The organism is Pseudomonas sp. O230, from assembly GCF_045447035.1.
GTDB lineage: Bacteria > Pseudomonadota > Gammaproteobacteria > Pseudomonadales > Pseudomonadaceae > Aquipseudomonas.
On record NZ_JBJGXN010000002.1, the window covers coordinates 517,199 to 573,620 of the forward strand.

54 protein-coding genes and 1 pseudogene (2 of these 55 cut by a window edge) are annotated in these 56,422 nt (G+C 59.7%); 17 read left to right on the forward strand and 38 right to left on the reverse strand.

All coding sequences use genetic code 11. The annotated features are described in order from the left end of the window. The 8 genes from sucC to sdhC all read right to left on the reverse strand — a co-directional run. A protein-coding gene (sucC, locus tag ACI77H_RS05705; protein WP_007898980.1) for an ADP-forming succinate--CoA ligase subunit beta crosses the window boundary here: on the reverse strand, positions 1 to 849 show its 5' portion. Its footprint begins 318 nt before the window's first position; 849 of the gene's 1,167 nt are visible here — the first part of the coding sequence; its start codon is at positions 847 to 849; the stop codon falls past the left edge of the window. A 196-nt stretch (positions 850 to 1,045) separates the two neighbouring features. After that, positions 1,046 to 2,482 carry a dihydrolipoyl dehydrogenase gene (gene lpdA, locus ACI77H_RS05710; protein ID WP_407010856.1) on the reverse strand — a complete coding sequence of 479 codons (1,437 nt, stop codon included), beginning with the start codon at positions 2,480 to 2,482 and terminating at the stop codon, positions 1,046 to 1,048. A 110-nt stretch (positions 2,483 to 2,592) separates the two neighbouring features. Then, complete coding sequence (gene odhB, locus ACI77H_RS05715; RefSeq protein ID WP_033056077.1) at positions 2,593 to 3,813, reverse strand: 2-oxoglutarate dehydrogenase complex dihydrolipoyllysine-residue succinyltransferase; 1,221 nt, start codon at positions 3,811 to 3,813, stop codon at positions 2,593 to 2,595. A gap of 42 nt (positions 3,814 to 3,855) precedes the next feature. Continuing rightward, a complete protein-coding gene (locus ACI77H_RS05720; protein ID WP_407010858.1) occupies positions 3,856 to 6,687 on the reverse strand; it encodes a 2-oxoglutarate dehydrogenase E1 component in 2,832 nt (943 codons plus the stop codon). Positions 6,688 to 6,948: 261 nt separating this feature from the next. Further along, positions 6,949 to 7,653 carry a succinate dehydrogenase iron-sulfur subunit gene (locus ACI77H_RS05725; protein ID WP_407010860.1) on the reverse strand — a complete coding sequence of 235 codons (705 nt, stop codon included), beginning with the start codon at positions 7,651 to 7,653 and terminating at the stop codon, positions 6,949 to 6,951. 11 nt (positions 7,654 to 7,664) lie between these two features. Further along, complete coding sequence (gene sdhA, locus ACI77H_RS05730) at positions 7,665 to 9,440, reverse strand: succinate dehydrogenase flavoprotein subunit (protein ID WP_407010862.1); 1,776 nt, start codon at positions 9,438 to 9,440, stop codon at positions 7,665 to 7,667. Between the two features lie 3 nt (positions 9,441 to 9,443). Continuing rightward, positions 9,444 to 9,812, reverse strand: a complete 369-nt coding sequence (sdhD, locus tag ACI77H_RS05735; RefSeq protein WP_017337243.1) for a succinate dehydrogenase, hydrophobic membrane anchor protein — start codon at positions 9,810 to 9,812, stop codon at positions 9,444 to 9,446. Next, on the reverse strand, positions 9,806 to 10,180 hold the full coding sequence (gene sdhC, locus ACI77H_RS05740) for a succinate dehydrogenase, cytochrome b556 subunit (RefSeq protein WP_017337242.1): 375 nt from the start codon (positions 10,178 to 10,180) through the stop codon (positions 9,806 to 9,808). The genes sdhD and sdhC overlap by 7 nt, the downstream gene beginning before the upstream one ends. 363 nt (positions 10,181 to 10,543) lie before the next feature. Here sdhC and gltA point away from each other — a divergent pair, with 363 nt between their 5' ends. Continuing rightward, entirely contained in the window at positions 10,544 to 11,833 is a 1,290-nt protein-coding gene (gene gltA, locus ACI77H_RS05745; protein ID WP_010456856.1) for a citrate synthase, read from the forward strand. A 326-nt stretch (positions 11,834 to 12,159) separates the two neighbouring features. Here the strand turns inward: gltA and ACI77H_RS05750 are convergent, their stop codons facing one another. The 3 genes from ACI77H_RS05750 to ACI77H_RS05760 all read right to left on the reverse strand — a co-directional run bounded on the left by ACI77H_RS05750 (position 12,160) and on the right by ACI77H_RS05760 (position 15,180). Next, on the reverse strand, positions 12,160 to 13,818 hold the full coding sequence (locus ACI77H_RS05750) for a cation acetate symporter (protein WP_407010865.1): 1,659 nt from the start codon (positions 13,816 to 13,818) through the stop codon (positions 12,160 to 12,162). Continuing rightward, positions 13,815 to 14,126, reverse strand: coding sequence for a DUF485 domain-containing protein (locus ACI77H_RS05755; RefSeq protein WP_017337238.1), 312 nt, complete (start codon positions 14,124 to 14,126; stop codon positions 13,815 to 13,817). Before ACI77H_RS05755 ends, ACI77H_RS05750 begins: the two co-directional genes overlap by 4 nt. A 202-nt stretch (positions 14,127 to 14,328) precedes the next feature. Then, on the reverse strand, positions 14,329 to 15,180 hold the full coding sequence (locus ACI77H_RS05760; protein ID WP_407010867.1) for a glycine betaine ABC transporter substrate-binding protein: 852 nt from the start codon (positions 15,178 to 15,180) through the stop codon (positions 14,329 to 14,331). A gap of 301 nt (positions 15,181 to 15,481) precedes the next feature. Here ACI77H_RS05760 and ACI77H_RS05765 point away from each other — a divergent pair, with 301 nt between their 5' ends. Further along, on the forward strand, positions 15,482 to 17,077 hold the full coding sequence (locus tag ACI77H_RS05765; RefSeq protein WP_407010869.1) for a beta (1-6) glucans synthase: 1,596 nt from the start codon (positions 15,482 to 15,484) through the stop codon (positions 17,075 to 17,077). Between the two features lie 73 nt (positions 17,078 to 17,150). On the opposite strand, the gene ACI77H_RS05770 is transcribed toward ACI77H_RS05765, so the two are convergent. Then, the gene (locus ACI77H_RS05770; protein WP_407010871.1) at positions 17,151 to 17,519 is read right to left on the reverse strand and encodes a hypothetical protein; all 369 of its coding nucleotides are present in this window, start codon (positions 17,517 to 17,519) and stop codon (positions 17,151 to 17,153) included. A 225-nt stretch (positions 17,520 to 17,744) separates the two neighbouring features. Here ACI77H_RS05770 and ACI77H_RS05775 point away from each other — a divergent pair, with 225 nt between their 5' ends. Both ACI77H_RS05775 and ACI77H_RS05780 read left to right on the forward strand, forming a co-directional pair. Further along, the gene (locus ACI77H_RS05775; protein WP_407010873.1) at positions 17,745 to 19,043 is read left to right on the forward strand and encodes a serine/threonine protein kinase; all 1,299 of its coding nucleotides are present in this window, start codon (positions 17,745 to 17,747) and stop codon (positions 19,041 to 19,043) included. Continuing rightward, positions 19,036 to 19,824, forward strand: coding sequence for a VacJ family lipoprotein (locus tag ACI77H_RS05780; protein ID WP_407010875.1), 789 nt, complete (start codon positions 19,036 to 19,038; stop codon positions 19,822 to 19,824). Before ACI77H_RS05775 ends, ACI77H_RS05780 begins: the two co-directional genes overlap by 8 nt. 179 nt (positions 19,825 to 20,003) lie before the next feature. Here the strand turns inward: ACI77H_RS05780 and ACI77H_RS05785 are convergent, their stop codons facing one another. Continuing rightward, positions 20,004 to 20,918 carry a DUF808 domain-containing protein gene (locus ACI77H_RS05785; protein ID WP_407010877.1) on the reverse strand — a complete coding sequence of 305 codons (915 nt, stop codon included), beginning with the start codon at positions 20,916 to 20,918 and terminating at the stop codon, positions 20,004 to 20,006. 134 nt (positions 20,919 to 21,052) lie between these two features. Between ACI77H_RS05785 and ACI77H_RS05790 the strand changes: the two genes are divergently transcribed. Then, positions 21,053 to 21,661, forward strand: coding sequence for a TetR/AcrR family transcriptional regulator (locus ACI77H_RS05790; RefSeq protein ID WP_407010878.1), 609 nt, complete (start codon positions 21,053 to 21,055; stop codon positions 21,659 to 21,661). Between the two features lie 126 nt (positions 21,662 to 21,787). Here the strand turns inward: ACI77H_RS05790 and ACI77H_RS05795 are convergent. Together ACI77H_RS05795 and ACI77H_RS05800 are read right to left on the reverse strand one after the other, a co-directional pair. Next, positions 21,788 to 22,246, reverse strand: a pseudogene (locus ACI77H_RS05795) (REP-associated tyrosine transposase). Between the two features lie 211 nt (positions 22,247 to 22,457). Then, the gene (locus tag ACI77H_RS05800; RefSeq protein WP_407010880.1) at positions 22,458 to 22,898 is read right to left on the reverse strand and encodes a GlcG/HbpS family heme-binding protein; all 441 of its coding nucleotides are present in this window, start codon (positions 22,896 to 22,898) and stop codon (positions 22,458 to 22,460) included. A 267-nt stretch (positions 22,899 to 23,165) separates the two neighbouring features. Between ACI77H_RS05800 and gcl the strand changes: the two genes are divergently transcribed. From gcl to ACI77H_RS05840, 8 genes are all read left to right on the forward strand, one after another. Next, positions 23,166 to 24,941: a glyoxylate carboligase gene (gcl, locus tag ACI77H_RS05805; protein ID WP_407010881.1), complete on the forward strand. Its 1,776-nt coding sequence runs from the start codon at positions 23,166 to 23,168 to the stop codon at positions 24,939 to 24,941. A gap of 130 nt (positions 24,942 to 25,071) precedes the next feature. After that, on the forward strand, positions 25,072 to 25,854 hold the full coding sequence (gene hyi / locus ACI77H_RS05810; protein WP_407010882.1) for a hydroxypyruvate isomerase: 783 nt from the start codon (positions 25,072 to 25,074) through the stop codon (positions 25,852 to 25,854). Between the two features lie 226 nt (positions 25,855 to 26,080). Further along, positions 26,081 to 26,971 (forward strand): 2-hydroxy-3-oxopropionate reductase, encoded by an 891-nt coding sequence (locus ACI77H_RS05815; protein ID WP_407010883.1) that lies wholly within the window; start codon positions 26,081 to 26,083, stop codon positions 26,969 to 26,971. Between the two features lie 164 nt (positions 26,972 to 27,135). Further along, positions 27,136 to 28,416, forward strand: coding sequence for a glycerate kinase (locus tag ACI77H_RS05820; RefSeq protein WP_407010884.1), 1,281 nt, complete (start codon positions 27,136 to 27,138; stop codon positions 28,414 to 28,416). After that, on the forward strand, positions 28,406 to 29,821 hold the full coding sequence (pyk, locus tag ACI77H_RS05825) for a pyruvate kinase (RefSeq protein WP_407010885.1): 1,416 nt from the start codon (positions 28,406 to 28,408) through the stop codon (positions 29,819 to 29,821). The genes ACI77H_RS05820 and pyk overlap by 11 nt, the downstream gene beginning before the upstream one ends. A 117-nt stretch (positions 29,822 to 29,938) precedes the next feature. Then, positions 29,939 to 30,853, forward strand: coding sequence for an urea transporter (locus ACI77H_RS05830; RefSeq protein WP_407010886.1), 915 nt, complete (start codon positions 29,939 to 29,941; stop codon positions 30,851 to 30,853). A 21-nt stretch (positions 30,854 to 30,874) separates the two neighbouring features. Beyond that, a complete protein-coding gene (locus ACI77H_RS05835; RefSeq protein WP_407010888.1) occupies positions 30,875 to 31,699 on the forward strand; it encodes an ion transporter in 825 nt (274 codons plus the stop codon). A 93-nt stretch (positions 31,700 to 31,792) separates the two neighbouring features. Beyond that, positions 31,793 to 32,788 carry a sulfate ABC transporter substrate-binding protein gene (locus tag ACI77H_RS05840; RefSeq protein WP_407010890.1) on the forward strand — a complete coding sequence of 332 codons (996 nt, stop codon included), beginning with the start codon at positions 31,793 to 31,795 and terminating at the stop codon, positions 32,786 to 32,788. 185 nt (positions 32,789 to 32,973) lie between these two features. On the opposite strand, the gene ACI77H_RS05845 is transcribed toward ACI77H_RS05840, so the two are convergent. Then, positions 32,974 to 33,603 (reverse strand): hypothetical protein, encoded by a 630-nt coding sequence (locus ACI77H_RS05845; RefSeq protein ID WP_407010891.1) that lies wholly within the window; start codon positions 33,601 to 33,603, stop codon positions 32,974 to 32,976. A 213-nt stretch (positions 33,604 to 33,816) separates the two neighbouring features. Here ACI77H_RS05845 and ACI77H_RS05850 point away from each other — a divergent pair, with 213 nt between their 5' ends. Both ACI77H_RS05850 and ACI77H_RS05855 read left to right on the forward strand, forming a co-directional pair. Further along, entirely contained in the window at positions 33,817 to 35,022 is a 1,206-nt protein-coding gene (locus ACI77H_RS05850; protein WP_407010892.1) for an MFS transporter, read from the forward strand. Between the two features lie 129 nt (positions 35,023 to 35,151). Beyond that, positions 35,152 to 36,039 (forward strand): LysR family transcriptional regulator, encoded by an 888-nt coding sequence (locus ACI77H_RS05855; protein ID WP_407010893.1) that lies wholly within the window; start codon positions 35,152 to 35,154, stop codon positions 36,037 to 36,039. An 88-nt stretch (positions 36,040 to 36,127) separates the two neighbouring features. Here the strand turns inward: ACI77H_RS05855 and ACI77H_RS05860 are convergent, their stop codons facing one another. The 10 genes from ACI77H_RS05860 to ccmA form a co-directional block, all read right to left on the reverse strand. Beyond that, entirely contained in the window at positions 36,128 to 36,532 is a 405-nt protein-coding gene (locus ACI77H_RS05860) for a hypothetical protein (protein ID WP_407010895.1), read from the reverse strand. A gap of 14 nt (positions 36,533 to 36,546) precedes the next feature. Further along, the gene (gene ccmI, locus ACI77H_RS05865; RefSeq protein ID WP_407010896.1) at positions 36,547 to 37,749 is read right to left on the reverse strand and encodes a c-type cytochrome biogenesis protein CcmI; all 1,203 of its coding nucleotides are present in this window, start codon (positions 37,747 to 37,749) and stop codon (positions 36,547 to 36,549) included. Then, positions 37,746 to 38,216: a cytochrome c-type biogenesis protein gene (locus ACI77H_RS05870; protein ID WP_407010897.1), complete on the reverse strand. Its 471-nt coding sequence runs from the start codon at positions 38,214 to 38,216 to the stop codon at positions 37,746 to 37,748. Before ACI77H_RS05870 ends, ccmI begins: the two co-directional genes overlap by 4 nt. Further along, positions 38,213 to 38,749 (reverse strand): DsbE family thiol:disulfide interchange protein, encoded by a 537-nt coding sequence (locus tag ACI77H_RS05875; RefSeq protein WP_407010899.1) that lies wholly within the window; start codon positions 38,747 to 38,749, stop codon positions 38,213 to 38,215. Before ACI77H_RS05875 ends, ACI77H_RS05870 begins: the two co-directional genes overlap by 4 nt. Then, positions 38,746 to 40,749 (reverse strand): heme lyase CcmF/NrfE family subunit, encoded by a 2,004-nt coding sequence (locus ACI77H_RS05880; protein ID WP_407010900.1) that lies wholly within the window; start codon positions 40,747 to 40,749, stop codon positions 38,746 to 38,748. The genes ACI77H_RS05875 and ACI77H_RS05880 overlap by 4 nt, the downstream gene beginning before the upstream one ends. Positions 40,750 to 40,752: 3 nt before the next feature. Continuing rightward, positions 40,753 to 41,208 (reverse strand): cytochrome c maturation protein CcmE, encoded by a 456-nt coding sequence (gene ccmE, locus ACI77H_RS05885; RefSeq protein WP_054596313.1) that lies wholly within the window; start codon positions 41,206 to 41,208, stop codon positions 40,753 to 40,755. After that, entirely contained in the window at positions 41,205 to 41,381 is a 177-nt protein-coding gene (ccmD, locus tag ACI77H_RS05890; protein ID WP_008145547.1) for a heme exporter protein CcmD, read from the reverse strand. Before ccmD ends, ccmE begins: the two co-directional genes overlap by 4 nt. Then, the gene (locus ACI77H_RS05895; protein WP_150630208.1) at positions 41,378 to 42,133 is read right to left on the reverse strand and encodes a heme ABC transporter permease; all 756 of its coding nucleotides are present in this window, start codon (positions 42,131 to 42,133) and stop codon (positions 41,378 to 41,380) included. Before ACI77H_RS05895 ends, ccmD begins: the two co-directional genes overlap by 4 nt. Before the next feature lie 78 nt (positions 42,134 to 42,211). Then, the gene (ccmB, locus tag ACI77H_RS05900; protein ID WP_407010901.1) at positions 42,212 to 42,880 is read right to left on the reverse strand and encodes a heme exporter protein CcmB; all 669 of its coding nucleotides are present in this window, start codon (positions 42,878 to 42,880) and stop codon (positions 42,212 to 42,214) included. After that, entirely contained in the window at positions 42,877 to 43,512 is a 636-nt protein-coding gene (gene ccmA / locus ACI77H_RS05905) for a cytochrome c biogenesis heme-transporting ATPase CcmA (protein WP_407010902.1), read from the reverse strand. Before ccmA ends, ccmB begins: the two co-directional genes overlap by 4 nt. Before the next feature lie 196 nt (positions 43,513 to 43,708). Here ccmA and ACI77H_RS05910 point away from each other — a divergent pair, with 196 nt between their 5' ends. Then, positions 43,709 to 45,283: a flagellar hook-length control protein FliK gene (locus ACI77H_RS05910; RefSeq protein WP_407010903.1), complete on the forward strand. Its 1,575-nt coding sequence runs from the start codon at positions 43,709 to 43,711 to the stop codon at positions 45,281 to 45,283. Next, the gene (locus ACI77H_RS05915; RefSeq protein ID WP_407010905.1) at positions 45,280 to 45,609 is read left to right on the forward strand and encodes an EscU/YscU/HrcU family type III secretion system export apparatus switch protein; all 330 of its coding nucleotides are present in this window, start codon (positions 45,280 to 45,282) and stop codon (positions 45,607 to 45,609) included. Before ACI77H_RS05910 ends, ACI77H_RS05915 begins: the two co-directional genes overlap by 4 nt. Positions 45,610 to 45,786: 177 nt before the next feature. Here the strand turns inward: ACI77H_RS05915 and ACI77H_RS05920 are convergent, their stop codons facing one another. The 12 genes from ACI77H_RS05920 to fleN all read right to left on the reverse strand — a co-directional run. Next, positions 45,787 to 46,179 (reverse strand): DUF2802 domain-containing protein, encoded by a 393-nt coding sequence (locus tag ACI77H_RS05920; protein WP_407010906.1) that lies wholly within the window; start codon positions 46,177 to 46,179, stop codon positions 45,787 to 45,789. Further along, positions 46,180 to 46,665 (reverse strand): chemotaxis protein CheW, encoded by a 486-nt coding sequence (locus ACI77H_RS05925; RefSeq protein ID WP_008024622.1) that lies wholly within the window; start codon positions 46,663 to 46,665, stop codon positions 46,180 to 46,182. A gap of 75 nt (positions 46,666 to 46,740) precedes the next feature. Further along, entirely contained in the window at positions 46,741 to 47,640 is a 900-nt protein-coding gene (locus tag ACI77H_RS05930) for a CheW domain-containing protein (RefSeq protein WP_407010908.1), read from the reverse strand. Position 47,641: 1 nt separating this feature from the next. After that, on the reverse strand, positions 47,642 to 48,430 hold the full coding sequence (locus tag ACI77H_RS05935) for a ParA family protein (protein WP_407010909.1): 789 nt from the start codon (positions 48,428 to 48,430) through the stop codon (positions 47,642 to 47,644). Between the two features lie 43 nt (positions 48,431 to 48,473). Further along, entirely contained in the window at positions 48,474 to 49,364 is an 891-nt protein-coding gene (motD, locus tag ACI77H_RS05940) for a flagellar motor protein MotD (RefSeq protein WP_407010910.1), read from the reverse strand. A gap of 15 nt (positions 49,365 to 49,379) precedes the next feature. Continuing rightward, positions 49,380 to 50,120, reverse strand: a complete 741-nt coding sequence (locus tag ACI77H_RS05945; RefSeq protein WP_407010911.1) for a flagellar motor protein — start codon at positions 50,118 to 50,120, stop codon at positions 49,380 to 49,382. After that, positions 50,120 to 51,250: a chemotaxis response regulator protein-glutamate methylesterase gene (locus ACI77H_RS05950; protein WP_407010912.1), complete on the reverse strand. Its 1,131-nt coding sequence runs from the start codon at positions 51,248 to 51,250 to the stop codon at positions 50,120 to 50,122. Before ACI77H_RS05950 ends, ACI77H_RS05945 begins: the two co-directional genes overlap by 1 nt. A 50-nt stretch (positions 51,251 to 51,300) precedes the next feature. Next, entirely contained in the window at positions 51,301 to 53,550 is a 2,250-nt protein-coding gene (locus tag ACI77H_RS05955) for a chemotaxis protein CheA (protein WP_407010913.1), read from the reverse strand. Between the two features lie 46 nt (positions 53,551 to 53,596). After that, positions 53,597 to 54,385, reverse strand: coding sequence for a protein phosphatase CheZ (locus ACI77H_RS05960; protein ID WP_407010914.1), 789 nt, complete (start codon positions 54,383 to 54,385; stop codon positions 53,597 to 53,599). 22 nt (positions 54,386 to 54,407) lie between these two features. After that, positions 54,408 to 54,779 carry a chemotaxis response regulator CheY gene (locus ACI77H_RS05965; protein WP_161986607.1) on the reverse strand — a complete coding sequence of 124 codons (372 nt, stop codon included), beginning with the start codon at positions 54,777 to 54,779 and terminating at the stop codon, positions 54,408 to 54,410. 167 nt (positions 54,780 to 54,946) lie between these two features. After that, positions 54,947 to 55,687, reverse strand: a complete 741-nt coding sequence (gene fliA, locus ACI77H_RS05970) for an RNA polymerase sigma factor FliA (protein ID WP_007894214.1) — start codon at positions 55,685 to 55,687, stop codon at positions 54,947 to 54,949. Beyond that, positions 55,684 to 56,422, reverse strand: partial view of a flagellar synthesis regulator FleN gene (gene fleN / locus ACI77H_RS05975; RefSeq protein WP_008001746.1) — the 3' portion only. Its footprint extends 92 nt past the window's final position; only the last 739 of its 831 coding nucleotides appear in the window; its start codon lies off the right edge, out of view; the stop codon is at positions 55,684 to 55,686. Before fleN ends, fliA begins: the two co-directional genes overlap by 4 nt.

Sequence of the window (56,422 nt, forward strand, 5' to 3'; positions counted from 1 at the left end):
TGGTTTACCGCCATGCAGGTTGACGATGTCCATGGTACCCATGGCCAGGCCAGCACCGTTGACCATGCAACCGATGTTGCCTTCCAATGCTACGTAGTTCAGTTCGAACTTGGCAGCGTGCGCTTCGCGCGGATCGTCTTGCGACGGATCGTGGAAAGTCTTCAGCTTAGGCTGACGGTACATGGCGTTGGCGTCGATGTTGATCTTGGCATCGAGGCAATGCAGATCGCCGTCAGCCTTGATCACCAGCGGGTTCACTTCCAGCAGAGCCAGGTCGTGATCCTTGAACAGCTTGGCCAGACCTACGAAGATCTTGGCAAACTGAGCAACTTGCTTGCCTTCCAGACCCAACTGGAATGCCAGTTCGCGACCCTGGAATGGCTGAGCGCCAACCAGTGGATCGATAGTGGCCTTGAGGATTTTCTCAGGGGTATCGTGAGCGATTTTCTCGATGTCCACGCCACCTTCGGTGGAAGCCATGAACACGATGCGACGGCTCGAACGGTCAACGACAGCGCCCAGGTACAGCTCTTTAGCGATATCAGTGCACGATTCAACCAGGATCTTGGTGACTGGCTGACCATTGGCGTCAGTCTGGTAAGTCACCAGACGCTTGCCCAGCCACTGCTGTGCGAAGGCTTTGGCGTCTTCTTTGCTGCGAACCAGCTTTACGCCGCCCGCTTTACCGCGACCACCAGCGTGGACCTGAGCTTTGACAACCCACTCGGTGCCGCCGATTTTGTCGCAAGCTTCTGCTGCTGCTTCCGGGGTGTCTACCGCATAACCGGTGGAAACTGGCAGGCCGTACTCAGCGAACAGCTGCTTACCCTGATACTCGTGAAGATTCATGCTTATTACCGTCTTCGTTAGGTACTGCGCATTCGGTGCTGCACTCGTTCAAGTGCCGCACCACCTGTGACTGCTGCTTGCGTAGCCTTTCCGGACAACCGGTGCAGCTACGCAAGACTGCGTCCAGCGGATATTCCGCGGTGAGTCTTGCACGCAAGGCTCACGACGGGCCATACCGCCGTGGTTTCTTATTGTCTTAACGCTTCTTGCGGTTGGCAATGTGAATGGCGCCGCCATTCACTGCCAGAGCTGCTTCGTGCAAGGCTTCAGACAGGGTCGGATGGGAGAAAACCATCATGCCCAGGTCTTCAGCGCTGGTGCCGAATTCCATGCCGATCGCGCCCTGCTGGACCAGTTCTGCAGCGCTCGGGCCAATCACGTGGACGCCCAATACGCGGTCAGTCTTGGCATCGGCAATGACTTTCACGAAACCGCCGGTGTCGTTGGCTGCCATGGCACGGCCACTGGCTGCGAACGGGAAGGTGCCGACGTTAACTTCAACGCCTTCAGCCTTCAAGGTCTGCTCGGTTTTGCCAACCCACGCGATTTCCGGGTGAGTATAAATAACCGAAGGGATCAGGTCATAGTTGATTTGCGCTTTGTGGCCCTTGATGCGCTCAACGACCATGATGCCTTCTTCGGACGCCTTGTGCGCCAGCATCATGCCGCGAACCACGTCACCGATTGCGAAAACGCCCGGTACGCTGGTGGCGCACTGGTCGTCAACGAATACGAAACCGCGCTCGTCGATGGTCACACCGCTGTCGGCAGCCAACAGCTCGGTGGTCACTGGACGGCGACCAACGGCAACGATCAGTTTGTCGAAGGTGATGCTCTGTTCGCCGTTGGCATCGGTGTAGTTCACAACGACTTCGTCGCCGTTCACTTTGGAACCGGTGACGCGAGCGCCCAGCTTGATGTCCAGACCTTGTTTGGTCAGGGTTTTGTAGGCTTCTTTGGAAACCGCGTCGTCAGCGGCAGGCAGGAACTTCTCCAGCGCTTCCAGAACAACGACTTCAGCGCCCAGGCGCGACCATACCGAACCCAGTTCCAGACCGATTACGCCAGCGCCGATAACGCCCAGACGTTTTGGAACCGACTGGAATTCCAGTGCGCCAGTCGAATCGACGATCACGTTCTGGTCAACCGGAGCCGGTGGAATGTCGATCGGACGCGAGCCCGAAGCCAGAATCACGTTCTCGGCTTCGATGATTTCAACGCTGCCGTCTGGCTTGGTCAGTTCAACTTTCTTGCCGGCCAGCAATTTGCCGTGGCCTTGCAGGGAAGTGACGCCGTTCGCCTTGAACAGGGTGGCAACGCCAGAGGTCAGGCCTTTGACGATGTTGGCTTTACGGCCAACCATTGCCGCCACGTCCATGGTTACGCCAGCGTGATTGATACCGTGGATCGCGAAGCCTTCTTTGGCTTCCTTGTATTTCCAGGAGCTGTCCAGCAGTGCCTTGGATGGAATGCAGCCGACGTTCAGGCAAGTACCGCCGAGGGCCAGTTTGCCTTCCTTGTCGGTGTATTTCTCGATGCAGGCAGTGGTGAGGCCCAGTTGCGCTGCTTTAATGGCAGCCACGTAGCCGCCAGGGCCCGCGCCAATCACTACCACGTCGAATTTCTGAGTCATGTGTCATTCCTTCTCGAATCAAACCGGACGGTCCCTTTTGGGGACCGTCGTGGGACGAAGCTGGTCATTACAGATGGGCCGCCCGTCAAGCGGCGACCCGTGCAACGAAATCAGATATCCAGCAGCAAACGAGCCGGGTCTTCCAGCAGGTTCTTGATGGTAACCAGGAAGGTCACAGCTTCTTTGCCATCGATCAGACGGTGATCGTAGGACAGTGCCAGGTACATCATCGGACGGATAACGACCTGACCGTTGATCGCCATAGGACGCTGCAAAATGTTGTGCATGCCCAGGATGGCCGCTTGCGGCGGGTTGACGATCGGGGTGGACATCATCGAACCGAAGGTACCACCGTTGGTGATGGTGAACGTACCGCCGGTCATTTCGTCCATCGACAGTTTGCCGTCGCGGGCCTTCTTGCCGAAGGTGGCGATGCCGCCTTCGATTTCAGCCAGGCTCATCAGTTCGGCGTTACGCAGAACCGGTACAACCAGGCCGCGGTCGCTGGACACAGCAACACCGACGTCGGCGTAGCCGTGGTAAACGATGTCGGCACCGTCGATCGACGCGTTGACAGCCGGGAAGCGCTTCAGCGCTTCGGTGGCGGCTTTCACGAAGAACGACATGAAGCCCAGGCGTACGCCGTTGTGGGACTTCTCGAACAGGTCCTTGTACTTCGAACGCAGGGCCATGACTTCGGTCATGTCGACTTCGTTGAACGTGGTCAGCATCGCCATGTTCGACTGAGCTTCTACCAGGCGCTTGGCCACGGTAGCGCGAACGCGGGTCATCGGTACGCGCTTCTCGATGCGATCGCCAGCGGCGAACACCGGAGCAGCGGCGGCAGGAGCAGCAGCCTTGGCAGGCGCGGCAGCCGGTGCGGCTTTCTTGGCAGCAACAGCGGCTACAACGTCTTCCTTGGTCACACGACCGCCTTTGCCGGTGCCGGCAACGGACGCGATGTTGATGCCGTTTTCTTCAGCCAGCTTGCGAGCAGCCGGTGCAGCAACAGGATCGTCTTCGCCTTCGGCGGCTGGAGCAGCAGCCTGTGCAGCGGCCGGAGCAGCGGCAGCGGCTGGAGCGGCAGCAGCGCCGCCCGCTTCGATGGAGCCCAAGACTTCGTCGGACAGAACGGTGTCGCCTTCGTTCTTGACGATAGCGCCCAGCACGCCGTCAGCAGTGGCCAACACTTCCAGCACAACTTTGTCGGTTTCGATGTCGACGATCAGGTCGTCACGCTTTACAGCGTCGCCCGGTTGTTTGTGCCAGGTGGCAACGGTGCCGTCGGCAACCGATTCCGGGAAAGTGGGGGCTTTGATTTCGATAGCCATTATCTGTGAGTCCTTAAATTCGGTTTCAGGTGCGCGAAGGCGTTAAACAGTAAAGGCGTCTTGCAACAGTTTTTCCTGCTGCTCAGCGTGCATCGATGCATAACCACAAGCAGGTGCAGCAGAAGCATCACGGCCGGCGTACTCGAGTACGAGCGACTTGTTGTGATTGCCAACGATGCGGCGCATGTGGTGTTGGCTGCAGTACCAGGCACCCTGGTTCATCGGCTCTTCCTGACACCAAACGATATGTTTGAGGTTGGTGTAAGGAGCCAGGACTTCGTTCAAGTCGTCCTCAGGGAATGGGTACAGCTGCTCGATACGCACGATGGCGATGTCATCACGGCCTTCGGCACGGCGTTTTTCCAGCAGGTCGTAGTAGACCTTGCCGCTACACAGAACAATGCGCTCGACCTTTTTCGGGTCTTGAGCATCGATTTCCGGGATAACGGTCTGGAACGAACCTTCGGCCAGATCTTCCAGAGTCGAGATGGCCAGCTTGTGACGCAGCAGCGACTTCGGAGTCAGAACGATCAATGGCTTGCGCAGCGGGCGAATCACCTGACGACGCAGCAAGTGGTAGATCTGAGCCGGCGTAGTCGGTACGGCCACCTGGATGTTGTGCTCGGCGCACAGCTGCAGGTAACGCTCCAGACGTGCCGACGAGTGCTCCGGCCCCTGACCTTCATAACCGTGCGGCAGCAGCATGGTCAGACCGCAGAGACGGCCCCACTTGTGCTCGCCACTGGTGATGAACTGGTCGATCACCACCTGAGCGCCGTTGGCGAAGTCGCCGAACTGGGCTTCCCAGATCACCAGCGCCTCAGGCGTGGTGGTCGAGTAACCGTATTCGAACGCCAGTACGGCTTCTTCGGACAGGAACGAATCGTACAAATCGAAACGTGGCTGGCCTTTGTACAGGTTCTGCAGCGGAATGTAGCTGCCGGTGTCTTTCTGGTTGTGCAACACCGCGTGGCGGTGCGAGAACGTTCCGCGGCCGATGTCCTGGCCAGTCATGCGGATCGGGTGACCTTCGAACGCCAGGGTCGCGTACGCCATGGTTTCGGCGTAACCCCAGTTGATCGGCAGGCCGCCGACTTGCATTTTCTGACGGTCTTCGTAGATTTTCGAGACCTGGCGCTGAACCACGAAGCCTTCTGGAATTTCCAGCAGCTTGGCAGACAGTTCCTGCAAGGTTTTCAGGTCGAAACGCGTGTCGTGACGTGCAGTCCAGGCGTGGCCCAGGTACGGACGCCAATCCACGAACAACTCTTTGTTCGGCTCTTTGACCAGGCTTTTCACAACATGCAGACCGTTGTCCAGCGCGTTGCGGTATTCGTCGATCTTGGCCTGTACGCGCGCATCATCCAACACACCGGCCTGGGTCAGGCGTTCGGCGTACAGCTCACGAGTGGTGCGCTGCTTGGCGATCTGCTGGTACATCAGAGGCTGGGTGCCGCTAGGCTCGTCAGCTTCGTTGTGGCCGCGACGACGGTAGCAGACCAGGTCGATCACCACGTCACGCTTGAACTGCATGCGGTAGTCGATGGCCAGCTGGGTCACGAACAACACGGCTTCCGGATCATCACCATTCACATGGAGGATCGGCGCCTGAATCATTTTCGCAACGTCGGTCGCGTACTCGGTGGAACGCGAGTCCAGCGGGTTGCTGATGGTGAAACCGACCTGGTTGTTGATCACGATGTGCACGGTGCCGCCGGTTTTGAAACCGCGGGTCTGCGACATCTGGAAGGTTTCCATCACCACGCCCTGACCGGCGAATGCCGCGTCACCGTGGATGGAAATCGGCAGAACCTTCTCGCCGGTAGGGTCGTTGCGACGATCCTGACGGGCGCGAACCGAACCCTCAACCACTGGCGATACGATTTCCAGGTGGGACGGGTTGAACGCCATGGCCAGGTGAACTTCACCGCCGGTGGTCATCACGTTGGACGAGAAGCCCTGGTGGTATTTAACGTCACCGGAACCCAGCTCGACCTTCTTCTTGCCTTCGAACTCGTCGAACAGCTCGCGCGGGTTCTTGCCGAAGGTGTTGACCAGTACGTTCAGACGGCCACGGTGGGCCATGCCGATAACGATTTCCTTGGTGCCGTAGGAGCCGGAACGCTGGATCAGCTCGTCGAGCATCGGAATCAGGCTTTCGCCGCCTTCCAGACCGAAACGTTTTGTGCCCGGGTATTTGGTGCCCAGGTATTTTTCCAGGCCTTCACCGGCAGTGACGCGCTCGAGCAGGTGGCTCTTGATGTCGGCGGAGTACGTCGGACGACCACGCACGCTTTCCAGACGCTGCTGGAACCACTGGCGCTGCTCGGAATCGGTGATATGCGTAAATTCAGCGCCGATGGTGCGGCAATATGTCTGCTGCAACGCTTCGTGAATTTCGCGTAGGCTCGCCTCCTCTTTGCCGATGAACAGGTCGCCGGCACGGAAGGTCGTATCAAGATCGGCATTGGTCAAGCCGTAGTGATTGATCGACAGGTCTGCAGGTGCAGGACGCTGCCACAGCCCCAGCGGGTCAAGCTGGGCTGCCTGGTGGCCACGCATACGGTAGGCCTGGATCAATCGCAGCACTTCAACTTGCTTCTTCTCGTGCTCACTGCTCACGCTGCCGGCGGAAACCGGTTGTGCGCGGCGCTGGTTCTTTGCCAGCAAGACGAAATGATCGCGAATTGTCGAGTGCGAAACATCGGTGGCAGTGTTGCCGTCAGCAGGCAACTTCTGGAAGTAGGTGCGCCACTCTTCTGGCACAGCGTTAGGGTCGTGCAGGTAGAGCTCGTAGAGCTCTTCCACATAGGCAGCGTTACTACCGGATAGGTAGGCGCTGTTCCACATGCGCTGCATCACGCTTTCTTGCATGCTTGGTCACCCTCGGTTAGGGGAACACCACCGGCGTCGACACAGAGCAAACTTGCAGAAGTCCGAATGCAGCGACCAAAACAAGCCACTTAGGATCACGCTGATAGTCCGGGTACCAGCCCGGATGCCCCTGCTTGTCTCATTTCTTCAAAATAAGAGCGGCAGCTTTATGGGCTGCTGCTCAGGTTAAAACTACGGCGCCGGTTGAAGCCTGCGCCGTAGCATACTCGGTACAGCGGTCCTACATTTACAGCAGCTGAATCACACGCCGCTTTGCAGCAGCATGTTACGTACGTGACCGATGGCCTTAGTCGGGTTCAGGCCTTTCGGACAGACGTTGACGCAGTTCATGATCCCGCGGCAGCGGAATACGCTGAACGGGTCATCCAGCGAAGCCAGACGCTCGGCAGTCTTGGTGTCGCGACTGTCTGCCAGGAAGCGATACGCTTGCAGCAGAGCAGCTGGACCCAGGAACTTGTCCGGGTTCCACCAGAAGGACGGGCAAGAGGTCGAGCAGCAAGCGCACAGGATGCACTCGTACAGACCGTCGAGCTTTTCACGCTCTTCCGGGGTCTGCAGACGTTCGATGGCCGGAGCCGGCGTGTCGTTCTGCAGGTATGGCTTAACCTTCTCGTATTGCTTGTAGAAGATGCTCATATCGACGACCAGGTCACGGATAACCGGCAAACCTGGCAGCGGACGAACGATCAACTTGTTACCTTTTACGACGGAAGACAGCGGCGTAACGCACGCCAGACCGTTTTTGCCGTTGATGTTCATGCCGTCGGAACCGCAAACGCCTTCACGGCAAGAGCGACGATAGGAGAAACCTTCGTCCTGCTCTTTGATCAGGGCCAGCACGTCCAGCACCATCAAGTCTTTACCGTTGGTATTGACCTGGAATTCCTGCATGAACGGCGCGGCGTCCTGATCAGGGTTGTAGCGATAAACACTGACTTGCAACATGGCGGCCACCCTTAATAAGTCCGAATCATTGGTTCAAAGGTTGGGACTGTTTTTGGCGAGAAGTTCACGGCACGCTTGGCGACGCGCTTCTCACCCGGGAAATACAGGGTGTGGCACAGCCAGTTAACGTCATCGCGCTCTTCGAAGTCTTCACGGGCGTGCGCACCGCGGGACTCTTTACGGATCTCTGCGGCGATGGCGGTAGCTTCGGCCACTTCCAGCAGGTTCTGCAGCTCCAGGGCTTCGATACGGGCGGTGTTGAACGCCTGGCTCTTGTCATTGATCTTGACGTTGGCGATACGGCTACGCAGATCAGCCAGCTGGGCAATACCCTTCTGCATGTATTCGCCGGTACGGAATACACCGAAGTAGTTCTGCATGCAGCTTTGCAGTTCTTTACGCAGGGTGGCGACGTCTTCGCCTTCGGTACGCGAGTTCAGGCCATCGAGACGTGCCAGGGCAGCGTCGATGTCGGACTGGCGTGGACGGGCGTAATCAACGCCTTCTTTCAGGGTCTGCTCCAGGAACAGGCCAGCGGCACGACCGAATACCACCAGGTCGAGCAGCGAGTTGCCGCCCAGACGGTTGGCACCGTGAACCGATACGCAAGCCACTTCGCCTACAGCGAACAGGCCCGGGATGATCTGGTCAACGCCTTCAGCGTCCTGGGTGATTGCCTGGCCATGAATGTTGGTCGGCACGCCGCCCATCATATAGTGGCAGGTTGGAACGACCGGGATCGGCGCCACGGCTGGATCGACGTGGGCGAAGGTCTTGGACAGTTCCATGATGCCTGGCAGACGGCTGTGCAGAACTTCTTCACCGAGGTGATCGAGTTTCAGCATTACGTGGTCGCCATCCGGACCGCAACCGTTGCCGGCGATGATTTCTTTAACCATCGAACGAGCAACCACGTCACGACCAGCCAAGTCTTTGGCGTTCGGAGCATAACGCTCCATGAAACGCTCGCCATGCTTGTTGATCAGGTAACCGCCTTCACCGCGGCAGCCTTCAGTCACCAGTACACCGGCGCCAGCGATGCCGGTCGGGTGGAACTGCCACATTTCAATGTCTTGTACCGGCACGCCAGCACGCAGAGCCATGCCGACGCCGTCACCGGTGTTGATCAGGGCATTGGTGGTGGACGAGTAGATACGGCCTGCACCGCCAGTCGCCAGTACGGTGGCGTTAGCGCGAACGTAGGAGGTTTCACCGGTTTCGATGCAGATAACGATCATGCCTACAAAGGCACCGTCTTCGTTCTTCACCAGGTCGACGCCGTAGTATTCGTTGAGGAATACGGTGCCGGCCTTCAGGTTGGCCTGGTACAGGGTGTGCAGCAGTGCGTGACCGGTACGGTCGGCAGCAGCGCAGGTACGGGCAGCCTGGCCACCTTTACCGAAGTCTTTCGACTGACCGCCGAACGGACGCTGATAAATGCGACCCTGCTCGGTACGGGAGAACGGCAAGCCCATGTGCTCGAGCTCGAAAACCGCTTCCGGGCCTACGGAACACATGTATTCAATAGCGTCCTGGTCACCGATATAGTCGGAACCCTTGACGGTATCGTACATGTGCCAGCGCCAGTCATCGTTCGGATCTGCCGAGGCGATGGCGCAGGTGATGCCACCCTGGGCGGATACGGTGTGCGAGCGAGTCGGGAAAACCTTGGTTACCACGGCAGTCTTGTGACCACCTTGTGCCAGTTGCAGCGCAGCGCGCATGCCAGCACCGCCGCCGCCAATAATAATGGCGTCGAACGAAAGCGTATTAACTGTAGTAGACATGAATCAGATACCCCAAAGAATCTGCACACCCCAGACGAAGTAGGCGAACATCGCAACGCCGCATACTGCCTGGAAGAGGAAACGTATTGCAGTCGCGGACTTGCCGAACGCCATTGGCGTCAGGTAGTCGGTCGCGATGGTCCACATGCCGACCCAGGCGTGAGCGCCGAGGGCAACGAGGGCCAGGAGACTGAAAATACGCATCCAGTTGTTTGCGAACAGTTCATGCCATTGGGCGTAGCCGATGCCAGGATGGGCAACGACGTATCCGATCAGGAAAATGAAGTAAGCCGCGAGAACGACCGCAGACACACGTTGTGCCATCCAGTCATAGAGGCCCGAACGCGACAGGTTCGTGACGTTAGTTACCATATCCAAACTCCTGCCAGAACGATTACCACCACGGAAACGGCGATAACGATTTTCGAGCCCAGCTTGCCGCCTTCAAGCGTCTCACCGATGCCCATGTCCATGATCAAATGGCGCACACCGGCAACCAGGTGATACAGCAAGGCGGACAGGATGCCCCAAATCACTAGCTTGGCTAGCGGACTGGTCAGACACGCTTTCACCTGACCGAAGCCTTCTTCCGAGTCGAGCGACTTGTCCAATGCATAAAGCATGATGGCCAGGCTGACAAAGAGGATGACACCGGAGATTCGGTGAAGAATGGACGTGTAAGCAGTGACTGGGAGTTTGATGGTCCTTAGGTCTAGGTTTACAGGTCGTTGGCTATTCACGGCTTTTTTTCACACTGAAGAGCCCCTAACAATCAGGGCAAAGTTGTTGGGGAGTGCACTGGTCAGGTACCCACCACCCAGGGAGTGCGACCCCCAATAAAGCAGGCCCAAAAGCCCCTGGCGGTCGGAGGCCGAGTATAGACAGTTAGGCTACTAATGACAACGCGTTCACCTTCCCCTAATAGCGCATTGCACAAGTTGCATAAAAGGCGTAAATGGCAGTCAATTTCGAGGAAAAAGTCCGGTTAAAGCCTTCTGGAGCAAGACTTTAGGCAAATTGACATTCGAATTTATCTCACTATAGTGGTGCGGGCCCTGCGTGGGGGGTCTGTCTGATGATTTCAAGCATAAATAGGAGGCCACATGGCTGACAAAAAAGCGCAGTTGATCATCGAGGGCGCAGCCCCCGTCGAGCTGCCCATTTTAACCGGCACCGTTGGTCCCGATGTTATCGATGTTCGGGGCCTGACGGCCACGGGCCGTTTCACCTTTGACCCTGGTTTCATGTCGACCGCCTCGTGCGAGTCGAAGATCACCTATATCGACGGCGACAACGGCATTCTGCTGCACCGCGGCTACCCGATCGAACAGCTGGCTGAAAAGTCGGACTACCTGGAAACCTGCTATCTGCTGCTCAACGGCGAATTGCCGACTGCAGAACAAAAGGCCCAGTTCGTCAGCACCGTGAAGAACCACACCATGGTTCACGAGCAGTTGAAGACGTTCTTCAACGGCTTCCGTCGCGACGCCCACCCAATGGCCGTCATGTGCGGCGTAGTCGGCGCCCTCTCGGCCTTCTACCACGACTCCCTGGACATCAATAACCCGCAGCATCGCGAAATTTCCGCGATCCGCCTGGTTGCCAAGATGCCGACCCTGGCAGCGATGGTTTACAAGTACTCCATGGGTCAACCCATGATGTACCCGCGCAACGACCTGACGTACGCGGAAAACTTCCTGCACATGATGTTCAACACCCCGTGCGAGATCAAACCGATCAGCCCGGTGCTCGCCAAGGCCATGGACCGGATCTTCATCCTCCATGCCGACCACGAACAGAACGCATCGACTTCCACCGTACGCCTGGCCGGCTCGTCGGGTGCCAACCCGTTCGCCTGTATCGCCGCCGGCATCGCTGCACTGTGGGGCCCTGCCCACGGCGGCGCGAACGAAGCCGTTCTGACCATGCTGGATGAAATTGGCGATGTGTCGAACATCGACAAGTACATCGCCAAGGCCAAGGACAAGAACGATCCGTTCAAGTTGATGGGCTTCGGTCACCGGGTTTACAAAAACCGCGACCCACGCGCCACCGTGATGAAGCAGACCTGCGACGAAGTACTGAAGGAACTGGGGATCAAGCACGACAAGCAACTCGAACTGGCCATGCGCCTGGAAGAGATCGCCCTGACCGACCCGTACTTCATCGAACGCTCGCTGTACCCGAACGTCGACTTCTACTCGGGGATCATCCTCAAGGCGATCGGCATTCCAACCAGCATGTTCACCGTGATCTTCGCTTTGGCGCGGACTGTCGGCTGGATCTCCCACTGGAAAGAAATGCTCTCCAGCCCGTACAAGATTGGCCGTCCGCGCCAGTTGTACACCGGCTACGAGTCGCGTGACATCACCAAGCTGGAAGACCGCAAATAAGACCTGTCTTGCGATAACGTCTTAACGTTTTATCGGGAACGGCCTCTATTTATATAGAGGCCGTTTTTGTTTGTGCCGCGAACGATTCGGGCTCCCCCAAAGCCTTTAGGAGCCGGCTTGCTGACGATGGGTTCAAATGCACCGCGCTTACCCAGAGTTCAGGCGTTATCGTTAACGACCTTCGCCAGCAAGCCGGCTCCTACCGGAAAGCGCGTACAACCAGACCACCTCCCCGAAGAGTCCGATAACCGCCCAATAAAAAATGCCCCAATCTCTCGACCGGGGCATTTTTGTTTAACACCACTTACACGGACAATCTCGAAGCCTTAGTGCGAAACCGCCCCGCTCGCCCCCAACCCGGTCTGCGAACGAACAAACTGCGGGAAGAACAGCGCCCGCTCGTTAGCGCCAGCCGTCGACTTGTCAGTGATCGAGAAGAACCAGATCCCGATAAACGCAATGCCCATGGAGAACAGCGCCGGGTACTCATACGGGAAGATAGCCTTCTCGTGATGCAGGATCTGCACCCAAATGGTTGGCCCAAGCACCATCAAACCAACGGCACTGATTAGCCCCAACCAGCCGCCAATCATCGCACCACGCGTGGTCAGCTTCTTCCAGTACATGGAAAGCAGCAGCACCGGGAAGTTACAGCTCGCCGCGATGGAGAACGCCAGGCCCACCATGAACGCAATGTTCTGGCTTTCGAACAGAATGCCCAGGCCGATCGCCAACACACCCAGACAAACGGTGGTGATTTTCGAGACGCGGATTTCATCCTTGTCGTTGGCCTTGCCCTTCTTGATCACGCTGGCGTAAAGGTCGTGAGACACCGCCGTAGCGCCGGCCAGGGTCAAACCCGCCACAACCGCCAGAATGGTCGCGAACGCCACCGCAGAGATGAAGCCCAGGAAAATACTGCCACCCACCGCGTTAGCCAGGTGCACCGCCGCCATGTTGTTGCCGCCCAACAGCGCGCCAGCCGCATCTTTAAAGGCAGGGTTGGTACTGACCAGCAAGATCGCGCCGAAACCGATGATGAAGGTCAGGATGTAGAAGTAGCCAATGAAGCCTGTTGCGTACAGCACGCTCTTGCGAGCTTCTTTCGCGTCACTTACGGTGAAGAAGCGCATCAGAATGTGCGGCAGGCCAGCGGTACCGAACATCAGCGCCAGGCCAAGGGAGAATGCCGAAACCGGATCTTTCACCAGGCCGCCAGGGCTCATGATCGCTTCACCTTTAGGGTGAACCTTGATCGCTTCGGAAAACAGCATGTTGAAGTCGAAGTTGACGTGCTTCATCACCATCAGCGCCATGAACGAGGCACCGGACAGCAACAGCACCGCCTTGATGATCTGCACCCAGGTGGTCGCCAGCATGCCGCCGAACAGCACGTACAGGCACATCAGGATACCGACCAGAATCACCGCAACGTAGTAGTCGAGACCGAACAGCAACTGGATCAGCTTGCCGGCACCGACCATTTGCGCGATCAGGTAGAACGCCACCACCACCAGCGAACCGCAAGCGGACAGTGTGCGGATCTGGGTTTGCCCGAGGCGATAGGACGCCACGTCGGCAAAAGTGTACTTGCCCAGGTTACGCAGGCGCTCGGCGATCAGGAACAGAATGATCGGCCAGCCCACCAGGAAGCCGATCGAGTAGATCAGGCCGTCGTAGCCGGAGGTGAACACCAGCGCGGAAATACCCAGGAAGGACGCCGCGGACATGTAGTCACCGGCAATCGCCAGACCGTTCTGGAAGCCGGTGATCTTGCCGCCCGCCGCATAGTAGTCGGCCGCCGAGTTGTTACGCTTGGAAGCCCAGTAAGTGATGCACAGGGTTAAACCGACGAACGCCACGAACATCAGGATCGCGGAAACGTTGAGGGGTTGTTTGTGCACTTCGCCAGTCAGGGCTTCAGCCGCCCAGGCGCCAGGTGCAAAGGCTGCGATGCTCAATAGAGCCATTAGACGCCGGATCATTGCTGAGCCTCCTTGAGAATCGCATTGTTCAGGTCGTCGAATTCGCCATTGGCGCGTCGCACATAGATTGCAGTCAGGATAAAGGCCGAGAGAATCAGCCCGACACCAATCGGTATCCCCCAGGTAATCGAAGACTCGGGGCTGATTTTCGCCCCCAGAATATGCGGCCCGTAAGCAATCAAAAGGATGAATCCGGAGTAAAGCCCAAGCATGATCGCCGAAAGAATCCAGGCGAACCTTTCTCGCTTACTAACCAGCTCCTTGAAGCGCGGGCTGTTTTGAATCGAGAGGTAAATGCTGTCGTTCATTGTTTTTATCCTCGCAGCACAGATTATTGTTGGAACCCTATCCACTCTATGCGGCTGCGGGGCAGGTTCCAGACGACCTTAGTATTAGAACGACATGACAGATTTGCCAATGTTCGGTGTGGCTCCTACAGAAAAGCAAAAAGCCCCTTGGCTTTTATGCCAAGGGGCTTTGAGAAGTGCCGACCAGAAACGTCAGCTCAAATCATTTGGTCCAGTCAGCAACGCGCTCCGGATGCTTGGCGACCCAGTCCTTCGCTGCCGCTTCGGGTTTGGCACCGTCCTGAATCGCCAGCATGACTTCACCGATTTCGTCTTTCGACGCCCACTGGAAGTTCTTCAGGAACTTCGCCACTTCCGGCGCCTTGGTGGCCAGTTCTTTACTGCCGATGCTGTTCACGGTTTCAGCCGCGCCGTAAACGCCTTTCGGGTCTTCCAGGAAGCGCAGTTTCCACTTGGCGAACATCCAGTGCGGCACCCAACCGGTGACGGCAATGGATTCGTTTTTCTTCTCGGCACGGGTCAGCTCGGCAATCATGCCGGCGCCGGAACTGGCCTTGAGTTGGTAACCGGTGAGGTCGTAGTCCTTGATGGCCTGCTCGGTCTTGAGCATCACACCCGAACCGGCGTCGATGCCAACGATACGTTTTTTGAAGCTGTCGTCGGTTTTCAGGTCATCAAGGGTTTTGGCCTTGACGTACTCCGGCACGATCAAGCCGATTTTCGCGTCTTTGAAGTTCGGACCGTAGTCGACGACCTGGTCCTTGTTCTTGGTCCAGTAATCACCGTGAGTCACCGGCAGCCAGGCGGACAGCATGGCATCGAGTTTGCCAGTGGCCACGCCCTGCCACATGATCCCGGTCGCGACGGCTTGCAGCTTCACGTCATAACCGAGTTTCTGCTTGATCACTTCGGCCGCCACGTGGGTGGTCGCGACGCTGTCGGACCAACCGTCAACGTAACCGATGCTCAGGGTTTTGCTCTCGGCATTGGCCATCGTGGAGCCAATCGCAAGCACCAGTGCGGCACCCGCGCCTAAAAGTCGTCGCATCTTCATCGTTACTTCCCCGAAAGTGCTGCGCTCGACGGATGCCGAGTCGCGTCAACGTATTGTTATGGTGCACAGCGCCCCCATCACGCCTCACCGCAAATTCGTTCGATCATCAGCGCGATTTATCAACGAGGGGACTGACGCCTCGATAATCAACCTCACGCCATCGGCGACCTGTGCTGTCAGCGACCTCAAGGCATCGAGAAACGACATCAGAAAGCCATTAATCTCGACCCTCTGAAATGCCTTGGGCAATCCGCCCGAACTTTGCATGTCAAAATCATGCAGGCCACCAAGCGCGGGACAAATGCGGGTAACATGCGCGGCTTTGCTCCCAGACGGCCTGACCATGCCCGCGACATCACGTTTTCCTTTTTTCGCTTACTTGTTTGCCTGCCTGCTGGGGCTGTTTGCCCTCGGCGGTTTTTGGTACGGCCTCGGCAAACCGGTGATTCTGCCGGACGTGGCCAGTTCGACACACAAGCTGCAATGCGCCTCCTACACCCCGTTCGACAAGGACCAGTCGCCGTTCGATCAGCCGTTCAAGTTGCGTCCCGAGCGCATGGACGCCGACCTCGCGTTGCTGGCCACCCGCTTCGAATGCATTCGCACCTATTCGATGACCGGCCTTGAGGCCCTGCCCGATCTGGCGCGCAAGCATGGCCTGAAGCTGATGATCGGCGCGTGGGTGAACAGCAATCCGGTGGACACCGAAAAAGAAGTCGATCTGCTGATCGCTTCCGCCAACGCCAACCCGGATGTGGTCACGTCGGTGATCGTCGGCAACGAAGCCCTGCTGCGCAAGGAAGTCACCGGTGGGCAGTTGGCCAGGCTGATCAACAAGGTCAAAAGCCAGGTCAAACAGCCTGTCACTTATGCCGACGTCTGGGAGTTCTGGCTCAAACACCCGGAAATCGCCCCGGCGGTGGACTTCCTGACCATCCACCTGCTGCCGTACTGGGAAGATGATCCGTCGAACATCGACGCCGCGCTGCAACATGTTCGCGAAGTGCGTCAGGTGTTCGGCAACAAATTCGCGCCCAAGGACGTGATGATTGGCGAAACCGGTTGGCCAAGCGAAGGCCGCCAGCGCGAAACCGCACTACCAAGCCGGGTTAATGAGGCCAAGTTCATTCGTAACTTTGTGATCATGGCCGAGCAAGAAGGCTGGCACTACAACCTGATCGAAGCGTTCGACCAACCCTGGAAACGTGCCAGCGAAGGGGCGGTTGGTGGCTACTGGGGGCTGTTCGATGCCGATCGCCAGGACAAAGGCGTGCTGGCCGGTCCGGTGTCGAACGTGCCGTACTGGTCGCAATGGCTGGCGATGGGCGGTGTGATCTTCCTTGGTACGTTGATCCTTGGTGGTCGTGTCCGAACCACCCGTTCTGCGTTGGTGCTACCGCTGCTCGGCGCTTTGGCGGCCTGTTCGATTGGCGCCTGGGGCGATCTGGCACGGGTCACCACCCGTTTTGCCAGTGAATGGTTGTGGGTCGCGCTGCTGACGGCGTTGAACCTGTTGGTGCTGGCGCACGCCGCATTGACGCTGAGTGCCCGGACTGGCTGGCGTGAACGCGCCTTCAATGCGCTGGAGCAGCGGGCCGGCTGGTGGCTGGCGACAGCAGGTTTCGCGGCGGCGGTGATGATGCTGGAACTGGTGTTCGATCCGCGCTATCGCAGCTTTCCGAGCGTTGCGTTCATCCTGCCAGCACTGGTTTACCTGTGCCGCCCGGTGAGCGTGCCGCGTCGTGAAATTGCTCTGCTGACCTTCATCATCGGTGCCGGCATTGCGCCGCAGCTGTATCGGGAAGGATTGCAGAACCAGCAGGCCTGGGGTTGGGCGCTGGTGAGTGTGTTGATGGTGGCAGCGATGTGGCGCAGCTTGCGGGTTCGCAAAGGCTGATGACGCCATCGCCGGCGAGCCGGCTCCTACAGTACACAAACCCTGTAGGAGCCAGCTTGCTGGCGATCGTGTGTCAGGCTCCGCGGGGCGCCCGGACCAACCGCAACCCGGCAATCACCACCGCAAACACCGCCATCGTCGTGTTGTACAACGCCAAGGCCGGAAACCCGAACACCAGCGCCAACACCGCCAACCACCACCCTGCCCGGCCCGGCACTACAAAACCGATCACGGCTGCCGCCACTGCCGTCCAACCCAACACCTGGAAATGAATCATCAGTCCCAGGTTCGAACGAACCTGACATTCCCAACGGCTCGCTTCATCCACGCAGAGGCCGACCCACTGCGCATCCTCCATAAAGCCATACCGCGCGCCATAGCTGGCGGCCAACCATAAAGGCAGCAAAACAAGCAGCAGAATTACCGGTAAACGGCGGGACATGAAGCACTCCAATTAGCGAAAAACGGCGGCCAGCTTAATCCCCCGACAGCCTTACGCAAGCGTTAACAACAGTTAACTGGGCAGTCAATCACTGCAAAGTGTATCGTCCAGCTACTATTAATCCGAAATTAGCCCTGATTGGTGCCGATGCATGGCACTTTGGCGCAACCCCCGTGGTCATAGCCTGCGAACTTCATTCGGCACCGTTCTCTAAGGGATCCAGTCATGCTCCGTTCCTTGCGCTTTGCCGCCCTGTTTGGCGGCCTTATTTTGAGTGCGTCTGCACTGGCGGTCGATATCGACGCAGCCAGTTATGGCTTCCCCTTGACTAACCCGTTCGAGGCGACCATTGCCACTACGCCGCCGGACCTGCGTCCGGAGCTGCCGCTTGACGACGACATCGACCAGCAAACCCGCAGCGTCACGTTGCGCCCGGAGCGTGAGTTCGAACTGCCGGACAACTTCTGGCCGGTGAAGAAGCTCACCTACCGCATCGCCACCCAGGATAAAGCCGCCCCGCTGATCTTCCTGATCGCCGGCACCGGCGCGCGCTATGACAGCAGTCTTAACGAATACCTGAAGAAGCTCTACTACAAGGCCGGTTACCACGTAGTGCAATTGTCGTCGCCCACCAGCTTCGACTTCATGAGCGCCGCTTCACGCTTTGCCACACCCGGTATCACCAAGGAAGACGCCGAAGACATGTACCGGGTGATGCAAGCCGTGCGGGCCCAGAACCCGAATGTGCACGTTACCGATTACTACCTGACCGGCTACAGCCTGGGCGCACTGGACGCGGCATTCGTCGCGCACCTGGACGAAACCCGCCGCAGCTTCAACTTCAAGAAAGTCTTGCTGCTGAACCCGCCGGTCAACCTCTACACCTCGATCACCAACCTGGACAAGCTGGTCCAGACCGAGGTCAAGGGCATCAACAACAGCACGACGTTCTATGAACTGGTGCTGAACAAACTGACCCGCTACTTCCAGCAGAAAGGCTACATCGACCTCAACGACGCCCTGCTCTACGACTTCCAGCAGTCCAAGCAGCACCTGTCCAACGAACAGATGGCCATGCTGATCGGCACGTCGTTCCGCTTCTCGGCTGCCGACATCGCTTTCACCTCGGACCTGATCAACCGCCGCGGCCTGATCACGCCGCCGAAATACCCGATCACCGAAGGCACCAGCCTCACACCGTTCCTCAAGCGTGCGCTGCAATGCGACTTCGACTGCTACATCACCGAGCAAGTGATCCCGATGTGGCGTGCCCGCACCGACGGCGGCAGCCTGCTGCAACTGATCGACCAGGTCAGCCTGTACGCCTTGAAGGATTACCTGCACGACAGCCCGAAAATTGCGGTCATGCACAACGCCGACGACGTTATCCTCGGCCCGGGCGATCTCGGGTTCCTGCGCAAGACCTTCGGCGACCGCTTGACTGTTTATCCACTGGGCGGCCACTGCGGCAACCTTAACTACCGCGTCAACAGCGACGCCATGCTGGAGTTCTTCCGTGGCTAAATACCTCCTGCTTGTCGCAGCGTTACTCTGTGCAGGCGTCGCCAATGCCGACAACAGCAAAGCCAACGCACCGGTCGTCATCGACGGCGATGGCTTCAAAGAGCCATTGAGCAAACTCAAATTCAACCCGGGCCTGGATCAACGCGAGTTCGAACGCTCGACGCTCAACGCGCTGGCCGTCTACGACCCGCTGGAAGAGTGGAACCGCCGGGTTTATCACTTCAACTACCGCTTCGACCAATGGGTGTTCCTGCCGGTGGTCGATGGTTATCGCTACATCACGCCGAGTTTCCTGCGCACTGGCGTCAGCAACTTCTTCAACAACCTCGGCGACGTGCCGAACCTGATGAACAGCCTGCTGCAGTTCAAAGGCAAGCGTTCGATGGAAACCACCGCGCGCCTGCTGCTCAACACCACCATCGGCATCGCCGGCCTGTGGGACCCGGCCACCGCGATGGGCCTGCCGCGCCAGAGCGAAGACTTCGGCCAGACGCTCGGTTTCTACGGCGTACCGGGCGGCGCCTACTTCGTGCTGCCGATCCTCGGTCCGTCGAACATTCGCGACACCGGCGGCCTGGCCGTGGACTTCACTGCCGAGAACGCGATCAACTTTCTGAACGTCGCCGAAGTCAGCTCCAACCACCCTGAAGTCTGGGTCCTGCGCAGCATCGACAAACGCAACCAGACCAGCTTCCGCTATGGCCAGCTGAACTCGCCGTTCGAGTACGAGAAAGTGCGTTACGTGTACACCGAATCGCGCAAGTTGCAGATCGCCGAGTAAGTCATCGACCACAAAAAAGGCCATTCGATGGGAGTCGAATGGCCTTTTTACATGCCTGTCATAGATCAAAGGTGGGAACGGGCTTGCTCGCGAAAGCGGTCGGACAGCCGACATCAATGTTGGATGTGATGGCCTCTGCGCGAGCAAGCCCGCTACCACATTTTGGACAGGCTTCGGCTTCAGCCTTTCAGCGCTTTCCAGACCTTGCTGACGACCATCACGCCCGCCAACACCACCGCACCCGCGACAATCCCCGCCACCGCATTCAGTAACGTCGGCACGATAAAACCGGCACCGCCCGCCCCTGCGCTGACGCTTTCAATCCAGTGATGAACCACCGGCACGCCATGAGTGAGAATCCCGCCGCCCACCAGGAACATCGCCGCCGTGCCGATCACCGACAGGCTTTTCATCATGTACGGCGCCGCACGCAGAATCCCGCCACCGATGCTTTTGGCCATCTGTCCGGGCTTTTGGGTCAGCCACAACCCCAGGTCATCGAGCTTGACGATACCGGCTACCAGGCCATAGACGCCGATGGTCATGACGATGGCAATCCCCGACAACACGATGACTTGCTGGGTCAGCGACGCATCTGCCACGGTGCCGAGGGTGATGGCGATGATTTCCGCCGAGAGAATGAAGTCGGTACGAATGGCGCCCTTGATCTTGTCCTGCTCGAAGGCGACCAGATCAACCGCCGGATCGGCCACGGCTTCGACCAGCTCCGCATGCTCGGCCTGGTCTTCCGCCTTGCTGTGCAGGAATTTGTGCGCGAGCTTTTCGAAACCTTCGAAGCACAGGTAAGCGCCACCGACCATCAACAAAGGCGTAACCAGCCATGGCATGAACGCACTGATCGCCAGCGCTGACGGCACCAGGATCAGTTTGTTGAGAAACGAGCCCTTCGCTACTGCCCAAACCACCGGGATTTCCCGTTCGGCACGCACGCCGGAAACCTGCTGGGCATTGAGCGCCAGATCGTCACCGAGCACGCCGGCGGTTTTCTTGGCGGCCATTTTGGTCATCAACGCCACATCGTCGAGTACCGCGGCAATGTCGTCGATCAGCAACAGCAAACTGCTTCCTGCCATAAATCAGGCTTCCTTCTTGAATGAATGCCGCGCAGCATAGCGCGGCCGAGCGCCGCACGGGGCATTCTTGAGCGCCGCGCGAGGCCGGTGCTACCATGCGTAACCGCCAGAACAGGCAAGGAACCCCCTGGTTTATGAGCACCATCCGCGAGCGCAACAAAGAACTGATCCTGCGTGCCGCCAGTGAAGAGTTTGCCGACAAGGGCTTCGCTGCGACCAAAACCAGTGACATCGCAGCCAAGGCGGGATTGCCCAAGCCCAACGTCTACTACTACTTCAAATCCAAGGAAAACCTCTACCGCGAGGTGCTGGAAAGCATCATCGAGCCGATCTTGCAGGCCTCGACACCGTTCAACGCCGACGGCGTGCCCAGTGAAGTGCTGAGCGGCTACATCCGCTCGAAAATCCGTATCTCCCGCGATTTGCCTTTCGCCTCGAAGGTGTTCGCCAGCGAAATCATGCACGGCGCCCCGCACCTGAGCGCCGACCTGGTCGAACAACTGAACAGCCAGGCGAAACACAACATCGACTGCATCCAGACCTGGATCGACCGCGGCCAGATCGCCGCCATCGACCCCAACCACCTGATGTTCAGCATCTGGGCCGCGACCCAGACGTACGCCGATTTTGACTGGCAAATCACTGCCATCACTGGCAAAGCCAAGTTGGATGAAGAGGATTATGAAGCGGCGGCGCAGACGATTATCCGGTTGGTGCTCAAGGGGTGTGAGCCGGATCGGTAGACCGCGGCGCGGCCATTCGCGAGCAAGCCCGCTCCCACAGGTTTTTCTGTTGCATTCAAATTCTGTGAACGACACAAATCTCTGTGGGAGCTGGCTTGCCAGCGATGAAGGCGACTCGGTGCCGGCTCAAACCCAGATGGCATCCCAAAGCGGATAGTCCCCAAGCTTTTCCACCAGTCCAGCCCGCAACGGGTTGGCCACGACATACCGCGCCACCTTCACCAAATCCTCCTCCCGCCTCAACGCCCGGTCGTGATAACCCTGCTACCAAAGCGGCCCACCACTACTACTCGAAAGATTCACCGCCCTCGTAATCAGGGATTTAGTTTCGCGCATCAGCTTTCTGAGCGAACAGTTTTCCAATTCGACCAGCCAATGAAAATGGTCGGGCATGACGACCCAAGCCAATGATTTTGCCAATCCAAGATCTTGTGCTCGGCGAAATTGATGAACCACCAATCTGCCCAAAGCGAAGTCGGCAAAAATCGGCTCGCGATCCAGAGTGTTGGTGGTCAGTAAATAGGTTCGGTTGGGTTCGGCATAGCGCCCCGTCCGCAGGCGATGTGAAGCAGGTAAATCAGGCATCCCTTTGCCTCTCTCATCATGAGTTCATGAAAAGGCTAGACCTGGAAACTCTGATTGTTGATATAGACTTTTTAGCTGGATGTGTCTGCCAAATAGCAATCGCTGGCAAGCCAGCTCCCACAGGGTCTGATGGTGCCCACAAATATGTGAACACCGCCGGTCCTTGTGGGAGCTGGCTTGCCAGCGATGACATTTGTTCAGGCGATGAAGATCAAGCACTCACCCCCGCATCCGCCCGCAACCCCAGCGCCTCGATCGCATTGATCGCACACTGCTCATCAACATCCGACAAATCCCCGCTGATACCGACCGCCCCCAGCACATTCCCGCCCTGATCCCGAATCAACACACCGCCCGGTGCCGGCACCACGCTGCCTTGCCCCAGACTGTTCAAAGCCGCGATAAACGCCGGGCGTTGCTGGGCGTCCAGCGCCAGCAAGCGTGAGCCTTTGCCCAGCGCAATGGCGCCCCAGGCTTTGCCGATGGCAATTTGTGGCCGAAGCAGGCTGGCGCCGTCTTCGCGTTGCAGGGTGATCAGATGCCCGCCGGCATCCAGCACGGCGATGGTCAAGGGTGCTGCGGAAATTGCACGCGCGGCGGAGATGGCCTGACTGGTCAGGTTGACTGCCACTTTCAAGGTTAAAGCGCTCATGGTGCCGTCCTCATTTTGTTATAGGGAAAGCGGATGGACTGCGCGCTTGCGCCGCAGCCCGATGCAACAAATAGAACACAATGGGTTATTTTTTTGTATACAATAATTCTCGAAAAGCGCCACATGCGACGAAAAGCCACAGCAGAACGGGCTTCCGACGAATGAAACAGTCGCTTGAGAAAATGGATTGACCTGCGCCGTCCGCCGTGAATACACTCTGCGCAAAGCCACTTGTATACAATTACAAAACGTAAGAGGCACAAAACCATGAGCAAAATGAGAGCAATCGAAGCCGCCGTTCTGGTGATGCGCCGTGAAGGGGTTGATACCGCTTTTGGCATCCCGGGCGCCGCGATCAACCCGCTGTACTCCGCCTTGCAGAAAGTCGGCGGCATCGATCACGTCCTCGCTCGCCACGTTGAAGGCGCCTCGCACATGGCCGAGGGCTACACCCGTACCAAGGCCGGCAACATCGGCGTGTGCATCGGCACTTCCGGCCCAGCCGGTACCGACATGGTCACCGGGCTCTACAGCGCCTCGGCCGACTCGATTCCGATCCTGTGCATCACCGGGCAAGCTCCCCGCGCCCGTATGCATAAGGAAGACTTCCAGGCGGTCGACATCACCGCCATCGTCAAGCCCGTGACCAAGTGGGCGACCACGGTCATGGAACCAGGCCAGGTGCCGTACGCGTTCCAGAAAGCCTTCTATGAAATGCGCTCCGGTCGTCCCGGCCCGGTGCTGATCGACCTGCCGTTCGACGTACAGATGGCCGAGATCGAATTCGACATCGACGCCTACGAACCGCTGCCACTGGCCAAGCCCACGGCTAACCGCGTGCAAATCGAGAAGGCCCTGGCCATGCTCGATCAGGCCGAGCGCCCGTTGCTGGTTGCCGGTGGCGGCATCATCAATGCCGACGCCAGCGAGTTGCTGGTGGAATTCGCCGAGCTGACCGGCATTCCGGTGATCCCGACTCTGATGGGCTGGGGCACGATCCCGGACGATCACCCATTGATGGTCGGCATGGTCGGCCTGCAGACGTCGCATCGTTACGGCAACGCCACCCTGTTGAAGTCCGACGTGGTGCTGGGCGTCGGTAACCGTTGGGCCAACCGTCACACCGGTTCGATCGACGTGTACACCGAAGGCCGCAAGTTCATCCACGTTGACATCGAGCCGACGCAGATAGGCCGTGTGTTCAACCCGGACCTGGGCATCGTTTCCGACGCCGCTGCCGCGCTGACCGTGTTCATCGAAGTCGCTCGCGAATGGCAAGCCGCCGGCAAGCTGAAAAACCGCAGCGCCTGGCTGCAAGACTGCCAGCAGCGCAAAGCCAGCCTGCAACGCAAGACGCACTTCGACAACGTGCCGGTCAAGCCGCAGCGCGTGTACGAAGAGATGAACCAGGTATTCGGCAAAGACACCTGCTACGTCAGCACCATCGGTCTGTCGCAGATTGCCGGCGCGCAGTTCCTGCACGTCTACAAGCCGCGTCACTGGATCAACTGCGGTCAGGCCGGCCCGCTGGGCTGGACCATTCCGGCAGCGCTGGGCGTGGTCAAGGCCGATCCGACCCGCAAGGTCGTGGCACTGTCGGGCGACTATGATTTCCAGTTCATGATCGAAGAGTTGGCGGTGGGCGCGCAGTTCAAGCTGCCGTACATCCACGTTGTGGTAAACAATTCGTACCTGGGGCTGATTCGTCAGGCCCAGCGCGGTTTCGACATGGACTACTGCGTGCAGCTGTCCTTCGACAACCTCAATGCTCCGGAGCTCAACGGTTACGGCGTTGACCACGTCGCCGTTGCCGAAGGCCTCGGCTGCAAAGCGTTGCGCGTGTTCGAACCGGGTCAGATCCAGCCTGCCCTGCGCAAGGCTCAGGAGCTGATCGAAGAGTTCAAGGTGCCGGTGATCGTCGAGATTATTCTGGAGCGCGTGACCAACATTTCCATGGGCACCGAGATCAACGCCGTCAACGAATTCGAAGACCTGGCGCTGGTCGGCAACGATGCGCCAACCGCGATTTCGTTGCTCGATTGATCGTTCCCCCTGTGGGAGCGGGCTTGCTCGCGAAGGCGGCGGCACAGTCAACATTGATGTCGCCTGATACACCGCTTTCGCGAGCAAGCCCGCTCCCACAGGGGAACCCACACATATACGGGAGACCACCATGCCGCGTTTCGCAGCCAACCTGTCCATGCTGTTCACCGAACAGGATTTTCTTGCCCGTTTTGAAGCGGCCGCCAAGGCCGGCTTCAGTGGTGTCGAGTACCTGTTTCCTTACGACTTCAGCTCCGCCGAGATCAAGGCCAAGCTCGACGCCAACGGTCTGACCCAGGTGCTGTTCAACCTGCCGGCCGGTGACTGGGCGAAGGGCGAACGCGGTATTGCGTGCCTGCCGGACCGGGTCGAAGAGTTCCGCGCCGGGGTCGATCTGGCGATCGCCTACGCGCAGGTGCTGGGCAACACCCAGGTCAATTGCCTGGCCGGTATTCGTCCACAAGGCATCGACGATGCCAGCGTGGAAAAAACCTTCGTCGCCAACCTCAAGTACGCCGCCGACAAGCTGCAAGCGGCGGGCATCAAACTGGTGATGGAAGCGATCAACACCCGCGACATCCCGGGGTTCTACCTGAACAACACGGCGCAAGCCCTGTCGATTCGCGAACAGGTCGGCAGCGCCAATCTGTTCCTGCAATACGACATCTATCACATGCAAATCATGGAAGGCGACCTGGCCCGCACCATGGCCGCGCACCTGGGCGAGATCAACCACATCCAGTTGGCCGACAACCCTGGGCGCAACGAACCGGGCACCGGTGAAATCAACTACCGCTTCCTGTTCGAACACCTCGACCGCATTGGCTATCAAGGGTGGGTTGGCTGTGAATACAAGCCGCTGACCACCACGGAAGCGGGCCTGGGCTGGCTCAAAACCCACAACGCGATCTGACACAACTCTCTGTAGGAGCCGGCTTGCTGGCGATGGCATCACCGCGGGGAATCAGACACACCGCGCCGCCTGGATCGCCGGCAAGCCGGCTCCTACAAAAGCACGCAATTCCTGTAGGAGCCGGCTTGCCGGCGATGGCATCACCGCGATGAATCAGACACATCGCGCCGCCTGGATCGCCGGCAAGCCGGCTCCTACGGAAAACCAATAAAAAGAGGAATTTCTCATGGCGAAAATCGGATTTATCGGCACCGGCATCATGGGCCACCCAATGGCGTTGAACCTGCAGAAAGCCGGTCACAGCCTGTTTCTGTCGGCGCACCACGACGCCGCGCCTGCTGACTTGATCGCGGCGGGCGCCGTCGCCCTGGCCAGCCCGAGAGAAGTCGCGCAAGAAGCCGAATTCATCATCGTCATGGTGCCGGACACCCCGCAGGTCGATGACGTGCTGTTCCGCGCTGACGGCATCGCAGCCGGTGTCGGCAAAGGCAAAATCGTCATCGACATGAGCTCGATCTCGCCCACTGCCACCAAAGCCTTCGCTGCCAAGATCAACGAAAAAGGCGCGCAATACCTCGACGCACCCGTATCCGGCGGTGAAGTCGGCGCCAAGGCCGCGACCCTGAGCATCATGGTCGGCGGCGATGCCGATGCCTTCGAACGCGCCCTGCCGCTGTTCCAGTCGATGGGCAAGAACATCACCCTGGTCGGTGGCAACGGCGACGGGCAAACCGCGAAAGTGGCGAACCAGATCATCGTCGCGCTGAACATCCAGGCCGTGGCCGAAGCCCTGCTGTTCGCTTCGAAAAACGGTGCCGATCCAGCCAAGGTGCGTGAAGCGCTGATGGGCGGTTTCGCTTCGTCGAAGATCCTCGAAGTGCACGGCGAGCGCATGATCAAAGGCACCTTCGACCCAGGCTTCCGCATCAGCCTGCACCAGAAGGACCTGAACCTGGCCCTGCAAGGCGCCAAAGAACTGAACATCAACCTGCCGAACACCGCCAACACCCAGCAAGTGTTCAGCACCTGCGCGGCCATCGGTGGCAGCAACTGGGACCACTCGGCGCTGATCAAAGGCCTGGAACACATGGCGAATTTCTCGATTCGCGATAAGTAACATTCGCCGCAATACCTGTGGGAGCTGGCTTGCCAGCGATGCCATCGCCTCGGTCTACCTGAAAGACCGCTGCGCCTGAATCGCTGGCAAGCCAGCTCCCACAGGACCGCGTCGCAACACCTGCTGTCGTCTTATCCCAATAACAAGAATTCCGGGAGCCCGCCATGTCGGTCGATCCGCAACAATTCCTGCGCGAGCTGTTTGCCACAGCCATTGACGCGGCCCATCCGCAGCAAGTCCTCGAAGCCCATTTACCCACCGATCGCAGCGGTCGCGTGATCGTCATTGGCGCCGGCAAAGCTGCCGCCGCCATGGCCCAAGTGGTCGAGCGCTGCTGGCAGGGTGAAGTGTCCGGCCTGGTGGTGACGCGTTACGGTCACGGCGCCCCGTGCGAAAAAATCGAAGTCGTCGAAGCCGCTCACCCGGTGCCGGACGCTGCTGGCCTGGCCGTCGCCAAACGCGTGCTGGAGCTGGTCAGCAACCTCAGCGAAGACGACCGCGTGATCTTTCTGCTCTCCGGTGGAGGTTCAGCGTTGCTGGCCCTTCCGGCCCAAGGCATCACCCTCGCCGACAAGCAGTCGATCAATAAAGCCCTGCTCAAATCCGGTGCGACCATCGGCGAGATGAACTGCGTGCGCAAGCACCTCTCGGCGATCAAGGGTGGCCGTCTCGGCAAGGCCTGCTGGCCCGCCACTGTTTATACCTACGCAATTTCCGATGTGCCGGGCGACCTCGCCACGGTCATCGCCTCCGGCCCGACTGTAGCCGACCCGAGCACCTCCGCCGAAGCGCTGGCGATCCTCAAGCGCTACGGCATCGAGGTTCCAGCCTCGGTACGCAACTGGCTGCAAAACCCCGAATCGGAGACGGTCAAACCCGGCGACCCGAGCCTGGCGCGCAGTCATTTCCAATTGATTGCCCGTCCGCAACAGTCACTTGAAGCCGCTGCGGTGAAAGCCCGTCAGGCTGGCTTCAGCCCGCTGATCCTCGGCGACCTCGAAGGCGAATCCCGCGAAGTGGCCAAGGTTCACGCCGGCATCGCGCGGCAAGTGGTCTTGCATGGCCAGCCCTTGGCGACGCCGTGCGTGATTCTGTCCGGCGGCGAAACCACGGTCACCGTGCGTGGCAACGGTCGCGGCGGACGCAACGCCGAATTCCTGCTCAGCCTGACCGACAGCCTCAAGGGCCTGCCCGGCGTCTACGCACTGGCCGGTGATACCGATGGCATCGACGGCTCCGAAGACAACGCCGGGGCGCTCATGACCCCGGACAGCTACGCCCGCGCCGCCGCCCTCGGATTGAGCGCCAGCGACGAGTTGGACAACAACAATGGCTACGGCTATTTCGCGGCGCTCGACGCGCTGATCGTCACCGAGCCGACCCGCACCAACGTCAACGACTTCCGCGCCATCCTGATTCTCGAGAGCACAAAAAATGACGCCTGATAAAAAGGTCAAAATCCTCGCCACCCTCGGCCCGGCCACCGACGGGATCGAAGACATCCGCGAGCTGGTGCAGGCCGGGGTCAACATCTTCCGCCTGAACTTCAGCCACGGCGATCACGCCGACCACGCTCAACGCTATCAATGGATTCGTGAAGTCGAGCGCCAGCTGAATTACCCGCTCGGGATCCTGATGGACCTGCAAGGCCCGAAACTGCGAGTCGGCAAGTTCGCCGAAGGCAAGGTGCAGTTGCATCGCGGTCAGGCCCTGCGCCTGGACCTCGATCCGACGCCGGGTGACCAACGCCGGGTCAACCTGCCGCATCCGGAAATCATCGCCGCGCTGGAGCCGGGCATGGACCTGCTGCTGGACGACGGTAAGCTGCGGCTGCGCGTGGTCAATAAGTACGCCGACGCGATCGACACCACCGTGCTCAATGGCGGCGAACTCTCGGACCGCAAAGGCGTGAACGTCCCGCAAGCGGTGCTGGAGTTGAGCCCGCTGACAGCCAAGGATCGCCGCGATTTGAGTTTCGGCCTGGAGCTGGGTGTGGACTGGGTCGCGCTGTCGTTCGTGCAACGCCCGGAAGACATTCGCGAAGCGCGTGAACTGATCGGCGACAAAGCGTTTTTGATGGCCAAGATCGAGAAGCCGTTAGCGGTGACTCAACTGCGGGAAATCGCCGAATTGAGCGACGCGATCATGGTTGCCCGTGGCGACCTCGGCGTCGAAGTGCCGGCCGAAAGCGTGCCGCAGATTCAGAAGAACATCATCAGTATCTGCCGCGAACTGGGCAAACCGGTGGTGGTGGCGACGCAGATGCTGGAATCGATGCGCTTCTCCCCGGCCCCGACCCGCGCCGAAGTCACCGACGTCGCCAACGCAGTGGTCGAAGGCGCCGACGCCGTGATGCTGTCGGCGGAAACCGCGTCCGGCGAGTACCCGCTGGAAGCCGTGCAGATGATGAGCAAGATCATCCGCCAGGTCGAAAACGGTCCGGATTATCAGACACAACTGGATGTCAGTCGGCCTAAGGCTGAGGCGACGGTATCCGATGCGATCAGCTGCGCGATTCGTCGCATCAGTAACGTCTTGCCGGTGGCGGTGCTGGTGAACTACAGCGAATCCGGCACGTCGAGCCTGCGTGCGGCGCGGGAACGTCCGACGGTACCGATTCTGAACCTGACGCCGAACCTGCAGACCGCTCGCCGCCTGACCGTGGCGTGGGGCGTGCATTCGGTGGTCAATGATCGGCTGCGCCAGGTGGACGAGGTGTGCTCGACGGCGTTGGAGATTGCGCAGGCGCAGGGCATGGCTCAGCGCGGCGATACGTTATTGATCACCGCGGGTGTGCCGTTTGGGCAGCCTGGGTCGACTAACTCCTTGCGTATCGAGACGTTGATCTAGAGCGCCCATACCGGCCTCATCGCCAGCAGGCTGGCTCCTACAGGGACAGCGTATTTCTGTAGGAGCTGGCTTGCCAGCGATGCAGGCGACTCGGTCCCACTGACACACTGAACGAAAATGCCTGCCAACCACTTCAACACCCACTGCCCCGATTGGGCGACTGCCCTGCTCAACGGCTTCAGCCAGATCTTCCTCCAGCGCCATCCGCTGTGTGGTCTGCTGTGTCTGTTGGCGATTCTTTTTACCGCGCCCACCCTGCTCGGCGGCGCACTGCTGGGCGGTGTCGCCGGTTTGCTCACCGCGCAGCGTCGCCACTACGCCAAGGCCGATCGCCAGGCCGGGCTGTTCAGTTACAACGGTGTCCTGCTCGGTTTGCTGCTGAGCCTGTATTTCCCTTGGTCAGCGCTATTGCCGCCGCTGATCATCGCTGCGGGAGGCCTGAGCGCGATGCTCACTCAGCAGTGGCTCAAACGCATCCGGGTCAGCCAATACCTGCCTGCCTATACGGCACCTTTCGTGGGGCTGAGCTGGGTGCTGCTGTGCTTCGCCACACCCTCGACAACAGCGCATTTGATCGAAATCAATACGCTGAACCTGCTCGCGGCACCACTGAAAGGCTTCGGTCAGGTGATGTTCCTTGGCCATCCGCTGGCCGGTGCGATGATTGCCGTGGGTTTGCTGATCGCTGATCGCCGCGCCTTCTGCTGGGCGTTGTTGGCGTCTGTCGCGGGCATGGGCTGGAGCCTGCTGCATCACGACTTTTATACCGCATTGATCGGCCTCGGTGGCTATAACGCCGTACTCGCCGCCCTCGCCTTCAGCACGCAACGCCAGCAGGCGTGGCTGCCGCTGGTCGGCATTGCATCAGCGCTGTTGCTGACGCCGGTGTTTGCCGCCATCGGTCTGCCAACGCTGACCGCGCCGTTCATCCTCGCCTGCTGGCTGATCCGCACGGTTGTTCAAAGGCTCGGCAAGAGCACTGTCACCGGTACGCCTTGCACTCTGGAGGAGAATCAACCTAGGCTTCGCTGATTCTCGATTCAGGCGTTTTCCATGGACAGCAGCAAAAACTGGCGTGAAGACCTTTACGTCATGGTTTTCCAGAGCGACACCAAGGCCGGGCGGCGCTTCGACGGCATTCTGCTGTTGATCATCCTCGCCAGCATCATCATCGTGATGCTCGACAGCATTGACTCGATTCATCAGAACTACGCCAACGTGCTGGCGAACATCGAGTGGGGCTTCACCGTCATCTTCGTCATCGAATACGGCTTGCGCCTGTACTGCTCACCCAAGCCATTGCGCTATGCGTTCAGCTTTTACGGGCTGGTGGATTTGCTGGCGATCGTGCCCGGGATCCTGGCGCTGTATTACGCCGATGCGCAGTACTTGCTGATTATCCGGATCATCCGGATGCTGCGGATCTTCCGCGTGCTCAAGCTCAGCCCCTACCTTAAGCAAGCCAACTACCTGATGTCGGCGCTGCGCGGCAGCAAGCAGAAAATCGTGGTGTTTCTGGTCAGTGTCTGCACCCTGGTGACGGTGTTCGGCACGCTGATGTACGTGATCGAAGGCCCGGAGCACGGCTTCACCAGCATTCCCAAAGGTATCTACTGGGCGATTGTCACGTTGACCACGGTGGGCTTCGGCGACATCGTACCCAAGACACCGTTGGGCCAGGTGATTTCGTCCCTGGTGATGATCACCGGTTACTCGATCATCGCCGTGCCAACCGGGATTTTCACCGCCGAACTGGCCAACGCCATGCGCGGTGAACAGTTGCAACACGACTGCCCGGTGTGCAAGAAAAACAGCCATGAACACGGGGCGGCGTTTTGCTCCCGTTGCGGGAATGCTTTGTTTAAGAAAATGGAATAAGCAAAGTGCTTTTTAATCTTTAAAGGCCTATGCGAGCCCGGCTATAGTCGCTGGCAAATTGCCTCACTTTTAAATTAGAACAAGGATTGCGCAGTGAAAAAACTCTTTGGCGCCTCACTTCTGGCCGCTGGCCTGGCCCTGACCAGCGTGGCTCAGGCCGCACCGACTCTGCTCAACGTTTCCTACGACGTGATGCGAGACTTCTACAAGGACTACAACACTGCGTTCCAGAAACACTGGCAAGCCGAACACAACGAAAACATCACCTTGCAGATGTCCTTCGGCGGCTCCAGCAAACAGGCGCGTTCGGTGATCGATGGCCTGCCGGCTGACGTCATCACCATGAACATGGCCACCGACATCAACGCCTTGGCGGACAACGGCAAACTGGTCCCGGACAACTGGGTCACCCGCCTGCCGAACAACAGCGCACCGTTCACCTCGGCCACCGTGTTCATCGTCCGCAAAGGCAACCCGAAAGCCCTGAAAGACTGGCCGGACCTGCTCAAGGACGGCGTGCAAGTGATCGTGCCGAACCCCAAGACCTCGGGTAACGGTCGCTACACTTATCTGTCCGCCTGGGGTTACGTGCTGAAAAACGGCGGTGACGAGAACAAGGCCAAAGACTTCGTCGGCAAGCTGTTCAAGCAAGCGCCGGTGCTGGATACCGGTGGCCGTGCCGCCACCACCACGTTCATGACCAACCAGATCGGCGACGTGCTGGTGACCTTCGAAAACGAAGCGGAAATGATCGCCCGTGAGTTTGGTCGTGACCAGTTTGAAGTGATCTACCCAAGCGTCTCCGCTGAAGCCGAGCCGCCGGTGTCGGTGGTCGACAAAACCGACGACAAGAAAGGCACCCGCGCTGCGGCCGAGGAATACCTGAAGTACCTGTGGTCGCCGGAAGGTCAGGAGATTGCCGCCGCCAACTACCTGCGTCCGCGTGATCCGGCAGTGCTGGCCAAGTACACCGATCGCTTCCCGAAAGTGGATTTCCTGTCGGTGGAGAAGACCTTCGGTGACTGGCGCACAGTGCAGAAGACGCACTTCAATGACGGCGGGATTTTTGATCAGATTTACGCTCAGTAAACGCTGAGGGCCCAATGAAAAAGGCGACCTGAGAAGGTCGCCTTTTTTTGTGGAAGTGTCGCCACGCCACAGAACAACTGTGGGAGCGGGCTTGCTCGCGAATGCGGTGGGTCATGAGGCATTGATTTCGACTGACACACCGCATTCGCGAGCAAGCCCGCTCCCACAGGAATTTCGGTACACCGTCACATCGGCGGTGTGACGCCATCCTTGCCGGCCGAAATGGATTGAGCGGTCAGCGTTCCATCCGCACTCTGGGTTACAAACGTCACGATCTTCACACCCACCTTCAGCAGACTGCGATCCCCCGGCACCAGGTTCACAATCGGCACATCCTCCGGCACCAGAATCTTCTGCTGTCCTCCCTTGTAGTTAACGGTCAGCACCCGGCCATTACTGACCACCAGATCCCCGACGCTGCCGTTGGTCATGCTGCTGCCCTTGACCAGGTCGAACGGTCGATGCCCATCGCCACTGCCGGCGAGTTCCGGTGGGAAGACATGGACTTCCAGAGCCTTGAGCGAGCCATCTTCCTGAGGAACTGCAGCCGAACCGATGTAACTGCCGGGCTTGATGTCTTCAATGTTGGCCAGGGTGACGGCGCGGACCTTGGTGTCCTTTGTCAGGTTGATGACCACGTTTTCGCCGCTGTTGACGTGGACGTTCAACACGTCGGGACTCACCCCGGTGATCTCGCCGCGTACACCGATGCGCATGCCCGGCGCGTCGGCCGCCTGGGCGAGACCTGCCGTGAACAAGCCAATCAAGCTGATAACTGCAGTACCGCGAATCAGGTGACGGAACATCGGGTTCATGAAAGTGCCTTCCGGTGATGAGTCGTAAGAGAGAACATAAGCACGCTATCGAACAAGATGTAAGTGAATGTATCATCGGACCTCAACCTTCACGCTCACATTCAGCACCACTCATTCCGCAAAGGAATGAGTGCTATCACTCCAATCCCTCTTCCGCCGATTCGACCTGCCACTTAGCCTTCACGCATTCCTTTCTGTTCAGCGAGACACGTTATGAACTCAGCGACCCAGGCGCCCCACGGCGCCACGACAATGACCAAAGGCATGGTGCTGCTGTTTGCCTTCTGCTGCGGCGCCATCGTTGCCAACATTTACTACGCGCAACCGATCATCGGCCTGATCGCGCCGGACATCGGCCTGACCAGCACCATGGCCAGCCTGATCGTTTCGCTGACTCAGATTGGCTACGCACTGGGCCTGTTCTTCCTGGTGCCGCTGGGAGATCTGCTGGAAAACCGCAGGCTGATGATCATCACCACCGTGGTGGCGATTGCCAGTCTGTTGGGCGCCGCGTTCACCGATCAGCCGAATGTGTTTCTGCTGATCTCGTTGCTGGTGGGTTTCAGTTCAGTGTCGGTACAGATCCTGATTCCACTGGCCGCGCACCTGGCGCCGGAGGAATCTCGCGGAAGAGTGGTTGGCGGGATCATGGGCGGTTTGCTGCTGGGAATCCTGTTGGCGCGACCGGTGTCCAGCGTTGTGGCTGACCACTTCGGCTGGCGGGCGATGTTTGTGATTGCGGCGGTGTTGATGGCGGCGATCAGTATCGTGCTGGCCATGACGATTCCCAAGCGCCAGCCTGATCACAGCGCTTCCTATGGCCAGTTGCTCGGCTCTCTGTGGACGCTGCTGCGCCAGCAACCGGTATTGCGCCAGCGCGCGTTTTATCAGGGCTGCATGTTCGCCACGTTCAGCCTGTTCTGGACCGCCGTGCCACTGGAGTTGGCGCGTAATCATGGTTTGTCGCAAACCCAGATCGCGATCTTCGCCCTGGTCGGCGCCATCGGTGCCATCGCCGCGCCTATCGCCGGTCGACTCGCCGATGCAGGTCACACCCGCATCGCTTCGCTGTTGGCGCTGCTGTTCGCCAGCCTGAGCTTCCTGCCAGCGTTCATCCACCCGGTCTACAGCGTCATCGGCCTCGCCGTCACCGGCGTGGTGCTCGACTTCTGCGTGCAGATGAACATGGTCCTCGGCCAACGGGCGGTCTACGCCCTTGACGCCAAAAGCCGCAGCCGCCTGAACGCGCTGTACATGACCAGCATCTTTATCGGCGGTGCGTTTGGTTCTTCGGTGGCCAGCGCGGTGTATGAGCACGGCGGCTGGTTGTGGATTGTGATCGTCGGCAGCGCGTTTCCACTGCTGGCATTGTTGCGGTTTTTGAGTGTTTCACAGAAGCGTTCGCTCGCGACGGCTTGAAGTGCCAAAAGCTTCGCGGGCAAGTTGACTTGCCCGCGATGACTGATTGTCAGCCCCATCTATGCAGGAAGTGCCTTCGTCATCGCGAGCAAGCTCGCTCCCACATTTTGATCATTATAAGGACTTGGGATGGACCGCCTCGCCGCAATGGAAACCTTCGTCTACGTGGTGGAAACCGGTTCGTTTTCCGCTGCCGCGCGACGGCTGGATGTCGGCCAGCCCGCCGTGTCGAAAGCCATCGCGCAACTGGAAACACGGCTTGCGGTCCGGCTACTGTTGCGCTCGACCCGGGGCCTGACGCCGACCGAAGCCGGGCTGGCGTTTTTCGAACGCGCCAAGCGTGCCATCGAGGAAGCCGACGAAGCTGACAACGCAGCTCGCGGTGCCGCCAACGGGCTGACCGGCAACCTGCGCATCTGCGCCGCCGTGACCTTCGGCCGGATGCACATCGTTGCGCACCTCGGCGCGTTTCTCGAACAAAATCCTGAATTGACCATCGACCTGATGCTGGATGATCGCAACGTCAATCTGGTGGAAGAAGGGATCGACGTCGCCCTGCGTATGGGCACCTTGAGCGACTCGAACCTCACTGCGCGCAAGATCGCCGAATGTCGGCGTGTGGTGCTGGGCACGCCGGCGTACTTCGAACAACACGGCGAACCCGCCTGCCCTGCCGATCTGAGCCAGCATCAGGCGGTCATTTACACGCTGGCCGGCGGCGCACACTGGCCGTTCAAAAAGGCTGAAGAAGAACAAACCGTCACCGTCAGCGGCAGGATTCGCGTCAGCGCCGCGGAGGGTCTGCGTGAAGCGGTGCTGGCCCATCAGGGGCTGACCATGGCGTCGGCGTGGATGTTTGCACCGGAACTGGCCAGCGGCGAGGTCAGGGAGGTGATGACCGAGTGGACGCTGCCGGTTCAAGAGCTGTGGGCGGTGTTTCCGACCGGGCGAATGGCCAGCGCCAAGGCTCGGGCGTTTGTGGAATATGTGCAGGGGTTGTTGGTAAAAAAGGTCTGACAAACCTTCGTTTCGTTTATGAGGATTTTCGATTATTTCGAATATCTTCCAGACAGCAAAACGGCGATCCGTAGATCGCCGTTTCCATTTACTGCCCGAATTGCCGTCCCAAACCACCCGGCACGCCGTGAATATCGGTTTCCTCCCAAGGCCCGTTCGGGCTGATCGAGCGGCTCCAGCCGTTGTTCCAGCGGTAATACGTGCGCTGGCGGTAGAAGGTGTTGCTCTGGTCGTCGAGCACATACACGCCAAGTTTCGCATCCCAATGGCTGTTGCCACCCGGCGGTGGCGCGAAGCTGGCGGAGGTGCTCGGCAGCGGTTTGGCGGGCTTGGCTGGAATGCCCGGCTTGCCCGGTGTCGGTGTCGTAGACGGCGTCGGGCGGGGCTGCGACGGCGGGATCGGTGGCAGCCGCGTCGGCTCGGGGCGCTGGACCGCACACGCGCTTAACCCCATAACCAGACTGAGCAGGGTGATACGAGCAATGGCGGTCATGGCGTTGGTTCCTGTTATTTGTCCGGGCTGTCGATGGTCAGTTTTTGCGCCTCGGTGGTGCTGCTGGCCAGAGGCTGGCTGCGACCGATCCATTCACCGGCAGTCGGTTGGCCGGCCCGTGAGATGCGCGCAACCAGTTGGACTTCAGGGAAGTTCGACAGTTTCAACTGCGGCATCATTGCGTCGGCATCGCCCAGTTCGACGGTCGCAGGCAAGTCAGCCACAGTCAGGCGTTTGGCAGCCAGCGGTGCCGGAGGCCCCGAGGTGGCGCGGGCGAAGATGAACACGCTGTCGCCCGGCTGAACCTTGGCCTTGAGCTCTGGTGCCAGATCGACGCGGACCTTGAGCAGCGCCGCAACCTTTGCCGCAGGCGCCTGGGCAACCTTGCCGCCGCTGGCTTCGAGTTTCTCGGTGGCCCGGGCAATCCCGCCTTGCAGCGCGGCGCGGGAGTTGTCTTCCGGTGGCAGTTGCGCCAACAGGCGATTCCAGTAATCGATGGCGTCCTGATAATGTGCGCTTTCAAACGCGGCGATACCGAGCAGGCCGAGACTGGTGACTTCCTTCGGATCGGCTTTCAGCGCTTCGTCGGTCAGGGCCTGAACCTTGTCCGACCACTTCTTGCCATCGGCGAAGTACTGGGCTTGCGCCCATTGACCAAGCAGTTCCGGCTGACGACCGGCCACGTTCACCGTGCGCTCGAAGATCTTCGCCGCGTCGGCGGGACGATCCTGCGCCATGTAAGTGCGACCCAGGAAGTACAGGCCTTCGGCCGATTCCGGTTGAGCGGCGACGGCACGTTCCAGACGGCGGGTCATTTCCTCCATCGACTGCGACGCCTGAGCGAATTCTCGGGTCAGTTCAACCTTGTCGCTCGCGCCGAAATGCAGGTAGAGCCCAAGCCCCAATACCGGCACCAGAATCGCCGCCAGCAATGGCAACGGTTTGCCCAGACGGGAAACGCGCGGAGCCTCCACGCCTTCGGTGTCGGCGAGCAATTCGCGGGCCGCTTCGGCGCGGCCGGTGTCCATTTGCGCGGTGTCGAGCACGCCCTCTTCCTGCTGAGTCTGCAACTCAGCCACGCGCTCTTGATACAGCGCGACGTTCAGGGCGGTACGATCCTCTTCAAGCTGGGCGCGGCGGCCACGCAGAACGGGGATCAACAGAAAACTCAGGGCAACCAGAAGCAGCAGACCTGCAGCGAGCCAGAAATCAATCATTCTTGGTTTTTATCCAACAGTTGATCGAGGCGCTCGCGCTCCTCGGCAGAAAGCTCATCCTTGGCATCAGCGCGTTGCACGCGACGACGGCGGACGATCACGGCGATGATCACAAAACCGCCCAGCAACAGGCCGGCCGGGCCGAACCAGAGCAAAGCGGTCTTGGCGTTGAGTGCAGGTTTGTAGCGGACGAAATCACCGTAGCGGTCGACCATGAAGTCGATGATCTGCTGATTGTCCTTGCCCTCGCCAAGCATGCGGAAAATCTCTTTGCGCAGGTCGGCGGCGATCGGTGCGTTGGAATCGGCGATGTCCTGATTCTGGCACTTGGGGCAACGCAGCTCTTTGGTCAGTTCGCGAAAACGCTCGCGATCACCTTCCTTGGCGAACTCATAGGTGTCGATGGCCGCGTGTGCGACGCCGGCCATGCTCAAGCCCAATACAACAGCGGCTATCCAGCGCTTCATGGTTTCGCCTCATCGACCAGCGCCTGATACTTGGCCGCCAGTTTTTCGCGCCAGACCTGCTCGTCGATCACGCCGACGAACTTGTCGCGGATGATGCCTTTGGCATCGATGAAGAAGGTTTCCGGAGCGCCATACACGCCGAGGTTCAGACCCAGTGTGCCTTCGTCGTCACGGATATCCAGTTGGTACGGGTTGTGGAATTCCACCAGCCACTTCAAGGCATCCGCATTGACGTCCTTGTAGTTGATGCCGTAGATCACCACCCCCTTCTCGGCCAGTTTGTTCAACACCGGGTGCTCGACCCGGCAGGAAATGCACCAGGTGCCCCACACGTTAACCAGCGCCGGTTTACCGAGAATGTCCGCCTTGGTCAGGGTCTTGTCGCCCTGCACCGCGGGCAGGGAAAACTCCGGGAACGGCTTGCCGATCATGGCCGAAGGCAGCTCGGCCGGGTCCAGGTAGAGCCCGCGATACAGGAAAACAGCCACCACCAGAAAAATCGCCAGCGGCAACAGCATCAACCAACGTCTCATGCCGTCGCTCCCGTCATGCCCAATGCTTCACGCACACGGCTTTTCACCTTGACTCGATAACGACGATCCAGCGCCGCCAGCAGCCCGCCGAATCCGGTGAGCAAGCCACCAAACCAGATCCAGCGCACGAACGGTTTGACGTGTACGCGCACGGCCCAGGCGCCATCGCCCAGGGGTTCGCCGAGGGCGACATACAGATCACGGGTGAAACCAGCGTCGATCCCGGCTTCGGTCATCACCGAGTTCTGCACGGTGTACAAGCGTTTTTCCGGGTGCAGCACGCTGACTTCCTTGCCGTCGCGGATTACCCGCACGGTGCCCTTGTCGGAGGTGAAGTTCGGGCCTTCGAAGTGCTTGGCGCCTTCGAACACGAACTGGTAACCACCCAGGTTCATGGACTCGCCCGGCGCCAGGCGCAGGTCACGTTCGGCACTGTTTTGACTCGACAGCACGACACCCAGCGCGCACACGGCGATGCCCAGATGCGCAATCTGCATGCCCCAATAGCTGCGGGTCAGGGTCGGCAGGCCTTTGATCAGGCCTTTGTGGCGGGTCTTGTCGAGGATGTCACGCACGCCGGCCAGCAACACCCATGCCGCTAGCATGAAGGTAGCAATCACTGCCCAGTTGAAATCGCCGTAGGCGACGCCGGCCACCACGGCCAATGCGGCACTGCCGAGCAACACCGGAGTGAGCATGCTTGCCAGCCATTTGACCGGCGTGTCTTTCCAGCGCACCAGCATGCCGACCGCCATCACCATCATCAGCAACGCCATCAACGGAATGAACAGCGCGTTGAAGTACGGCGGGCCGACCGACAGTTTGGCGCCGGTCATCGCATCGAGGATCAGCGGATACAACGTGCCCAGCAGGATCATCGACGCCGCCACCACCAGCACCAGGTTGTTACCCAGCAACAGGGTTTCCCGAGACCAGAGGTTGAAGCCGACATGGCTTTTCACTACTGGCGCGCGCAGGGCGAACAGCGTCAGCGAGCCGCCGACAACGAACAGCAGGAAGATCAGGATAAACACGCCGCGCTCCGGGTCGGACGCAAACGCGTGAACCGACGTCAGCACGCCGGACCGCACGAGGAAAGTCCCGAGCAGGCTCAACGAAAACGCAGCGATGGCCAGCAACACGGTCCAGCTCTTGAACACGCCACGCTTTTCCGTGACCGCCAGCGAGTGAATCAGCGCCGTACCGACCAGCCAAGGCATGAAGGAAGCGTTTTCCACTGGATCCCAGAACCACCAGCCGCCCCAGCCGAGTTCGTAGTAAGCCCACCACGAACCGAGGGTGATGCCAATGCCGAGGAAGGCCCAGGCGACGATGGTCCATGGCCGCGACCAACGCGCCCACGCGGCATCAAGTCGGCCGCCCAGCAGCGCGGCGATGGCAAACGCAAAGGCCACGGAAAAACCGACGTAACCCATGTACAGCATCGGCGGGTGAACAATCAGGCCGATGTCTTGCAACAACGGGTTGAGATCACGACCGTCTGCCGGAATCTGCGGCAGAATCCGTGCGAACGGGTTGGAGGTGAGGATGAGGAACAGCAGGAAACCGGTGCTGATCATGCCCATCACCGCCAGCACGCGCGCCAGCATCACTTGCGGCAACTGCCGGGAGAACACCGACACCGCGAAGGTCCAGCCGCCGAGGATCAAGGCCCACAGCAGCAACGAGCCTTCGTGCGCGCCCCACACCGCACTGAACTTGTAGTACCACGGCAGCGCGCTGTTGGAGTTGCTGGCGACGTAGGCCACCGAGAAGTCGTCGGTCATGAACGCATAAGTCAGGCAACCAAAGGCGAATGCCAGAAAAGCGAACTGGCCCCAGGCGGCTGGCTGGGCCAGGCTCATCCACATGCGATCACCGCGCCAGGCACCGAACAACGGCACCACGGCTTGAACCAGCGCGAAACACAGCGCCAGGATCATGGCCAGATGGCCGAGTTCGGGGATAAACAGCCCTGAACTATAAAGTGCGGACGTCATCGATCAACCCTCCTTCGCGGGCGTTGGAGCGGATTGACCACTGTCTTTCAAAGCCTTGGTCACTTCAGGCGGCATGTACTTTTCATCGTGCTTGGCCAGCACTTCGTCGGCCACGACCACGCCATCGGCATTGAGTTTGCCGAGCGCGACGATGCCCTGCCCTTCGCGGAACAGATCCGGGAGGATGCCGCGATAGGTGATGGTCACGGATTTGTTGAAGTCAGTGACGATGAATTTAACGTCCAGCGAATCACCGGACCGTTGCAGCGAACCTTTCTCGACCATGCCACCCGCACGGATGCGCGTGTCTTGTGGCGCTTCGCCATTGGCGATCTGCGTCGGGGTGTAAAACAGATTGATGTTCTGCTGCAGGGCGCTCAAGGCCAGGCCGACGGCAGCGCCGACACCGACCAGAATCGCGAGAATGATGATAAGACGCTTTTTACGCAGCGGATTCACTTGCCGTTCTCCCGGCGCAGACGACGCGCCTCTTGTTGCAGATACCGCTTGCGGGCCAGGATCGGCGCCGCCACGTTGAGGGCCAACACCGCCAGGCAGATGCCATAGGCTGACCAGACATACAGGGCGTGATGGCCCATGGCGAGGAAGTCGCCGAATGACGCAAAACTCATCGAGCGGCCTCCAGGCTGTTCTGCACTTCGGCTTTCACCCAACTGGCGCGCGCTTCGCGCTTGAGCACTTCAAGGCGCATGCGCAGCAGCAAAACAGCACCGAAGAAACAATAGAAACCCAGCACCGTCAGCAGCAATGGCAGCCACATTTCAGCCGGCATCGCCGGTTTTTCGGTCAGGGTGAAGGTCGCACCCTGGTGCAGGGTATTCCACCACTCCACCGAGTATTTGATGATTGGGATGTTGATCACGCCGACAATCGCCAACACCGCACAGGCCTTGGCCGCGCTGTCACGATTGCTGATGGCGTTGCCCAGTGCAATGAGACCGAAGTACAGAAACAGCAGAATAAGCATGGACGTAAGTCGCGCATCCCAGACCCACCACGAGCCCCAGGTCGGTTTGCCCCAGATCGCGCCGGTGACCAGCGCCACGGCGGTCATCCAGGCACCGATGGGCGCCGCGCATTGCAGGGCGACATCGGCCAGTTTCATCTTCCAGACCAGCCCGACGATGCCGCACACCGCCAGCATGACGTAGACGGACTGCGCCAGCATCGCGGCGGGAACGTGGATATAGATGATGCGAAAGCTGTTGCCTTGCTGGTAGTCCGGCGGCGCGAAGGCCAGGCCCCAAACGACACCAACGCTGATCAGCAGCAACGCTGCGATGCTCAGCCACGGCAGCAGTTTGCCGCTGATGCCATAAAACCATTTGGGTGAGCCGAGCTTATGAAACCAGGTCCAGTTCATTACTGTTTCCATCACGGTTGCTGCTCGCCATCACGAGCAGCGCAGGGTCTTTACTGGTTAAAATTTAACCAGACCTCATTATTCGCCGACGCTGATCTTCAGGCCAGCAGCTATTGCAAAAGGTGTCAGGGTTATCGCCAGGGCGGTCAGGCTACCAAGCCACAGGAGATAACCGGTCGCCGGCATGCCCTGCAATGCCGCCTGCAAGGCGCCACTGCCGAGAATCAACACCGGGATGTACAACGGCAGAATCAGCAGCGCCAGCAACAAGCCGCCACGCTTCAAGCCTACCGTCAGGGCTGCGCCCACCGCACCGAGCAAGCTCAGCACCGGTGTACCCAGCAACAGGGAAAGCAGCAACACCGGCAGACAGGCGGTGGGCAAACCGAGCATCAACGCCAGCAGTGGAGCGAGCAAAACCAGTGCCAGACCCGAGAAGGCCCAGTGTGCCAGTACCTTGGCCAAAACCAGAAGAGTCAGGGGGTGCGGCGAAAGGACCCACTGTTCGAGGGAACCGTCTTCGAAATCACTGCGGAAAAGCCCGTCCAGCGAGAGCAAAACCGATAAAAGGGCCGCCACCCAGACCAGCCCCGGAGACAAGGTTTGCAACAATTGAGACTCGGGGCCGACCGCCAACGGGAACAGCGAAACCACAATCGCGAAGAACACCAGCGGATTGGCCAACTCCGCCGGACGACGGAACAACAAGCGAGCCTCACGGGCGACCAACAGGCCGAAAACACTCATACGGCCCAATTCCCCAGATCAATGTCGCGATAGCCGGCCGGCATCCGGCTCAGCGTGTGGTGCGTAGTCAGCACCACCATGCCGCCGCGCTCACAGTGCCCGGCCAGGTGTTCTTCGAGTTGCGCCACGCCTTGCTTGTCGAGCGCGGTGAACGGCTCGTCGAGGATCCACAGCGGCGGGCTGTCCAGATACAACCGCGCCAGCGCCACACGGCGTTGCTGGCCAGCGGACAGGGTATGGCACGGAATATCTTCGAAACCGCGCAGTCCGACAGCGGCAAGTGCTGCCCAAATGGCTTCATGGGAGGCCGGTTGATGCAGGGCGCAGAGCCAGCTGAGGTTTTCTTCGGGGGTCAGCAAATCCTTGATGCCCGCCGCATGACCGATCCACAGCAGATTACGCGCCAGTTCGCTGCGTTGTTCGTTCAACGGCTGGCCGTTGAGCAGCACTTGACCGGCGGTCGGTTGCATCAAGCCCGAAAGCAGACGCAACAAGCTGGTTTTGCCACTGCCATTGGGTCCGCTAATTTGCACCATTTCGCCACTGGCCAGTCTCAATTCGAGATTTTCGAAGAGCAGCCGAAGGTCTCGCTCACAGGCAAGGGCAACGGTTTGCAGGACTGGACTGGTCAAGAGATCACGGGCCTTTACGGTTCAAGTCGGCGGCGGTGCAGCCGCTAAAGAGATGCAGCATAGATGCATTGGCGGCCTGTTCTAGAGAGCTGCGTCAAACAATTGCAATGTTTTCGCCACTCTCCGAAAGACGGGCGGCATTATACATGCCATGCCCTACTCTAAAGAGGGCAATTTCCTCAGGTTGTGACCGCGTATGACAGGCGAAATGAACATCCTCCCGCTACCACCGACCACGCCCGCGACGTCGCGGCCGCAGGTGGTGAGTGGCGATCTGCTCAAGCTGCTGACGCCGATGGAGGGCTTGATTAGTGCCGGGCAGACCGCCAAAGCCGAAGTGCTGTCGCTGAAGCAGGCGGATCAGACCTTTCAACTGCTGCTCAAGGTCACCCTTGAAAGCGGCCGTCAGACCACGGTTCAGGCCACCAGCAGTCAACCGTTGCCACAGGGCACGAACCTGGCAATCACCCAGCCATCAGCGGGCAACCTCGCCGTGACAGTGCAACAGGCCATCGCCTCCAGCGTTGCCACCCTCACCCGCCTCGACACGGCGCAACTGCCGGTGGGCACCTTGCTGCAAGGCAAAGTGCTGACTTCCCAGGTGCTGCCGCAAGTGCCGGGCCAGCCGACGGTGTTTCGTTCGATGGTAAGTCTGCTCAACACGGCGCTGAGCGGCAGCACCCTGAACATCGACAGCCCGACGCCGTTGCGCATCGGCACCCTGCTGAGCGCGCTGGTACAAGATACCCACTCCCTGAAATTCGTACCGTTGAGCAACCGCCAGGAACAACTGGCAGTCACCCAACAACTGGTCAGCCAGCAAAGCCGCCAAGGCTCACTGGACGGATTACTGAAGCTTCTGCAAAACCTGCCAACCTCGAACCAGACATCCAGCGACCTGCGTGCCGCCGTGGACAAGTTGCTCGCTGGCCTGCCGGACGTGCAGCAACTGAGCACGCCAAAAGGCCTGGCCCAGGCGCTGGCCAATAGCGGACTGTTCCTCGAGGCAAAACTGCTCGCCGGGACAAATCCGACGCTGGCACCGGATATGAAAGGCGATCTGCTGAAGCTGATCGCGCAACTGACACCGGGGTTGCCGGCCAACACCAATCTCAGCGCAATCATCGCCGCCAACACGCTGGCCCAGGCCATGCCGAGTTTCGTACGCAGCGCCCTCGGCATGCTCGGCCAGGTCAGCGCCAAACCGCAGCCGACCAGTTTTCCTCTGCCGGAGCGCTTCCTGCAGAGCCTGGACGGCGAAGGTGATCTGGAGCACTTGCTGCGTCTGGCGGCCGCCGCGGTTTCACGCCTGCAAAGCCACCAACTGTCGAGCCTGGAGCAAACCGGCGTCACCGACGACGGTCGGCTGATGAGCACCTGGCAGCTGGAAATCCCGATGCGCAATATGCAAGACATCGTGCCGCTGCAGGTCAAGTTTCAGCGCGAGGAAGCGCCGGAAAAAGAACAACCCAATGAACGCCGTGACGAACGTGAGCCCAAGCAACAACTGTGGCGCGTCGAACTGGCATTCGACATGGAACCGTTGGGGCCGCTGCAGATTCAGGCGCAGCTGATCAACGGCAGCCTGTCCAGCCAGCTGTGGGCCGAGCGGCCGTACACCGCGAGCCTGATCGAGAGCAATCTTGTCGGGCTGCGCGAACGGCTGCTGGCGTCAGGCCTGAACGTCGGCGATCTCGATTGCCACCTCGGCACACCGCCGCAAGGTCCCCAGACCCGTCTGGAACAACGCTGGGTTGACGAAACCGCATGAGAAATCCCGAGACGCCACGCCAGGCCATTGCCCTCAAATATGACGGCACCCACGCCCCGACCCTCACGGCAAAAGGCGACGAAGAACTGGCGGAAGAAATCCTGAAGATTGCCCGCGATTATGAAGTGCCGATCTACGAGAACGCCGAGCTGGTGAAACTGCTGGCAAGGATGGAGCTTGGGGACAGTATTCCGCAGGAGTTGTACCTCACGATCGCCGAGATCATTGCGTTTGCCTGGAACCTGAAAGGCAAGTTTCCTGAAGGGCATGATCCGAGTGCGCAGATGATCGAGAAGGACATCACCGATCGCGGGGATGATTACTGAGGATTCGAAGATGCCATCGCCAGCAAGCCGGCTCTACAAGTGCGATGTCCTTCGGGATCTCGCAAAAACTGTAGGAGCCGGCTTGCCGGCGAAGCGGTCTTGAGGCTTGCATCGCCCTTTCGGCCGACATCGCTGGCAAGTCGGAACGCCGCATCGCGCCTACACTAGCGAAAAGCTTCAGTTCTTGTGCAACTTGCTCATCAACTCCGCCTCAGCCTGGGTCAACCCGCAGGACTGAGTCAGCTCGTCGACGCTCGCGCCCATTCCGACCAGGCGCGCTGCCTGGGCAAATGACAGGCTCGACGGGTCGCGCTGTTCAAGCTGAGCCAGCTTGTCCGGCAACGGGCCGACGACGGCACGCAGCTCGTGCAGGTCTTCACCCATGCGCACGCTGCCACTTTGATAGTTGTCAACGCGCTTGGCCAGTTCCTTGATGCGCTGATCTCGCAGCGCATCGCCCTGGGCCTGTTGCGCGGCGATCTGCCGCTGACCGCGAATGTACGCCAGAAACATCGCCAGCGTGCCTGCCCAGAAGAGGAACAAGACAATGACCGCAACCTCAAGAATCAATCAGATACTCTCCAGTTCCGACCATTCTTCTTCGCTCATCATCTTGTCCAGCTCGACCAGGATCAGCAATTCGTTGTTCTTGTTGCACACGCCTTGAATGAACTTGGCGGACTCTTCGTTACCCACGTTCGGCGCGGTTTCGATTTCCGACTGACGCAGGTAAACCACTTCGGCCACGCTGTCGACCATGATCCCGACCACTTGCTTGTCGGCTTCGATGATGACGATCCGGGTGTTGTCGCTGATCTCGGCATTCATCAGGCCGAAGCGCTGACGGGTGTCGATCACGGTGACCACGTTACCGCGCAGGTTGATGATGCCCAGCACGTAGCTCGGGGCACCCGGGACCGGGGCGATTTCGGTGTAACGCAGGACTTCCTGAACGCGCATCACGTTGATGCCGTAGGTTTCATTGTCCAGCTTGAAGGTTACCCATTGCAGGATCGGATCTTCGGAACCTTTTGCAGACGACGCCTTATCATTCATACCCTGACCCCTCGAAAAACCGCTCCTGGCGGTGTGTGTTCGGTGCGATGGCAAGTCACTTGCCCCGCGTGTTTTTTATATCGGTTTATGGGTCGGCTTACTGCCACCCATGTGCTTTGCCCCACCGCTGGCGATCAGCTCGGCCAGTTCGGAAACATCGAGCAACGCACACATGTGTTCAATCACCGTGCCCGCCAGCCATGGTCGTTGACCACGGTGGGTGCGCCATTTGATTTCGTTCGGGTCCAGGCGCAACGAGCGGCTGACCTGATGCACCGCCAGCCCCCACTCGTAGCCCTGAACCGAAATAACGTATTGCAGGCCCTGACGGAAGTCATCGCGATAGCGGTCGGGCATGACCCAACGGGCGGTATCGAGCACTTTCAGGTTGCCGGCCTGGCTCGGCAGGATCCCGAGGAACCATTCAGGCTGACCGAACAGCGGTGTCAGCTCCTGACCGGCCAGGGAGTAAATCGAACCCAGGCACACCAGCGGCACCGCCAGGGTCAACCCGGCGACATCGAACAACAGGCATTCGAACGGCTCGGCGGCCCACGCGGGACGGCCATCGGTTTCCACTGGCGGCGGCGTATTGCTCGGCGGCAAATGGACTTCAACGATTGGCGGCACCAGCGCTTGCAGCAGTGGCGCGATGGTCGATACCGGCGCCAAAACCGGTGCCGGCGCTTCAATCAGCGCCACCGAGGCTTTCACCACGGGTGCCGCGACTGGCGCGGCAACGGCTGCCGGTTTCTCGGCCGGCTTCTGCGCATCGCGGGCCTGCTCTTCAAGCACCGCGGCCTGGAACTCGTCCAGCGCCGCTTCAACTTCGACCACCTGGGGAATCGCTTCGATTTGCGCCGGCAACTCTTCGATTTCCGGCGGCAACTCTTCAGTCGCGTCCATCAGCAAGCTCTCCAGATAGGACTGGAGCGCAAGTTGCGGACGGGAAGTGATTTTTACCGGGCGATTCATCTCACGCCACCTGCGCAACAGATTGCTGCGCCAACAAGTGTTTGAGCAGCGCGCGATAGGCCAGCACGCCGCGGCTCTTGCCGTCAAACTGCGAAGGCGTCACGCCGGCACGACTGGCATCGCGCAAACGCGTGTCGACCGGAATGTAGCCTTGCCAGATTTCTTCCGGGTACTTGTCGCGCAACACCCGCAAGGTCCCGAGCGACGCCTGCGTGCGCCGGTCGAACAGGGTCGGTACGATGCTGAATGCCAGCGGCTGTTTACGCGAACGGTTGATCATCGCCAGGGTGTTGACCATGCGCTCCAGGCCTTTGACTGCCAGGTGCTCGGTCTGCACCGGAATCACCAATTGCTGACTGGCCGCCAAGGCATTGACCATCAGTACACCGAGCAACGGCGGGCTGTCGATCACCGCGTAATCGAAGTCCTGCCACAGTTGCGCCAGGCTCTTGGCGATCACCAGGCCCAAACCACTCTGCCCCGGCGACTGGCGCTCGAGGGTCGCCAGTGCGGTGCTTGACGGCAACAGGGAAATACTCGCGTGACTGGTGGGCAACAGCAACTGGCCGGGCAAGCCTTGCGGCACGCTGCCCCGGTGCAGGAACAGGTCGTAGCTGCTGTGTTCCAGGTTGTCGGGGTCGTAACCGAAGTAGCTGGTCATCGAGCCGTGGGGGTCGAGATCGACCACAACCACGCGCTTGCCCGCCTCAGCCAGCAACCCGGCTAGAGCGATAGAGGAAGTGGTTTTACCAACACCACCCTTTTGATTGGCAACGGCCCAGACTCTCATTCGGATTGTTCCTCCCGGTCGAACCGGTCGACCGAGAAATAGCTCAACGTATTAATGCGGGTGACGGAGAATTGACGGCGCTCTCTCGTCCCGGCGACTTGACCGGTGCAGGTGCAGTTTGTGTGCCAGCACGCTTCAACGCGGCGTCCGGTTGCGCATGAGCGGTTCCGGTGCCGGTGAGGCTGCGACGGACATCGAGATTTCGCGACACCACCAACACCACGCGACGGTTGCGCGCCCTGCCCTCGGCCGTGGCGTTATTGGCCACCGGCTGAAATTCGCCGTAACCCACCGATGCCAATCGACCGGGATTTACCCCCTGCATCGCCAGCATCCGCACGATGCTCGCCGAACGCGCCGAGGACAGCTCCCAGTTGGTCGGGTACTGCGCGGTACGGATCGGTTGATCATCGGTGAAGCCTTCGACGTGAATCGGGTTGTCGAACGGCTTCAGGATCCCTGCGACTTTATCAATGATGTTGAACGCCATGTCGCTGGGCATGGCATCGCCACTGCCGAACAACAGACTGGAATTGAGTTCGATCTCGACCCACAGCTCGTTACCGCGCACGGTCATCTGATTGGAGCTGATCAAGTCGCCGAACGCGGCGCTGATGTCATCGGCAATGCTTTTCAGCGGATCGCTGGTACCGGCGATGCCGGCGTCGACCTGTTCGCTGTCCTTGACCAGCGGCTTGGCCGGGGTCACGGTTTTCGGCCGCTCTTCGCCGATGGGAATCGGCTGGAGCGAACGATCCGAATCGGTGAACACGCCGATCAGCGCCTGCGAAATGATCTTGTACTTGCCTTCGTTGATCGAAGAGATCGAGTACATCACCACGAAAAAGGCAAACAGCAACGTAATGAAGTCGGCGTAGGAAACCAGCCAGCGTTCGTGGTTTACATGTTCTTCAGGTTGCCGGCGACGAGCCATAATCCATTACCCCCATCAATCCATGAAGCCCTGAAGCTTCAACTCAATAGAGCGAGGGTTTTCACCTTCGGCGATCGACAGGATGCCTTCCAGCAACATTTCGCGATAACGCGACTGACGCAAAGCAACGGACTTGAGTTTGGCGGCAATCGGCAGCAGCACCAGGTTGGCACTGGCCACGCCGTAGATGGTGGCGACGAAGGCCACGGCAATGCCGCTACCCAGTTGTGACGGATCGGCCAGGTTGCCCATGACGTGGATCAGGCCCATCACCGCACCGATGATGCCGATGGTCGGCGCATAGCCGCCCATGCTTTCGAAAACTTTGGCGGCCTCGATGTCGCGGCTTTCCTGGGTATAGAAATCCACTTCCAGAATGCTGCGAATCGCTTCCGGTTCGGCGCCGTCCACCAGCAGTTGCAGGCCTTTACGCGAGTAGGCGTCGGGTTCGGCGTCGGCGACCCCTTCCAGACCCAGCAGACCTTCCTTGCGGGCGGTCAGGCTCCAGTTCACCACGCGGTCGACGCCGCCGGCGAGGTCGATGCGCGGCGGGAACAGGATCCAGCCGAGAATCTGCATGGCGCGCTTGAAGGCGCTCATCGGCGATTGCAGCAGCGCCGCACCGACGGTCCCGCCGAGCACGATCAACGCGGCCGGACCGTTGGCCAACGCGCCGAGGTGGCCGCCTTCCAGGTAGTTGCCACCGATAATGGCGACGAACGCCAAGATGATCCCGATGAGGCTGAGTACATCCATCAGATACACGCCTCGACCAGGTGCTTGCCAATGTCGTCGAGGCCGTACACCGCATCGGCGAGTTCGGCTTTGACGATGGCCATCGGCATGCCGTAAATCACGCAGCTGGGTTCATCCTGAGCCCAGATCGAGCTGCCGCCCTGCTTGAGCAGACGCGCGCCTTCACGACCGTCGGCGCCCATCCCGGTCAACACGACCGCCAGAACTTTGTCACCGTAGGTCTTGGCGGCCGAACCGAAGGTGATGTCCACGCACGGTTTGTAGTTCAGACGTTCGTCGCCCGGCAGGATTTTCACCGCGCCACGGCCGTCGATCATCATTTGCTTGCCACCCGGCGCCAGCAGCGCCAGGCCCGGACGCAGGATGTCGCCATCCTCGGCTTCCTTGACGCTGATGCGGCAGAGCTTGTCCAGACGTTCGGCGAACGCCTTGGTGAAAGCGGCCGGCATGTGCTGGATCAACACGATCGGTGCCGGAAAGTTGGCCGGCAACTGGGTCAGAACCCGTTGCAGGGCAACCGGGCCGCCTGTAGACGTGCCGATGGCAACCAGTTTGTAGGCTTTGCGTTTCGGCGTTGGCGACGATGGGCTGGCTGCGGAGGTGCGAGCAGGCATCGGTGCCGGTGCCGGACGAGCAGGTGCGCTGCTGCCATAACTGCCTATGCTGGAAGGCGCAGGTGTCGGGGCGGGTGCAGCGACCGGTGCCGGCGCGCTGTAGGCACTGACACGACGATTACTGCGCGAGATGCTGAGAATCTTCTCGCACAGCAGTTGCTTGACCTTCTCGGGGTTGCGCGAGATGTCTTCGAAATTCTTCGGCAGGAAATCCACCGCACCGGCGTCCAGCGCATCCAGGGTGACCCGGGCGCCTTCGTGCGTCAGCGAGGAGAACATCAAGACCGGGGTCGGACAGCGCTGCATGATGTGCCGCACCGCCGTGATGCCATCCATCATCGGCATCTCGTAGTCCATGGTGATCACGTCCGGCTTGAGGGCCAGCGCCTGATCGATCGCCTCTTTTCCGTTGGTCGCCGTACCGACGACCTGGATATTCGAATCCGCTGAGAGAATTTCCGAGACGCGGCGGCGGAAAAACCCCGAATCGTCCACCACCAGGACTTTGACTACCATAAACACTCCGTTAGGCGGGGGCGAGGCGCAGTCGCCCCGCTCCCCCAGAATCAAATACGCCGTGCGGCGTAACGCTTGAGCATGCTCGGAACATCGAGAATCAGCGCAATACGACCGTCACCGGTGATGGTGGCGCCCGACATGCCCGGGGTTCCCTGGAGCATTTTGCCCAATGGCTTGATGACCACTTCTTCCTGGCCGACCAGTTGATCGACAACGAAGCCGATGCGCTGGGTGCCCACCGAAAGGATCACCACATGGCCTTCGCGCTGCTCTTCGTGAGCGGCGGAGCTGACCAGCCAGCGCTTGAGGTAGAACAGTGGCAGCGCCTTGTCCCGCACGATCACCACTTCCTGGCCGTCCACCACGTTGGTGCGCGACAGGTCGAGGTGGAAGATCTCGTTGACGTTCACCAGCGGGAACGCGAACGCCTGATTGCCGAGCATGACCATCAGCGTCGGCATGATCGCCAGGGTCAACGGGACCTTGATGACGATCTTCGAGCCTTTGCCCTTGGTCGAGTAGATATTGATGGTGCCGTTGAGCTGGGCGATCTTGGTTTTCACCACGTCCATGCCCACGCCACGACCCGACACGTCGGAGATCTCGGTTTTGGTCGAGAACCCCGGGGCGAAGATCAGGTTGAAGCAGTCGGACTCGCTGAGGCGGTCTGCCGCATCCTTGTCCATCAAGCCTTTCTTGACCGCGATACCGCGCAGAACGTCGGCGTCCATGCCCTTGCCGTCATCGGAGATGGACAGCAGGATGTGGTCGCCTTCCTGTTCGGCAGACAGAATCACCTTGCCGCTGCGCGGTTTGCCCATCGCTTCGCGTTCGGCCGGCTCTTCGATACCGTGGTCGACCGAGTTGCGCACCAAGTGGACCAGCGGGTCGGCCAGGGCCTCGACAAGGTTTTTGTCGAGGTCGGTTTCTTCGCCGACCAGTTCCAGGTTGATCTCTTTCTTGAGCTGGCGAGCCAGATCGCGAACCAGACGCGGGAAGCGCCCGAAGACTTTCTTGATCGGTTGCATCCGGGTCTTCATGACCGCGGTTTGCAGGTCGGCCGTGACCACATCGAGGTTCGACACGGCCTTGGACATGGCTTCATCGGCGCTGTTGGCACCCAGGCGAACCAGGCGGTTACGCACCAGCACCAACTCGCCGACCATGTTCATGATTTCGTCGAGGCGCGCGGTGTCGACCCGCACGGTGGTCTCGGCTTCGCTAGCCGGTTTTTCCGCCGGTGGCGCGGCCGGTGCACGGGCAGGCGCCGGTGCAGCAGCGGCGGCGACGGGTTTCGGTGCTTCGGCTTTTGGCGCGGGCGCCTTGGCAACAGGTGCCGGGGTTTTGGCGACGGGCGCCGCTACCGAAGAAGCGGCAGAACCTGTGCCGACTTCAGTGAACTTGCCTTTGCCATGCAATTCGTCGAGCAGCGATTCGAACTCGTGATCCGAGATCAGATCGCCGCCGGCCGCTGCTGCGGTTGGCGCAGCCGGGACCGGTACCGAGGCAATGGCCGATTCCAGTGCGTCGACTGCAAAGTTGCCCTTGCCGTGCAGCTGATCGAGCAGTGCTTCGAACTCGTCGTCGGTAATGTTGGAGCTGTCGCCTGGCGCTTTCGGCGCTGCCGGTGCGGCTGGCGCTGCGGGTGCAGCCACCGCGTCGACAGCAAACTGGCCTTTGCCGTGCAACTGATCGAGCAACGACTCGAACTCGGCATCGGTGATTTCGTCGCTGGTCGCGGCATCGCCGGCCGGCAGTGAAACAGCCGCCGGGGCCTCAGCCTGAGCCTTGACGGCGTTCAGCGAGTCCAGCAGTTGTTCGAATTCGTTATCGGTGATGTCGCCTGATTCGGCTTCGGCAGCCGGTTCTTCCACCACTTCAGCTACAGGTGCGGCTTGATCGGCGGTTTGCGGCTCGGCCAGACGGGCCAGGGCCGCCAGCAATTCAGGCGTGGCAGCCGTTATCGGGCTGCGCTCGCGGACTTCGGTAAACATGCTGTTCACCGCGTCCAGCGCTTCGAGAACCACGTCCATCAATTCCGAGTCGACGCGACGTTCACCCTTGCGCAGGATGTCGAACACGTTCTCGGCGATGTGACAGCACTCCACCAGCTCGTTGAGCTGGAGGAAGCCGGCGCCCCCTTTTACAGTGTGAAAACCGCGAAAAATTGCATTGAGCAAATCCGCATCATCCGGTCGGCTTTCAAGCTCGACCAGCTGTTCGGACAGTTGCTCTAGAATCTCGCCGGCCTCAACCAGGAAATCCTGAAGGATCTCTTCATCGGCGCCGAAGCTCATTAAGGGTGTGCTCCTACAGGTCTAAAAACCTAAAATGCCTAAAATTCTAAAACCCTAGGCTGGATAGCAAGTCGTCCACATCGTCCTGACCGGACACAACGTCTTCTCTTTTATCGGCATGAATCTGCGGACCTTCACCCTGAGAGAGATGTTTTTGCGGATCTTTTTCTGCAAGCATCGCTTCACGGTCATGTTCGATGCCCGCAAAGCGGTCCACCTGACTGGCCATAAGCACGAGCTTGAGCAGGTTGCTTTCAACTTCGGTGACCAACTGGGTCACACGCTTGATCACTTGACCGGTGAGGTCCTGGTAATCCTGAGCGAGCAGAATGTCGTTGAGGTTGCTCGACACCGCGCGGTTGTCCGCGCTGCTGCGTGTCAGGAAACCGTCGACACGCCGTGCCAGTTCACGAAACTCCTCAGCCCCGACTTCGCGACGCATGAACCGCCCCCAGTCCGTGCTCAGCGCCTGGGCTTCATCGCTCAGGCTGTTGACCAGCGGCGTGGAGTTTTCGACCAGATCCATGGTGCGGTTGGCTGCGGCCTCTGTCAGCTTGACAACGTAACCCAGACGCTCGGTGGCATCTGTGATCTGGGACACTTCCTCGGCTTGCGGCATGTGCGGGTCAATCTGGAAATTGACGATCGCGCTGTGCAGCTCGCGGGTGAGCTTGCCCACTTCCTGATACAGGCCGCGGTCACGGGTCTGGTTGAGCTCATGGATCAGTTGCACAGCGTCGCCGAACCTGCCTTTTTCAAGGCTTTCGACCAGTTCGACCGCGTGTTTTTTCAGGGTCGATTCAAAATCGCCCTGTGAAGATTCTTTGTGGTCCATAGCTCCCCCGTGGCGCAGTTTCTCAACCGATGCGTTCGAAAATCTTCTCGATTTTGTCTTTCAACGCCTGGGCCGTGAAGGGTTTGACCACATAGCCGTTTACGCCGGCCTGGGCCGCTTCGATGATCTGCTCGCGCTTGGCTTCAGCGGTCACCATCAGCACCGGCAGGTGCTTGAGCTTTTCATCGGCGCGCACATGGCGCAGCAGATCGATACCGGTCATGCCCGGCATGTTCCAGTCCGTTACCAGAAAGTCGATGCTTCCGCTGTTGAGAACCGGAATGGCAGTAACGCCATCGTCGGCCTCGACCGTGTTGGTGAACCCAAGGTCACGCAACAGGTTTTTTATGATCCGCCGCATCGTTGAGAAGTCATCAACGATGAGGATTTTCATGTTCTTGTCCAATTCGACCTCCAAGCAGTCTTAAACGCACCCAGCACCTGGACGCGCCATTTCAATCAATCCGGCAAAGCACTCAATGACTGTCTGGAGCACAACAGATCGCGACCGGCGCAGTTCAACACCACACCAGCCACGTTCGCAGTGTCCCCACACTGCCTTCAGCGCGCTCGCCACTCCCCCAAACGCCCCCGCAAACGGGCCGCGCACTGGCTGTGTAACTGGCTGACCCGAGATTCGCTGACCCCCAGGACCTCACCGATTTCCTTGAGATTCAACTCTTCGTCGTAGTACAGCGCCAACACCAGTCGCTCACGCTCCGGCAAATTGGCAATCGCGTCCGCCAGCGCTGCCTGGAAGCGTTCATCTTCCAGATCGCGTGACGGCTCGAGATGAGCACTCGCGCCATCCTCATGCAGCCCTTCATGTTCGCCGTCCTGCAACAGATCGTCGAAACTGAACAAGCGACTGCCCAGGGTGTCGTTCAAAATCCCGTAGTAATCGTCGAGACTCAATTGGAGTTCGGCCGCAACTTCGTGATCTTTAGCGTCACGGCCGGTTTTAGCTTCAATCGAGCGAATTGCGTCGCTGACCATGCGGGTATTGCGGTGGACCGAACGTGGCGCCCAGTCCCCTTTGCGCACTTCATCAAGCATGGCGCCGCGGATTCGAATGCCCGCGTACGTCTCGAAACTCGCGCCTTTGCTGGCGTCATATTTGGTCGATACTTCTAGCAGGCCGATCATCCCGGCCTGAATCAGGTCTTCGACCTGGACACTGGCCGGCAGTCGTGCCAGCAAGTGGTAGGCAATGCGTTTGACCAGTGGCGCGTAACGCTCGATCAGCTCGTACTGCGCGTCACGTGCCGACTTCTTGTAGAGGTTGTAACCGCTGGCTGTCATAGCACGGGTCCTGCCGTTTGTTGCACGAGGCGCTCGACGAAAAACTCCAGGTGCCCACGCGGGTTGGCGGGCAGCGGCCAGGTATCGACCTTTTGTGCGATGGCCTTGAACGCCAGGGAGCACTTGGATCGCGGGAAGGCTTCATAGACCGCGCGCTGCTTCTGCACAGCCTTGCGCACGCTTTCGTCGTACGGCACCGCACCGACGTATTGTAAGGCGACGTCAAGGAAGCGGTCCGTGACCTTGGTCAACTTGGCGAACAGGTTGCGCCCTTCCTGCGGGCTCTGCGCCATGTTGGCCAGGACGCGGAAGCGATTCATGCCGTAGTCGCGGTTGAGCAGTTTGATCAGGGCGTAGGCGTCGGTGATCGAGGTCGGCTCGTCGCACACCACCAGCAAGACTTCTTGCGCGGCGCGAACAAAACTGACTACCGAGTCACCAATACCCGCAGCGGTGTCGATCACCAGCACGTCGAGGTTGTCGCCGATATCACTGAAAGCCTGGATCAGGCCGGCGTGCTGAGCCGGGCTCAGGTGCACCATGCTCTGAGTGCCGGACGCCGCAGGGACGATGCGAATGCCGCCGGGCCCCTGCAACAGCACGTCGCGCAGTTCACAGCGGCCTTCGATGACGTCAGCCAGGGTACGTTTGGGTGTCAGTCCCAGCAGGACGTCGACGTTCGCCAGCCCCAGATCGGCGTCCAACAGCATGACGCGCCGGCCGAGCTCAGCTAGA

What these genes read in the sequence shown, in the direction of transcription:
- ACI77H_RS05760 (WP_407010867.1), bottom strand. Translation starts at nt 15,180, where the DNA reads ATGAAGATGCGACGACTTTTAGGCGCGGGTGCCGCACTGGTGCTTGCG.
- ACI77H_RS05765 (WP_407010869.1), top strand. Translation starts at nt 15,482, where the DNA reads ATGCGGGTAACATGCGCGGCTTTGCTCCCAGACGGCCTGACCATGCCC.
- ACI77H_RS05850 (WP_407010892.1), top strand. Translation starts at nt 33,817, where the DNA reads ATGAACTCAGCGACCCAGGCGCCCCACGGCGCCACGACAATGACCAAA.
- ACI77H_RS05775 (WP_407010873.1), top strand. Translation starts at nt 17,745, where the DNA reads ATGCTCCGTTCCTTGCGCTTTGCCGCCCTGTTTGGCGGCCTTATTTTG.
- pyk (WP_407010885.1), top strand. Translation starts at nt 28,406, where the DNA reads ATGACGCCTGATAAAAAGGTCAAAATCCTCGCCACCCTCGGCCCGGCC.
- ACI77H_RS05945 (WP_407010911.1), bottom strand. Translation starts at nt 50,120, where the DNA reads ATGGATGTACTCAGCCTCATCGGGATCATCTTGGCGTTCGTCGCCATT.
- gcl (WP_407010881.1), top strand. Translation starts at nt 23,166, where the DNA reads ATGAGCAAAATGAGAGCAATCGAAGCCGCCGTTCTGGTGATGCGCCGT.
- ACI77H_RS05955 (WP_407010913.1), bottom strand. Translation starts at nt 53,550, where the DNA reads ATGAGCTTCGGCGCCGATGAAGAGATCCTTCAGGATTTCCTGGTTGAG.
- ACI77H_RS05880 (WP_407010900.1), bottom strand. Translation starts at nt 40,749, where the DNA reads ATGACGTCCGCACTTTATAGTTCAGGGCTGTTTATCCCCGAACTCGGC.
- ACI77H_RS05815 (WP_407010883.1), top strand. Translation starts at nt 26,081, where the DNA reads ATGGCGAAAATCGGATTTATCGGCACCGGCATCATGGGCCACCCAATG.
- ACI77H_RS05835 (WP_407010888.1), top strand. Translation starts at nt 30,875, where the DNA reads ATGGACAGCAGCAAAAACTGGCGTGAAGACCTTTACGTCATGGTTTTC.
- ACI77H_RS05895 (WP_150630208.1), bottom strand. Translation starts at nt 42,133, where the DNA reads ATGAACTGGACCTGGTTTCATAAGCTCGGCTCACCCAAATGGTTTTAT.
- motD (WP_407010910.1), bottom strand. Translation starts at nt 49,364, where the DNA reads ATGGCTCGTCGCCGGCAACCTGAAGAACATGTAAACCACGAACGCTGG.
- sdhD (WP_017337243.1), bottom strand. Translation starts at nt 9,812, where the DNA reads ATGGTAACTAACGTCACGAACCTGTCGCGTTCGGGCCTCTATGACTGG.
- ccmD (WP_008145547.1), bottom strand. Translation starts at nt 41,381, where the DNA reads ATGAGTTTTGCGTCATTCGGCGACTTCCTCGCCATGGGCCATCACGCC.
- ACI77H_RS05750 (WP_407010865.1), bottom strand. Translation starts at nt 13,818, where the DNA reads ATGATCCGGCGTCTAATGGCTCTATTGAGCATCGCAGCCTTTGCACCT.
- odhB (WP_033056077.1), bottom strand. Translation starts at nt 3,813, where the DNA reads ATGGCTATCGAAATCAAAGCCCCCACTTTCCCGGAATCGGTTGCCGAC.
- ACI77H_RS05830 (WP_407010886.1), top strand. Translation starts at nt 29,939, where the DNA reads ATGCCTGCCAACCACTTCAACACCCACTGCCCCGATTGGGCGACTGCC.
- ccmI (WP_407010896.1), bottom strand. Translation starts at nt 37,749, where the DNA reads ATGATTGATTTCTGGCTCGCTGCAGGTCTGCTGCTTCTGGTTGCCCTG.
- ACI77H_RS05820 (WP_407010884.1), top strand. Translation starts at nt 27,136, where the DNA reads ATGTCGGTCGATCCGCAACAATTCCTGCGCGAGCTGTTTGCCACAGCC.
- ACI77H_RS05965 (WP_161986607.1), bottom strand. Translation starts at nt 54,779, where the DNA reads ATGAAAATCCTCATCGTTGATGACTTCTCAACGATGCGGCGGATCATA.
- gltA (WP_010456856.1), top strand. Translation starts at nt 10,544, where the DNA reads ATGGCTGACAAAAAAGCGCAGTTGATCATCGAGGGCGCAGCCCCCGTC.
- ACI77H_RS05785 (WP_407010877.1), bottom strand. Translation starts at nt 20,918, where the DNA reads ATGGCAGGAAGCAGTTTGCTGTTGCTGATCGACGACATTGCCGCGGTA.
- sdhA (WP_407010862.1), bottom strand. Translation starts at nt 9,440, where the DNA reads ATGTCTACTACAGTTAATACGCTTTCGTTCGACGCCATTATTATTGGC.
- ACI77H_RS05770 (WP_407010871.1), bottom strand. Translation starts at nt 17,519, where the DNA reads ATGTCCCGCCGTTTACCGGTAATTCTGCTGCTTGTTTTGCTGCCTTTA.
- ACI77H_RS05855 (WP_407010893.1), top strand. Translation starts at nt 35,152, where the DNA reads ATGGACCGCCTCGCCGCAATGGAAACCTTCGTCTACGTGGTGGAAACC.
- ACI77H_RS05910 (WP_407010903.1), top strand. Translation starts at nt 43,709, where the DNA reads ATGACAGGCGAAATGAACATCCTCCCGCTACCACCGACCACGCCCGCG.
- ACI77H_RS05790 (WP_407010878.1), top strand. Translation starts at nt 21,053, where the DNA reads ATGAGCACCATCCGCGAGCGCAACAAAGAACTGATCCTGCGTGCCGCC.
- ccmB (WP_407010901.1), bottom strand. Translation starts at nt 42,880, where the DNA reads ATGAGTGTTTTCGGCCTGTTGGTCGCCCGTGAGGCTCGCTTGTTGTTC.
- ACI77H_RS05875 (WP_407010899.1), bottom strand. Translation starts at nt 38,749, where the DNA reads ATGAGACGTTGGTTGATGCTGTTGCCGCTGGCGATTTTTCTGGTGGTG.
- ACI77H_RS05930 (WP_407010908.1), bottom strand. Translation starts at nt 47,640, where the DNA reads ATGAATCGCCCGGTAAAAATCACTTCCCGTCCGCAACTTGCGCTCCAG.
- fliA (WP_007894214.1), bottom strand. Translation starts at nt 55,687, where the DNA reads ATGACAGCCAGCGGTTACAACCTCTACAAGAAGTCGGCACGTGACGCG.
- ACI77H_RS05800 (WP_407010880.1), bottom strand. Translation starts at nt 22,898, where the DNA reads ATGAGCGCTTTAACCTTGAAAGTGGCAGTCAACCTGACCAGTCAGGCC.
- ACI77H_RS05935 (WP_407010909.1), bottom strand. Translation starts at nt 48,430, where the DNA reads ATGAGAGTCTGGGCCGTTGCCAATCAAAAGGGTGGTGTTGGTAAAACC.
- ACI77H_RS05950 (WP_407010912.1), bottom strand. Translation starts at nt 51,250, where the DNA reads ATGGTAGTCAAAGTCCTGGTGGTGGACGATTCGGGGTTTTTCCGCCGC.
- ACI77H_RS05845 (WP_407010891.1), bottom strand. Translation starts at nt 33,603, where the DNA reads ATGAACCCGATGTTCCGTCACCTGATTCGCGGTACTGCAGTTATCAGC.
- ACI77H_RS05915 (WP_407010905.1), top strand. Translation starts at nt 45,280, where the DNA reads ATGAGAAATCCCGAGACGCCACGCCAGGCCATTGCCCTCAAATATGAC.
- ACI77H_RS05960 (WP_407010914.1), bottom strand. Translation starts at nt 54,385, where the DNA reads ATGGACCACAAAGAATCTTCACAGGGCGATTTTGAATCGACCCTGAAA.
- ACI77H_RS05925 (WP_008024622.1), bottom strand. Translation starts at nt 46,665, where the DNA reads ATGAATGATAAGGCGTCGTCTGCAAAAGGTTCCGAAGATCCGATCCTG.
- ACI77H_RS05725 (WP_407010860.1), bottom strand. Translation starts at nt 7,653, where the DNA reads ATGTTGCAAGTCAGTGTTTATCGCTACAACCCTGATCAGGACGCCGCG.
- ACI77H_RS05755 (WP_017337238.1), bottom strand. Translation starts at nt 14,126, where the DNA reads ATGAACGACAGCATTTACCTCTCGATTCAAAACAGCCCGCGCTTCAAG.
- ACI77H_RS05720 (WP_407010858.1), bottom strand. Translation starts at nt 6,687, where the DNA reads ATGCAAGAAAGCGTGATGCAGCGCATGTGGAACAGCGCCTACCTATCC.
- ACI77H_RS05860 (WP_407010895.1), bottom strand. Translation starts at nt 36,532, where the DNA reads ATGACCGCCATTGCTCGTATCACCCTGCTCAGTCTGGTTATGGGGTTA.
- hyi (WP_407010882.1), top strand. Translation starts at nt 25,072, where the DNA reads ATGCCGCGTTTCGCAGCCAACCTGTCCATGCTGTTCACCGAACAGGAT.
- lpdA (WP_407010856.1), bottom strand. Translation starts at nt 2,482, where the DNA reads ATGACTCAGAAATTCGACGTGGTAGTGATTGGCGCGGGCCCTGGCGGC.
- ACI77H_RS05870 (WP_407010897.1), bottom strand. Translation starts at nt 38,216, where the DNA reads ATGAAGCGCTGGATAGCCGCTGTTGTATTGGGCTTGAGCATGGCCGGC.